Source organism: Desulfosporosinus metallidurans, assembly GCF_001936615.1.
Lineage (GTDB): Bacteria > Bacillota > Desulfitobacteriia > Desulfitobacteriales > Desulfitobacteriaceae > Desulfosporosinus > Desulfosporosinus metallidurans.
The window spans coordinates 1-56694 of the sequence record NZ_MLBF01000019.1 but is presented as its reverse complement, the minus strand read 5'-3'; the positions used below and the strand labels follow the sequence as shown (position 1 = coordinate 56694).

The window sequence follows — 56694 nt, the reverse complement described above, 5'->3', positions numbered from 1 at the left end:
AATTTGTTCTATCAAATCATCGTTTTTGTCCTGCTGACTGCGGCAGGATTTTTAATTTGCAGGCAAATACTCAAAATACCCACGCTGAGCATGAAAAAAAACATCAAAAACTTACAGGCAGAAAAAGAAAAAACAGGAGCAAGGTTGCTCAACCTTTTTGTGATGCCCCTTGTAAAGCCGGTATCCCGATTTATATGGATTGAACCGGAGAAAGAAGCAAAAATGGCGTCAATGCTAAGGCGTGGGGGACTTGCTCTAACCCCAAAGGAATATCATGCACGTGCTCTCATCTGTGCTGCTTTCACCCTGCCGCTCTTGATTCTGCTTTTGGCAATCGGAGCAACAAACATTGCTCCTGCCATCCTTATCTTTTCGGTGGTAGTATATTTCCACTTCATGACCGACCTCAAAGACAAGCTGAAAGAGAAAAAAGCATTAATCGAAATAGAACTTCCAAGTTTTGTTCGCTCCATCCTCTATAAGCTTGAAGATGTGCGGGGTGGCAACGAAAATACGGTTGTCCAGGTGGACCTGATCCAGATATTTGAGGACTATCTAAAGGTAGCGAGTGAGGTTTTCTACTATGACATTGCGGTTCTGATCATGGAGATGAAAGCCAAGGACATAGAAACAGCGCTTCGAAACTTCAGTGAGCGTGTCGGACTGCTTGAGGTATCCTTTCTAGTCAATGCCCTCATCGGCCTATACCGTGGAGAGCATCAGGGCGAGGCTCTAATGTATCTTGCCAAGGATATGGACATCAAGGCGAAGGAAGCCCTGCGCAAGAATCTGGGTAAGCTGCCCGGCAAAATAAAGATGGCATCCATACCCCTTGTGGTAGTGACCCTGGCAAGCCTTTTGTATGTTATAGGCTCCCACTTAGTCCGATCCATGGGGGGCCTTTTTTAATGTGAAAACGGGGCAACCCTTTTCAAATAAAACTATATTTTTCAGGAGGGAGGTAAAGCCTGAGAATCAAGACAAACACAATCCAAACCGTAGAAGAAAGGAGGTTAAACCCCATGAGAAAGAAAATGCCAAACGCCTTTTCAAAGGCAAGAGGGCTTATGGTCAACAAGTCCGGTGACCAGATGACAGGCTGGCTTATTGTCGTACTGATTGTAGTGGTAGTGGGTGCAGTATTCATGACCCTGTATCAGGGTTCCATTACGCAAATCTGGAACAGTATTGTCACCAAGATTACAAGTCTTTTGGGATAAATAACGGCAAACTGTAAAATTACTCACAAAGGTAAAAAGGAGAAACTTTCTCCCTTTTACCTTTGATGAAATGTTTGCAACTGATATTACTGACCTAAATTTTGTTAAAACCTTAAAAAATCAAAACTGAAATCAAAAAATAACTATAGGAGGCATTTTTCTATGATGAGAACTTTGAGAAACAAAATGGCAATGGCAGGCTTAAAGGCTAGGAAAGTATTGACCAATCAATCCGGCGATCAGATGACAGGATGGCTGATCGTTGTACTGATCGTAGTCGTTGTCGGTGCGGTATTTATGACGCTTTACCAAGGTTCCATTACGCAGATTTGGAACAGTATTGTAACCAAAATCACCGGCCTTTTGAGCTAAACTATGCGGCGGCTGCGAAACAACACCGCCGGAACAGGGGGTGTAAAGGGATGAACAGGCAGTGCCGGAGCTTATGGGGGAGATGTTCTCCCCCTTTCTCTTTGAAAAAGGCGCTGGTTAATCGAAAAGGCAGCGCCTATTATGAACTGATTATCAAAACCCTGGTGGTGATTACGCTAATGGCGACGGTGATGTCCTTCTTAAGCATCTTCACCACCTATCTGAGTCTTAACCAAGTCTGCCGCCGGGTGGTCCGGGTCATTGAGCTGGAGGGGCAGGTATCGGATAACGTATATGATGTTTTCTACCGGCTCAAGGAACAGACCGGGCTGTCTCCGGAAATGAGCATCGGGGATGTCAATTATTGTGATGAACAAAACCAAAAAATTCAGCTAAGAGATACTTTTACAGTAAAGATGAAATACAACTATGCCTTTACGGTGTTTCGGCCTTCCTCCTCTCCACCGGTGCAAATCATCATACCCATGGAGGTGCGCATCACGGGCATGTCGGAAAAATATTGGAAGCTTTTAGAGTGAAAGCGCCGGAAGGGAGGGATAATTTTGTGGGCAAAACCGGATCCATTTTAAAAAGCAAAAAAGGCGATGGGCTGGTGTTTATCTTGATCCTCATCTTTTTTATTATGACCCTTGCAGCCATGGTCATTGAATATTTCCGCATGGACAGCCTGTACCAGCAGGTGGAATATGTACTCCAGCGGGGAGTGAATTCCTCGGTGGAGTACGCCATGCTGGATGAATACCGCAAAGACGGCTATGCCCGGATGGACAGCGCCCTTGCGGTAGAACAGCTCTACGCCTATCTTCATGATAGCATGCAGCTGGACCGGGATCTGAACAAGTATTCCGGGGAGCAATGGGTGTATACCCTTGAAATCCAGAGCCTCACCGCGAACGATGATCCGCCTCGGCTCATCTTGAAAGGAGAGTTGAAAACCCGCAGCGTTTTTAGTTTCCTGACCGGCGAGGTGCGGCTGCCCTTTACTCTCTCCAGCAGCAACAACAGAATTGATGAAGGAGGTTCCCCATGAAGCGAAAAGTAATCATTGCTATACCCTTGGCAATTTTATGCTGCCTGCTGTTTTCAACGCAAGTCTTTGCCATGTCCGGCAGTAACATTACGCTGAAAATACGCTCTCCGGTAAACAGTCTGACCAGTGAAAGCGGTGTGATCGCGGTGGAGCAGTTTCCGGCAGAAATTGCCATCAGCGCTGCGGCTAAGGCGGGCAATTTGGCAGGAATACAATTAAGCCATAACGGCCAGACCCTAGAGATTCCGGCAGACCCCATTCTGACCATTGCGAATAAAGAAGCCTGCGGGGTGTATACCCTGACAGCGAAAACAGATGGGGGCGCAGTCCTCACCATAAGCGCAAATGTAGTATTCCAGGAAAAAGCCATATACAATATCCGCTACCGCACGGTAGGAATGAATTTGAAGGAAACCTATGATGGAGCAGACAAGCTAAAGACCTTCCCCACATCCCAACGGATTGATTTGGTGCAGGCCAACACTATTGCCGAATATGAGCAGAAACGCATTGCCGGGTTGATCGGCAGGAGCGACGGCAGGACCTACACGTTGAAGGGCAGTCTAGTGGTGGAGGTTTACGACTATTCCACCGGGAAGGTCATCGGGATCTATGATGCAAATCAGGATTTTGACGCCCTGACTACAGGTTTTCATTGGACACCCAAGAGCCTCATGGCCCTTGAAACCATGCGGAACGCGGCAATCACCTATCAAGCCCCTGTAAAAATTGACGTTCAGGCCACATGGTGCAGTGAAGACAAGCAAGAGGTGTACGGCAAAGCTACGGCACAAGACAGGGGTGTGCCGGAATACCTCTATCCCTACCAGACCACCAGCGTCACCTTCTCAAAGGATGATATCTCCCTATCGCGCAACTATATCTATAGAGGTATGGAATGGGATTATACACCGGAAACTGCTGGATACCCCGATGGGGAAAGTCAGACCCAAACGGCAATTACCCAAAAGATCAACACCCAAATTCCTGCGGCAGACTTTTACTTCAAGTTCAAAAAGCAGGATGGCAACGACCTTTCCGTGAGCATCCGCGCCCCGGAAACCGTCTGCCGGGGGGATAGCTATTCCTTCGAGGTGACTTTTAGCAACCATGGTGCAGCACCGGCCTATGATGTGCCCTTGATCGGCACCGTAGACCGGGAGCAGATGAAAGAAATCCCCGCCAAGCAGGATTTTTCGCCCAACGAAAGCAAAACCTTCACCCTCACACGGAATACTGACAAAGCAGGGGAGGTCATAACGCTGTGGGCGCAGATCGAAGTGCCCGAGGGATTTATGGATAAGAACCCGGAGAACAATACCGCGACATCGGTCATCCGGGTGGTGGAAAAACCGGAGCCAACCCCAAGCCAGGGGAAGAATCCCGAACCGGACAAAGAAAATCCGCCACCGGCGGAAAACCCCGACCCGGAAAAGCTGTGCGATGTATCGGCAAGCATTGCAGCGCCGCCCACCGTTTACGAAGGGGAGCCTTACCGCTTTACGGTGAGCTTTACCAACCATTCCGACAGGATGCTGAAGGATGCAGGGGTACAGGGGAAAAACAATGAGGTCGTTTTAGACTCAATTCCCAAAGCGCTTGACTTCAATCCCCTGGAAACCAAGACCTATACCCTCACCGGACAGGCGGGGCATGTGGGTGAGGTATATAACCTGTGGGCGAATATCGGAGTGCCCGAGGGTTTTCGGGATGAAAATCCGGTTGATAACACCGCGGCTTCCAAAATTACTGTTGTGGCAAAACCCTCGGGCAATCCGCCCAGAAACTCGGATAATCCACCCAACAATCCGGATAATCCGCCGAAAAACCCGGACAATCCACCTAAAAATCCGGATAATCCACCGACAAACCCAGACAATCCACCCGAAAATCCGAATAACCCGCCAACGAATCCGGATCCCCCCCCTGATCCCGGACATCCGCCCGTCGACCCGGTGGTGCCGCAGGAGAAGCTGTGCGATGTATGGGTGAACCTGTCCTACCCGCCCACGGTCTATGAGCAGGAGGAATATAGCTTTACTGTGTACTTCAGCAATGACACGGATAAAGCGCTGTCAGGGGTAAGCTTAAACGCTTCCATTGACGGTAAGGCAGTTTCAGTCGTACCGACTGCGGCAGATTTCCAAGCCCATGAAACTAAAGCCTTCCTTGTCAAAGGCAAGGCAGGAGAAAAAGGCACAACCATCCGACTGTCGGCCCAGGTGTCGCCGCCTGCAGAGTACAGGGATACCAACACAAGCAACAACCGGGCTGCGGCAGAGCTTTCCGTAGTGGAGCGTCCCTATGACTTGGATGTGCAGCGGATCACGCCCGACCGATACAAGGAGAATCAGACGGTCATCAGCACCATCAAGGTGTCAAACCGGGGAAGCCTGGACTTTACGCCTGGACAGAAGGTTTCAGTCCAGTTTGAAGTCCCGGAGCTTTTACTTAAAAAACGTATTGATGCTATCGTCATGGAAAAGGATACATGGAACGTCGTATCGGTCAAATGGGATACCCCCAACGTGCAGGCCGATAAAAACATCACCCTGATTGCGGTCATCAATCCCGACCAAGTCCTGGACAATGAAACATCCAACGCCAACAACACCTATACCCAAAAGGCCATCATCAAAAATGTAACCTATGATGAGCCGGAAGAGAATACAACCATTCCTGCACCACCGCCAAGAAGTGAGCAGCCCAGGGTGATCTGGAAGGAGCAGCGGTATGAAAACGACCGGTTTGTTTGGAAAGACTTCTACGCCGAGCTAAAAGTAGAAGCCGTCCTTGACTATGAAACAAAGGCAAAAGGCTATATCAAATCGGGATATGGTTTTTCCTTCAATGTTACGACCTCTGTGAATACCAACTATGATAAGCCGGAGCTGATTACTGCGCCGCAGACTGCCGAGGTCTATCTGCCCCAGTACCGCTATGAAACAGCCATACCACTAATGAAGGAGGGCGACCATTTTACATTCAAAGAAAATCTCACTTCACCCTTTCGATACAAGAAGCAGTATGTCCCGGTATGGTTCCCCGATGACAGGGACTATATCGTGCAGCTCCTTGTCACCGATGTGCACACTCCCGGAGGTACCCTATCTAAATGGATCACCGGAGGAAATCTGAAAATGAAGGTGGTTGACAGCATGTACTCCGATGATGTCACCACGGGAAGTCCATGATGATGCTGCTTTATGCCATCCCGATGGTCTGTGCTGCCATCACGGATTGGAAAAAACGGATTATTCCCGATTGGACATGGATTGCCATTCTTATGGTGGGATTTGCTTCTGCGGTCATCAATGGTAAAGGAATCTTATATATTCCCCTGCTTGAAAGATTTACGGGACTTTTGTTCCCGGCAGTCTGCCTTCTTATGATTGCTTTCAAATGGGGCGGTGTTGGTGGAGGAGATATTAAGCTGATGGCAGCCTTAGGCTTTTGTTTCGGGCTTTACGGACTTGCAGCCATCCTCTTTTTTGCTGTCATCCCTGCCTGCATTTATGCCAGAGCGACAAAGCAAAGGAGCGTGCCTTTGGCCGTATTTTTGGGCATCGGGTTCTTTGTATATGCCGGTCTTTTACTTTCATAGAGGGGATATTTTTTGAAAGTATTATTGGTGCTGCAGATTGCAGCCATTTATAAGGAGGAATATTGTGTGATACATTTTCACGATGAAGTCCACCGGCAGAAGGTCGTACACTGCTTGCAAAAGGAAAACAGGATTTATCCCGATGGCAGGGCTGACAGCTATTACCTGCCTGCCCTGTATCTGCTTCTCTCTACAAAAAACGATCTGTATAAAAAGACCAGCAGGTATATCGACAGAGAGGGCATCGACTTTGAAAAAATGCTGTCCAATCAGGACTTTCCCAGCGGTGAAAGAAAGCTCATCAAGCTGGCGGCCAATCTTTTCAACGGCTCCATGGAGGTTTCCCCCTCGGAGTTGATCGACACGCTGGATGAGGAAAACTTTACTCTGGCTTTGCAGGCCATTTTTCTCAAACGCACCAGTTGCCACGTTCAGGAGCTGCTTCCTGCTGCAAAGGAAGTTCCTGAACCGGAGCCACAGTATGAGCTGAAGATGTAGATGGATTGACCTCCACGCTGCAGATAAACAAATTCTCATAGATGGGAGGATTGAAATTGAATGAAATAAAAATAACGGTTTTAAGAGATGATCTCTGCGATAACTCCAGCTATATCGGTGCACACCTCTGTCTGCCTGCAACGAATGCCGAAATACAGGATGCCCTTGAAAAAGCAAGGATCGATGATGAGCATCCAGATTTTATGGTAGTGGATTATGCGTGTGGGCAGGATTACTTAAACGAGCTTCTGCCGAAAAAGGCTTCGCTTTATGAGCTTGACTACCTCGCAAGGCGGCTGGCCGGGATGGATGATTTTGAAAAAGTAGCTTTTGAGGGAGTAGTAAAAATGGAGGGAGCGCCTGACCTTGTTAAGCTCATCAACCTCACCTACAACCTCGCCGATTGTAATGTAGCCTTTGCAGTGTACAATGACAAGCAACTCGGCAAATTTTATGTCGACAATGAGTTCATAACGGAGCTGGAGAAAGTGCCTGAAAAAGTGCTGCAATACATCGACTATGAAAAGGTGGGACGTATCCACAGAGAGGCAGAAAAGGGTGTGTTCACAAAAACCGGTTATGTAGTGCAATCAGAGCCGGATATAAAGGTTGTCTTTGACAGCACCAACATTCCCAAGCCCGATGGCGACAGCGGATATGTTTTCAAGCTGTATCTTATAGAAGGATGTTTTGAACCGGAAAAAGCAAAAGGGGCTTGGCTGAAGCTTCCTGCATCGGAGGCTGAAATTACATCTGCTCTGTCGGAGATCGGGGTGGCTTCTTTAGTTGATTGCGTTTTTACCCACTGCGAAAGCAGCATGCCCTGCTTCGAGGATGTGTTCTCTGATAGTGAGGACATAGAAATGCTGAATATCTTAAGCAATGCTATTTCAAAAATCATAGATAGCAATATGGGCACTAAGTACAAAGCTGCCCTTCAATATGAATACTGCACCGATCTGGACTTGGCTATTGACATTGCACAAAACCTGGACTGCTACAGCTTTTATTCCTCTCTTTGCTCACCGGAGGACTATGGGCGGCAGGTACTGCTCGAAGCCTCCGGACTTCCACACGATGATATGGCCTTTAAGCTCCTTGATTTTAGGAGATATGGGGAAGCAAAAATGAAAGAGGATGGTGTGAAATCCACGGATTACGGATTGATTTGCCGCAACGGAAAAGAGTTTGTGTTTGAGTTTTGCACCAGACCGCAAGGGCAGCAGATTGGGGGGATGTAGGGATGTGGATAGAACTACAGGCAGAGCATCCTTCTGCACAGGAAATTTCATCAGAGCTTTATCTTCCTGCGACGGAAAAAGAGATTAGGGAGGCGATGAAAGTCATCAACCCCTACGACAGGCAAGACTTTCACTGCCTCGTCACCCAATGTGATTTGCCCATCCCTGAACTGGAGGAATACATAAACTGCAGCTCAGGCAATCGGTATGAACTCGCAGAGATTAACTTCCTTGCGGAAAGGCTCACCTATCTCACGGACTATCAGCAGGAAGTCATGGCCTATATCCTCAAAACCGGAACTGCTTCGGATATGAGAAACCTGATCAATTTAACCTATCACCTTGACCATTTCACGTTGCAGGGCATCACCAATGACGAACTGCTTGGCTCCTATTGCGTCACAACCGGAAGGATTGAAGTGCCGGACAATCTCATCGAGTTTATTGACCATCGAAAAGTGGGGCTCCACCAAAGGATTCAGGATAAAGGCCAATACCTCGATCATGCCTATGTGGTCATAGGAGATTACAAGCTCACAGAACCCTACGATGGACAAACATTCCCAGACGTGATGCAGGGGGCAGCGATACCTATCAAGGTGAAACTCAAACCTATAAACTCCGGGGACGATGGGATCTGGCTGCGGCAGCCGCTGACAAAAAGAGAAGAAGAGCTGGTTTGCAGCAAGCTGGGGATAAAGGATATCGAGGACGCGCAAATAGCCGATGTGAGCTGTCTCATACAAGGGTTCGACAGAGAAGTTTTAAAAGAGGCATGCTTGGTTGAATTGGACACCCTTGCCCAAACCATTCAAAAAATCGATCAAAGGGATTGGCTGACCTTGGAGGCTGTTATTCAATATGAAACCCAGGGAGTGAATCCTGGCTCCCTCCATGTGGGCGATTACTATAACTGCGGACTGAATCTAAAATGCTATGACCACTTTCCTGAAGTGAGGACGCAAGCCGAATATGGACGAAGGCGCATGGAAACTGCCGGTGCAAATATTCCCGACATGGCACAGCGATTTATCGATTATACCGCTTTGGGTTCAGAGAAAATCGCTGCTGAAAAGGGCAGGTTCACCGACTATGGGTACATCTGCCGCAATGCAAACGAATATTTTGACGTTGGCGAAAATGAAGAAACCATTCAGCAGCAACAGCTATAGGTGGATCCTAATCTAATCGACCTATAAGACGTCACCGATGAGGCAGCGTCTTTTTTTGTGCCTCAGAAGGAGTTGAAAAAGATGAACATACGCAAAAATACGCCGGATAAAGAGCAAACGATCAAAGAAAGGTCTACAGCGTAGCCGAGCCGCAGGATACGGAGAAGTGTAGAGGTTGTCCCTATGCCGGAGTGGGCTTTATCTGCTGGGATCAGGACGGAATCTGCATGAAAACCGATGTGGAGAAAATCTACGACAAGTTAAGGTCAAGGAGGTGATGACTTATTGAACAGTATCATCAGTTGGATAGGCGGAAAAAAGGCACTTCGGGAACTGATTTATGAACGCCTGCCCAAAGAATACGGACGATACATTGAGGTGTTTGGCGGGGGTGGTTGGGTTCTCTTCGGGAAAAGCCCGGATAGCAGGTGCCTGGAAGTTTACAATGATTTCAATTCCAACCTTGCCAACCTGTTCTTCTGTGTCAAGGAGCGTACAGCAGCTTTTCTGGTGGAGCTTGGATTCCTACCGTTGAATTCCAGAGATGAATTCCTGGTCCTTCGAAAATTTCTAAGCAAAGAGGAATTCACACGAGATTACTTGAAAGAAGAACTTGATCTTGCACAGCACTATCTGAAAGAGCTGGAGTTTGAAGAAGTAAAAGCCATGCTGATGGAGAATGCGGAAGTGACCGATGTCAAACGGGCGGCGGCTTTTTTCAAGCTCATACGGTACAGCTATGGCAGCGGCTGCACCTCCTACAGCTGCCAACCCTTTGATGTGCGGAGGGCCTTTCACCTGATCTGGGAGGCATCCTGCAGGCTTGCCAATACGGTAGTTGAGAATAAAGACTTTGAGGCGTTGATCCGTCAGTACGACAGGGATAACGCCTTTTTTTATTGCGATCCGCCCTACTACCAAACCGAGGGGCACTATGAGGTGGAGTTCTGCAAGGAGGACCATGTGCGACTACGGGATACCTTGGCCCAGATCGAAGGGGATTTTCTTGTATCGTATAACGATTGCGAATACATCCGGGAGCTATATGAGGGTTATCAAATAGAATCCGTCACCCGTCTGAACAATCTGGCCCAGCGGTATGACGGAGGCTGCGAATATCCGGAGGTACTCATCTCTAACTATGACACCTCGGAACGCAGGCGGGACATACCGGTGCAGATGGGTCTCTTTGATAAGCCAAACGGCTTTTACAATACAGAGTGACGATGAAAAAACATTAGAAAATTATAGGCTTCAATGATGGGGCTAAGGAGGAAATTGACCATGAAAATGATTGAAATCGAGAGCACGGTGGACCAACAAGGTAAGCTCACAATCCCCGCTCGTCTCATGGAAGACCTGGGGCTTGTGCCCGGTGATACATTGAGGCTTGCCTGCGTTAGCAAGTCTCTCGGCGATCCCCTCAATACCTTCGGTGAAATTTTAATTGCGTCGAACGGAATTACCAGCCTTGAAGAAATGGAAGCGGAAGAAGGGGAAATCTCGCTACCCAATGAACTGCTGGAAGCAGCAAATATCCCCCTGAGCAGTGACATTGAAATTATTTGCACAGAGGGTGCCATCATCATTACGGCGGCAGACCTGCTGGATATGATTCCCGATGAACTGTGCCAGCTGTTTGCCGAACTGAAGATCAGCCCGGAAGCTGTTCGCAGTGTCATAAGGAATGGAGGTGTTTTGGATGGACAGTAAAGCTATTTACAAGGTGGTGGATGACAAAGGGCGGGTGCTGATCCCCAAGGAGCTTCGCCGTGCCGCTGAGATAAACCACGGTGACATTGTGAAAATGGGCATGGACAAAGGCCGGGTGACTGCCCAAAAGGTCAATCTCATTGAGGTTGGCGATCAGTCCCCATTGGCGGTAGAGGCGTATGTTTTCTCCGCGGTGAAGACCATGGAAAAGCAAACTCAGCTTTCCCTTGCAGCAAAGCTGATTGCACTGATAGATGAAAATACTGAAGTGCTAAAGTAAGGAGGAACAAGGATGGAAAACACAAAGCCTTTCACCCATGAGGACTGTATTGAAACAGGTTATGCCATGTCTATCGAGGGCAAAGTGATTGTTATATCCTTATCGGCACTGCCGGAACAGTATCACAACAGAGAAAATCAACTTTATTACTGCGATGGCGGCAATGGCAGCAGACCAAACCCGATGGGTCGTTCTATTTTTGCAAACTCTCTCCACGATGGAGTAAAGATGCGTTGGAACCGGAGTGATGTGGTGGGGGTGCTAAAACCGAAGTTGCTGCCCGATTGGGCAAAGGATACGTTGGAGCAGATACAATCCGGCAGTTCCCAGCAGATGAATCTGTAAAGGGGATGGAATGATGGATAAGAAGCTGTTTACCATGGAGGACTGCATCAAGGACAGCTATTATAAAGAGGATTATGAAGGGAAAATCATCGTCATGCGTTATGAAGCCTTAAAGGATCAGTACCGCGATGAACGTTTCCAACTGTGGCTTGGCAGTTCCGGCTTCGGCTGCGACCCGTCTCTCAGAGGCCGGGCGGTATTTGCCACCTGTCTCTATGACAACGAACATGCAGAGTGGCGGCGTGAAAACTTTCTTGGCACCATCAAGCCGGAGGTTTTGCCTGATTGGGCAAGGCTGAAGCTATCGCAAATGAAGCCCCACTCCTCTGCTAATGAACGTGAGCAAACACCAAAATACAGCGGGTACAGCTTCCTTGAAAACGGCAGATACAAGGCAGGTGTAGGGCTCTACAGTGAAAAAGAGGCTATGGAATATGTGGAGCTGCAAAAACCTTATCAGCACAGAATCATGATCTGTGACCGAGATGACTTTAATGTCTTAGAGGTCATAAAAGGCGAGATGATTCATCCTTCCAAGGAAGACCTGGAAGCATTCCTGTCAGAGCAGGAGCAATCCGGTAATTCAATGCGGATGAATCTGTAAAGGAGGTGCCGATATGCCTGGAATCTTTATCAAAAAAGACCGCATCATCTTCTATGGCAATACCGCAGGTTACATAGACGATGGCAAGGCTGTAGTTGATCCCATGTTTCACTGCGGGGAGCTGAATGATTTCCTCACGGCAAAGCAAGGGCTGTCCGTGGAATGGATAAATGGTGTGTACGACCGGCTGGCAAACGGGCAGCAAGACTTCGATGAGCAACCGATCCTCAAATCCTGCCGCATCTACCAGCTCAAGCCGGAGGTTGATCCAATGATCAAATTCATTGGGTATGATGAACTTCTCCAGGGAGGTTTCGAAAAACCGGACCCTGAAAATTATCAGGTGGTGTATGACGGCCAGCTTGAAACCAACGATCTGGATGCTATCTTCGAAAAATTCAATCTGCGCCATCCCCCCGATTTCCAAGGGCACTCCCTGTCCATGTCCGATGTGATTGAGCTATACGACAAGAACGGCAGCGAATTTCATTATGTCGACCGCTTTGGCTTCCAGCAGATAGACTTTAATGAGTCTCAACAGGAGCAGCAAGGAGGTCAATCCATGAACCTATAACCAACCCGACAGCAGAGGCTGTTTTTTTTGTATTCAAAATAAGTAGCAGGAGGAAAAGACCATGAAGAAAAATGAAAACGCACAGGCCGCAGCCAAGGAAAACACAGCAACTCAGACCTTCTCCATGAAAGTGGATGTGAAGATCGGCTCTATCCGCCCGACCGGAAGTATCCGAGCCACCGCATCGGTCAACTTGAACGACTGCTTTGCCATCCGCAATGTGAAAATTATCGACAGCAGCAAGGGACTGTTTGTAGCCATGCCCAGCTACAAGGCTGGCAATGGAGAGTACAAGGACATTTGCTTCCCGGTAACCGCAGCTTTCAGGCAGCAGCTCAATGATGCTGTGCTCAACGCCTATCATCAGGTAAACCAGAGCCAGGCACCTACCCACGACGATCTCCCTTTTGATTCACCGGAGCGGACCAACGGCATGCAGATGGGATAAGTAAAGCAAGTCTGCAACTCAAAATATAGATTAATGGAGGGAGCGATATTAATGGACGAAGAAAAAAACATACCCTCTCAGGAAGTATTAATGATGGTGGATATGTTTGATTGTCTGGACGGACAGCGGCAGCTTGAGCTGCTAGGAATTTTTATTAAAAAGCTTGAGAATGGCGAAATTGAGCTGAATGGGAAGCAAATTACGCCCGAGGAAGTTGGAATTGATGACGCTTATGTCTGCTATAGCACCATTCTGGATATGATCAGTGCGGAAGGCAAGCTGACTGATCATCAGACCCAAGGGATAACATGATGAGCAAGTTTAAGAAGAAAAGGCAGCAAAGCATTGTCGGTCAAGCTACTTACCCACAGTCTTCCACTACAGAACTGACGAAAAACTATTCGTTGCATGACGGGTTTTTATTCAGAGGGGATACACCTGTATCCCTTGCAACTTCTGGGATTGTTGAGAATACAGCCAGGGGATTTCTTCATGTAGAAAAAACAGAGAAATACAAAACTGAATAAAATTTCACAGGGAGTATCCAAACACCAGAATAAGAAGCTGGTGTTTTTTGTCGCCTGTGCCGGAGGTGGTAGTAACGGAAAAACTGGAGCTTGATCTAATCAGGGTTGCCTCCTATCCGGATTCCATTTTTAAATATCAGTTGATTTATAAGGCCGGGAATGCCACAGGCATGGCGTGGGTATACAGCTTTGATGAAGAATGGTACTACCTATATAAGCAGGACACGGAAAAGTATAGGGTAAAGAGGCGCAAAGACCTTGAAGGCATTAAGCCCTCTTTTACCTATAAGCAGCAGCGGAAAAGGCCAATAGATCATCAGGTCAAAGCAAAGCCCCGTAAAAAAAACTTGGTAGTGCAGCCATTGCCCATGAAAGTGGAAGTGAAGATCGGTTCCATTCGTCCCTCAGGAAGCGTCCGGGCCACAGCTACAGTCAAACTGAACGGCTGCTTCTCCATCCTCAATGTAAAGATTATCGACGGCAGTAAGGGCTTGCTTGTAGCTATGCCCAGCTGCAAAACAGACGACGGAGAGTATCAGGACATCTGTTTTCCGGTGACCGCAGCTTTCAGGCAGCAGTTTGATGATGCTGTCATCAACGCCTATCAGCAGGCATTGGACATGAATCAGAGTCAAGCACCCACTCAGGGAGATTCACCTTTTGAAGAACCGGAGCAGGCCGACTGCATGCAAATGGGCAGTATATAGCGTCCAATTTTTGTAGAACGCCAACACATACAAATTGACTCGATTGAGAATCCCTGCATTTCGCTGAAAAAGCAGGGTTTTCAATAAAAAAATAGATTTATGGAGGCAAAAACATGATGAGAAAAAATGTGACTAAGGTAAAGAATCAGATTGCAGGAAAGGCACTGATGGCCAAAGCCATCCTGAGATCACAATGCGGTGAAAATTTTGTGGACAGTGCCATAAAGATTCTAATAGCAGTAGTAATTGGTGCTCTTCTGCTTGCAGGACTCTATACATTATTCGGAAGTACGGTGCTCCCAACACTTACCCAACGCATTAAAGATATGTTCAACTATGCAGGCTAATCTGCCGCTTTATTACTATGCTGCTGGCGGCGATCATCTGTGACATCCGAAAATGGATCATCCTCGACACTCTCTGCCATGCTGTTTTTCTGAAAACCAGCATGGCAAGGAATACGCTAGCAAACTGGTGGTATTTCTAAAATTTTTTGGATGGTTGCGGCGTTGAGTACGATGCCGCAACCAACAAAAGTGTTTTGCCTTCGTACACAGTCTGATAAAAAGGCTGACTGAAGAGAACCATAAATTTAAAAACCCAGATGAATTGTTAAGTGGTAAATTGTTCTTATCGATAAAAAAACTAGTTTTAAGACAAAACGAATGATATTATTATTATCTCAATATTAATCTTCTTGAGGATAATGTATATTTATTGACACTAATTGATAATAATAGTATCATAATATTGTGCCAATACATAAACTGTATTACTTAGCCACATGTTTTTGTTGTCGAAGGAGGGAGGATCCTTATGGAAAAAATATCTTTAAGTAAGTTATCAGAACTAGTGATTAAAAAGCGGAAAGAAAAAAATATGTCTCAACAGGATTTACAGGATCAAACAGGCATCAATCGGATGTTGATCAGCCGGATCGAACGCAGAGACTTTGTACCTTCTATTGCTCAATTGGAAGTTCTGAGCAAAACTCTGAACTTCTCTATACAAGAATTAATTGAAGAGGATAAAACTCAAAATGTGTTTGTTGCTATGCGCGGCCAAGCCAAAACTCCAAAAGAAGAAGAGGGGATTGAAAAGCTTTTCTCAATGATGCTCACTCTCAAAAAGCAAAAAGTATTAAGGAGCAGATTATATGAAGAGCAATAGCAGCCTGCCTTCATTAACAGAAAAACAAGAGTTCGATATTGTAGAGTTGGCCAAACAACAAAGAAATTCATTAGGCAGCGATGATGCCCCTATTGCCAATGATTTGCTTCTTTTGTTGGAAAAGAAACACATTACTTTAGTCCAATATCCGATCGAGGATAATGGAACCAGATCCTTTGGAGCTATGTTTCTTACCACAAAAGATGCAGATATTGATTTTAACTTTATTGGTCTAAATACCAATGATTATTATGACAAACAAATTTTTTCAATTGCGCATGAGCTTTACCATTATGCCAAAAAAGATCAGTGGCATATCAGTCGTGATGACGAGGACAAATCTGGTGATTTCACCGAGCTGTTGGCTGATAAATTTGCAGCTGAGTTTATCTTGCCGTTGCATACCTTTAAAAAAATCGTTGTTTCCGAATTTGACAAATCTGAACTATTCGACCTACAGCTAAGTACTATCTTACGCTTCATCGCCAGAATTCACTGCACGTGGTGGCTGCCCTATAAATCTATTGTCAGAAGGTTGTTGGAAGCCGGAAGCATCAATCTAGAAATATATAATAGGCTTTATCAAATAGAAGAGCGCCGTCCGGATGGCGAGTATTATAAAATAGGACTCACCACGAATGAACATGATTTCAAAATGTTAAATGACATTACTCGAAAAGTGGGTACAGGGGCTGCTGACCTTGAAATTCTGGTTAGGAATTACGAAGATGGCATCATATCAGAATCACAACTTGCAGACGACTTATTGCTTTTTGGAAAAAACCCCGAAGATTTTGGAGTGGCGTTTGAAATTGATGAAGAAGATGCGGCAGAGCTCAATGAGCTTTTCGCAGAGGGCGCCAAAAATGGATGTTAAAGTTGATAAAGTCAATGAGGCTTTCCTAAGCCTCATGCAAGATCCCAACCAGTTCATTACCCTTGATGCGAATTTTTTTCTCTTGCCTAACCGATATAATGATTCCAAGCTCAACGTTCCAGACATGCCCATGGATTTTTGGATAACAAATTGGCTTGATCCCCTCTTTTCTTGTTTTCAAAATTTAGCTATACATGAAGCAGTTAATGATGAAATTTTCAGTGGACAAGCTGGAGATTATGTCAATGCAAAATTAACGTCCATTCCACCTACGCTCTTTTTACACAAAGACAGTCAGCTTTCTCCAGAAGAATTGATCATTAGAAATACTAAAGAAGCGCTAATTGCTCAAAATACCAAGTACATCCCGGAACTTGACAATAAGGACGATCGAGGCGAAGTAAAAACTCTTGCCTATATTAGCACCAAAAATTTAATTTATTTTGCCTCTCATGATGACAATGCCTTGAAATTGATCAAAAACTGCGAAGAATTAAAAACTTCGCTGGATGAACAAAAAGCAATACACATGTATGAGTTAATTATATTTTCTTTATAAAAAAGGTAAAAGCAATAGGAAATACTTAAAAGCAATTTATAAAATTCAATATCATCTAACAAAACATGAAAAAGATATAAATCTTGAGTGGGGTAAGTTTATCGAGGCAATGGATGCTATGTATGGAGCATACTTTTCTAACTGAAATACTCAAATATTATTACTTGATAATTAACACGGATAAACAGAAATGTTTGGTCGTGTTTTTTTATACACAAAATTAAAAACAAAGGTGGTAAAGTAATGATTTTACAGTGTGCAAACAAAAAAATCTACCTGTTATTAAGGAGGTTGGAATTATATCGTATACATCCAAAGTACACAAAAGCCATCAAAATTTTAATTGCGGTTGTTTTGGGCGCTCTGCTGCTTGCAGGACTCTATGCGAGTGTTGGAGATACCATGCACTCCCCAAACTTACCCAGCGTATCAAAGATATGTTCAACTATGCAGGCTAACCTGCCGCTCCTGTTGCAGGGCGGTTTTTTTATTGCCCTGCTGCTGGCGGCGACCATCTTTGACATCCGAAAAAGGATCATCCCGGATACCATTTGCTTGGCTGTTGCTCTGACGTGCTTTATTTTTTTTGAACCTATAAAACTGCTGGGCATTCTGGCAGCCTTGCCCTTTCTCCTCGCTGCATTGTTTTTCGGCGGTATGGGTGGGGGAGATATCAAGCTGATGGCAGCATCGGGAATCGTCCTCGGCATCACAGGAGGCATTGCGGCATCCGTCCTTGCGCTGACCGCAATGCTTCTTTTTTATGCCGTTTATTCTACAGTGCAGAGGCTGCGAAATCGGGAATACCAAAAATCGTTCCCTCTTGCACCCTTTCTAGCCATCGGCTGTATAGCCATATACTTCATGAATATAGGAGGAATCGCTTTATGAACTTTTTAAAAAACAGGACCGTTCTCGGTATAATCTGCATCGCGCTGTCCCTGATCATCTGTTTTGTAGTAACACCGCTGTTTAATTCAGGCCTATCCCAAAAGGTCGGCCTCATCCGTGTAACCAAGGACATCAAAGCAGGGGATCAGATTACCAAGGACAAGGTGCAGGCCATTGAAGTGGGCAGCTACAATCTGCCCAAGGATGTGGTGAAAAGCACGGATACCGCAGTGGGCAAATATGCAACCACTGATCTGCTCGCAGGTGACTACATTTTAAAAGCCAAGCTCGCTGACGTACCTACCGAAGGAAATGCCTATTTATATAACCTGAGTGGTGAAAAACAGGCAATTTCTGTCGCCATTAAGAACTTTTCCAATGGTCTATCGGGCAAGCTGATCTCCGGCGACATCGTTTCGGTCATCGCTCCCGACTACAGGAAGCAGGGCACAACAGTCATTCCGGCAGAGCTTCAGTATGTGGAGGTTATTGCAGTCACTGCCAATACCGGCTACGACACGGACAGTGGAAAACAGGCAGCGGATACCATGAAAAACGATAATCAAAAGGCTCTGCCTTCTACCGTAACCCTCCTCGCATCCCCGGAGCAGTCTAAAATTCTTGCCGAGCTTGATTCGGACGGCAAACTCCATCTGTCTCTTGTTTACAGGGGTACAAAAGATAATGCAGCAAAATTTATAGGATTACAAGATGCAGTAATTGCTAAGCTTTATCCAAAGACAGAGGTAAAAAACGAAGCAGCAACAAAGGAGGATGCTGCCGTGCCCAAGCAAACCGTACTCAAAAAGGAGACGAATAGTCATGATTAATTTTAAAACCGCCAGCATTTTCTCCCGCAAAACCGGCAGTGAACAACAGTCTCCAGAACCGGAATCCGATAACCAGGTGCTGGCCGTATGGGGCAGTCCTTCCTCAGGCAAGACCCTTGTCAGTGTCAAGCTGGCCAAGCATCTCGCAAGCAAGCGAAAGAATGTGGCACTCCTGCTGTGTGATATGACCGCACCACCGCTGCCTTGCATCTGCCCGCCCTCCGATGTCGAATGTGAAAAATCCCTGGGCAGCATCCTTGCGGCAACCCATGTAACGGATAATCTCATCAAGCAAAACTGTGTGCTGCACAAAAAGCAAAGCTATATCACCCTGATCGGCATGCTGAAAGGTGAGAACGTCTTTACTTATCCGCCCTATACGGCAGAGCAGGCAGTGGAGCTGATCGAACACTTAAGAAACATTGCGCCCTATGTCATTATCGACTGCGGCAGCATCATTGCCAACGATATCCTGTCGGCGGTTTCCCTGATGGAATCCGATGCGGTGCTGCGACTTGTCAACTGTGATTTGAAGTCCATTTCCTATCTGTCCTCGCAGCTTCCTCTGTTGATGGACCAGAAATGGGATGCCGACAAGCAGTATAAAATCGCTTCCAATGTGAAGCAGTATGAGGCCAAGGAGAACATGGAGCAGATATTAAACGGCGTGACTTTCACCATCCCCCACTCGGAGGAAGTGGAGCAGCAGTATCTGTCGGGGGATCTGTTCAAGGACTTGAGCCTGAAAGACAGCAAAGGCTTTCGCAAGGAACTTGAAAAAATCAGCAAGGAGGTGTTTGGGATATGAGCATCACTGCAGCGGCAAACCACAGCCTTTTTTTTAGCCCGGACAACACTTCCAAGGATTTCGGAGCCGTACTTCGCGATGTGCAGGAATATATATCAAGCAAATACTCCACCCTCATTCTGGATGGCGGCAAAGACGAGGTCAAGGAGCAGGTCAAACGGTACATCAGCAAATACCTGATGGATTACCGCATCGCCGTAAAGGACATGACCATGGAGAAATTGGTAGATGCGCTCTACACCGAGATGGCTGAATTCAGCTTTTTAACTAAATATATCTTCGGCATCGGTATTGAAGAAATCGATGTAAATGCCTGGAACGACATTGAGGTTCAATATTCCAATGGGCGGACCGTCAAGCTGGACGAACACTTTGACTCCCCTGAACACGCTATCAATGTGGTTCGAAGGATGCTCCATGTATCCGGTATGGTGCTGGACAATGCCAGCCCTGCCATCCTCGGACACCTGTCGAAAAATATCCGTATTGCCGTGTTGAAAACGCCCCTTGTGGACGAGGACGTGGGTGTGGCAGCCTCCATTCGAATTGTCAATCCGCAGCACTTAGCAAAGGCTGACTTTGTCAGAGGCGGCACCGCCACGGAAGAGATGCTGGACTTCCTCTCGGAATGCCTGCGCTATGGCATATCGGTGTGTGTGGCAGGAGCCACCTCATCGGGCAAGACGACCCTAGCTGGGTGGCTGCTGACCACCATCCCTGACTCGAAAAGGATTTTTACCATAGAGAACGGCAGCCGTGAGCTTGCCCTAGTGCGTAAAAAGGACGACAAGATTGTTAACAGTGTCATTCATACCCTCACACGCTCCAGCGAAAATGAGAAGCAGAACATTGATCAGGATAGCCTGCTGGATATGGCGCTGCGGTTTAATCCTGAAATCGTGTGCGTTGGAGAGATGCGTTCCTCGGAAGCCTATACCGCACAGGAGGCCGCGAGAACCGGGCATACCGTGCTGACCACCATCCACAGCAACTCCTGTGAAGCGACATGGCGCAGGATGGTCACCCTCTGCAAGAGGAAATACGATATTGCGGATGATACCCTGATGTCCCTTGTCACTGAGGCGTTTCCGATTGTGGTTTTCACTAAGCAGCTTGAAGATAAGCAGCGCAAGATGATGGAAGTTATGGAGTGTGAAATCCTCTCGGATGGACAGAAAAACTTTCGTAGCCTATACCGCTTCAACATCACCGAGAACCGGATGGACGGCGACAGGTTCATTATCAACGGCAGCCATCAACAAGAAAATGCCGTTTCCGAGAGTCTGCAAAAACGTTTTTTAGAAAACGGCATGCCCCAGGAGGTTCTCAAGAAAATACTGAAAGGAGGCCCTGATCGATGAGCCTGCTTCAACTTATTGCCTGTATCGGCATCATCGTCGGTGCTTTTATTCTTCTTAGGCTGTCACCTGTAGAATTTGCCGACAGCCTGTTCAGTTTCCTGACCGCAAGACCCCCAAGCATCAAGGCCGAAATCAACGAGGCGACGCAGCGGAAAAAGCCTTCCTTTTTCCGAAGAGAAATCATGGAGGTACAGGACATCCTCAAGCTGACTGACCGAAGCAGCCGCTTTTCTCTGATTTGCGTCTGCTCCCTTGGACTATTCGCCCTGGGTGCCTCCATTGCCATCGTGATGGGAAATATGTTCCTTGTGCCGGTGCTTGCAGGGGGCTTTATGGTCCTGCCCATCTGGTATGTGAAGCTGACGGCAAACCATTACAAGAAAGATATCGCTGCAGAGCTTGAAACCGCTCTGTCCATTATTACAACGGCATACCTCCGGAATGAGGACATCCTGACCGCCGTAGAGGAAAACCTTGACTACTTAAATCCACCCGTCCGTGATATATTCGCTGAGTTTCTCACGCAGATAAAGATGATCAACCCTGATGTGCATGCAGCCCTGAGAGCAATGAAACCTAAGATTGACAATGAAGTGTTTCAGGAATGGTGTGATGCCATCAGCGCCTGCCAGTATGATCGGGGAATGAAAACCACCCTCACGCCGATTATAAGTAAGCTGTCGGATATGCGAATCGTCAACGCGGAGCTTGAATACCTTATGTTCGAGCCGAGAAAGGAATTCAGCATCATGGTGATCCTCGTCATCGGCAACATTCCCCTCATGTATGCCTTGAATCATTCCTGGTACAATACGCTGATGCATACGGTAATAGGACAAATCGTTCTTGCTGTGACGGCGGTTTTGATTTTTGTTTCAACAGCTTTTGTGATTAAGCTGACCAAGCCCATCGAGTTTAGGAGGTGAAAATAAATTGATATCCCTACTATTTTTATTCGCAGTCTTCCTTGCCCTGGGGCTCTTTTTTGTTTTTGCGGATATCTTAAAGCTGCCAACTGTGAAAGCATCCAAAGCGATGATCAATACAGGGCGGCAAGACAAAAAGTTGTCCAGGACGATGGAAGCGCTGTTCTTGGATGCGGCGGTTAAAGTCTCCAGGCTGATCCGCATGGATGAATACAAGAAAAGCCGTCTGAAAAGCATCCTCAAAGCAGCAGGCATCCAAATGACTCCCGAAACCTACACGGCTTACGTATATGTCAAGGCAGGAGCAATATTCCTCGGAATAATCCCCTGTCTTTTGCTTTTACCCCTGCTGTCCCCGGTGCTTGTATTGCTTGCGGTGGCAGTCTATTTCCAAGAGAGTCAAAGAGCCGATGAGTGCCTGAGAGCCAAGAGGGATCTAATTGAAAGCGAGCTGCCGAGGTTTGTAGCTACCGTAGAGCAAGGCTTGAAAAACAGTCGTGATGTGTTGTCCATTATGGAGAATTTCAAGAAGAATGCAGGTAGCACTTTCGCTGGTGAATTGGACATTGTCTGCGCGGATATGCGTTCCTCCAGCTACGAAGCAGCACTGACAAGGTTTGAGGCAAGGCTCAATTCCCCGCAACTCTCCGATGTGGTTCGAGGGCTTATCGGTGTGCTTCGTGGCGACGATGGAGCGGTCTATTTTCAGATGATTGCCCATGACTTTAAATTGCTTGAGCTGCAGCGCCTCAAAACTCAGGCACAGAAGATACCGCCCAAAATCCGCATCTTTTCCTTTCTAATGCTGATGTGTTTTCTGCTGACCTATCTTATGATCATCGCATTGGAGATCATCAAATCCCTCGGCGGGATGTTTTAAAGGAGGACTGCAAAATGTCTGGAAAGATGCAGACGCTGTGTTTTGACACTTCCTCCTTGTTGAGCCGAAGTCAATATAGGGCAGGCACAATCCATGTAAATCTATATAAGTGAAGGAGGATATCATGGACAAAAGTGACAATACGAAGAAACTGTTTCAGGAAAAGATCGATGCCAACTACGTGGCATATATAAACGACCTTCAAGGTATGACCAGTTCCGAGCTGATAGATAAAGCCGAGAAAATCGCCGCCACCAAGCAGGTCTATCAGGAATTGAAAGACGGTGGCTGCAATACCGACCATCTGGAATACCTGCTGCGCTTTAAAAACCCGCTGGAGGTTGTGCGGGATCAGTGGCTGAATGAACAAGGAAAAGTCTTTGATGAGGATATGGAGTATGTCCTCTCGAGTCTTGCCGACAAAAGAAGTGCCGAGCAGGACTACGAGTTGGACGAAGCCTTCTGCGAACCCGAACAGTACAAGGGGATGCGATTATGCTGAAAAAGCTGCACAATAAGCGCGGTGAGGGATATATCGATGTGGCTGTGCTAGTGCTTTGTGCCATGCTGGTACTCGCCCTGGCCGTTAAAGTTTTTCCGGTCTTCATTGCCAAAAATCAACTGGATACCTTCGCCAATGAGCTGTGCAGAGAGGCTGAAATAGCAGGGCGTGTGGGCAGCGAAACCAGCACTCGAGCACAGGTGCTCCAGGAAAAAACAGGACTTAATCCCACCATCTTATGGTCAAAGACAGGCTGGATACAGCTCAATGAAGAATTCACAGTGACAGTGTCTATGCAGACCAACATCGGACTTTTTGGCGGCTTCGACTCGTTTCCCATCACTTTGACGGCACAGGCTGCTGGAAAAAGCGAGGTGTATCACAAATGATAAAACTATATGGTATAATAAGGAAAAGTAAAGGGTCGGCATTTCCTCTTGTGGTAGCCATCGCTCTTGCCCTTGTCATCATCATGTGCGGCATTTCGGAGTACATGCGGCTGATGATTATTGCTTCCGGTGTCCGGGATGCCGTCCAGTCTGCCGTGATTGCAGCCGCCAACGACAACTATGATGATGTATACAATGGAGTCAGGGAGGGATATTCAGGAGGCTATGCACTGTCTGGTTCTACATGGGAGGACCGCCTTGACTATGGCGACATTTATGACCGCCTGGACCGGACACTTGGACTGCAAAGAAACGGCGGGGTTCATATTAAGTATGCGGGAGAAACGGTGGAGTTTAAGCTCTCCAACCTCACGGTAAACATCATCAATGCGCCCTTTGCACCATCAAATCCCGATGGAGCGCAGAAATTCCTTGCAGATGCAGCCATTACCTTGGAGGTCCCGGTGTCCTTTGGAGGCAAGTCATTGCCTCCCATGCGGATAAACCTCAAGGTAGAGGCCGGATACACCTCTAAATTTTGAATATTCACATCCTTTCACTGGACTTTGGTAAACTCTTCTGGTAGGGTGTGAATTAAAAGAGACAACCTGATTTAAAGGAGGTTAAAAACCCATGAAAAGTATGAACAGCAAAACCAAACGACTGTTTATAACCGGATGCCTTGCCATCGTTTGTGTGGTTCTTATAGCTGCGATATCTTCCAGATTTCAAATAGAATCTGTCAAGGAGAATGCAATACCTTCATCTAATACGGTGGCAAACGAGATTACCCCGAACCCCGATTCAAGCAAGCCCAATGAAACAGCAGGGAAAAAAGACGAGATCGTAGTGAACCCAACAGAGTCAGGCACGCCGCAGGGTGGTACATCATCTCAGAATTCTAATGAAATCGTACAGTCCAATACACCGGAGCCTGTAAAACCGGAACCACCCAAAAAGCCAACACCGCAGGGGGTTGTCACCAATCCAGTAAAGACTCCCGAATACAAGCCGGAGGATACCACCGTAAGCAAGCCATCAGAACCCAAGGCTGGTGAAAAGAATGAAAAAGGGCAGGTATGGGTTCCCGGATTTGGATGGGTAAATGATAGTGGTGCCAATAAAGGTACAACTGTAGGAAACAAAGGCGACGAACTAACTGGCAAAAAAGTGGGCTCCATGGATTGAGTCATTAATAAAATAGTATATTCCAAGAAGCACAGCAGAAAGGCTGTGTTTCTTGCGTTTACAAAGGAGGTACTATGAAGCGAATAGTTAGCATTATGCTCGTACTAACTTTAATGCTGACCTCTCTTTTCCCAATAACTGCTTATGCTATTGGAGATGGAAATATTGACAATGGAAGCGGCGACATGGGAAACGGTACAAACGAAAACTATTGGAATACAGGTGACGAGGGAGTACGGGTCACAGTTGTAAGGGCAAGTGATGGCTCTCCTGTTACCACACCGATAGACTTTACCAATAAAACGCCCGCTAATACATTAGTAAATTTTAATAAGGTCAGTAAGATTCAATATGCTCGTGGTGTTAGCCTATCAGTAACAGTGAATGGGTACACCTATGTGAATCCATCCAAAGCTCTCCCACGTATTATCAGTTCAGGAGATGGCAATGCAAGCATCGAAGCTATTAAAAGCTACTTTACGGATGAATTAATCGTAAGATATATATCATCTGTTACAGGCTTTAACTATGATACTCTGATCAATGGGGATTACAAAATTCTCCTGGAACCCATTGCATACCTTACCTTCAATGGTATAGAAATGGCAATGACCGCTACTGAAGCCGCTTTATACGATCAGCAGCTGAATGGCGGTCTTCAAAGCAAGATGGCATCGCTGACTCACAAGAACCTTCCGCTTGGGATGTTCCTCGAAACGCCGGATCTCGGATACCCAGCATGGTCTGGTTCTACAACAGACTCAGTGTCCAATACGGATATCATATCCTCCCTCGGTCTTGGCATCGTGCGATTCAGTGAAGCTGATCCGCCGCCGGAGATAAGTGCCTATGACTACGAATACAGAGTTAACACTGAGGTCATCACTGCAGTCACCGTCCGGGGAGGGCAGGCTGACCCCGATCATCCGGTATCAGTAACCTTCAACATTGGCGGCAGAAACTATAGGGTAAACAATGTCTACTATCCAAATAGCGACAGCCAACTGGTGTGGGTGCGCTGGACAACACCATCCACCCCACAGACTATGACCATCACCGTCAGTGTGTCGGGAGGCGGTTCCCCAAGTAAAAGCATCATCACCGCCAAGATTGTTGACCTGTCCCAAAACGATCCTCCCAACCCCACTGCCAATGACCGGAACGACTCCTACACAACGCCGAGTATTCCAAACAACCCGCAGAAAACCTCGGCCTCATGGGGCGTATGGTCTGCGTGGTGGCAGGCGTATTGGGTCTGGGTGTCGGATTGGAAGTGGTATAGTGATGGAAATGGGGGAGGCTTTTGGGTCGACAACGGTAGCTGGGAGGACCACGGCTGGTGGGAGTTCGACTGGAACCCATACTCTGCAAGCCTGACCGCTTCTGTAAACATCAAGCCCGACGATAAGGTGCCCACCGCATCAGGCAATAATATGAAGTCCGGCTATGGCATCAACATCAGTGTCACTGCCAATGTGAGCTCCAATCAATCCTCCGCTGTGACAGGCGCGCAGACATCGGTGACCTACTTTCCGGAGTTTCAATACAAGGACTATTGGCGGCTTTTAGATAGAACCAGCAGCGGGTACAGTGCGAGATTTGAGTTTAAGCAAAACAAATACTCGACCTATGACCGGCGTGTTCATTTTACCCCTGTGTGGTTCCCGAACAGCAGCTATATACCTTATACGTATTTAATCGACTGTTGGACACCTGCCGGGATGCTTTCTACGAACCTTACCGACACAGTGACGATACAGGGAAGCTTATGGGATGACTGGCACATTGCGCCCGTCAAACCATAAAGAAATATCAAAAAATGAAGAAGATCGCCTTGATGAATACTCGGCGGTCTTTTTTATTTTCTAAATTATAAATATGAAAGGCGGAATTTGCAGTGAAAAGAAGTAAAAAGATCCTGGTGGTCTTCTGCCTCGCCCTTGCACTTGTAATAATGTTCTGTGTGGTAGCTTATGCTGCACCTACAGGGGATGTTGCCGGAGCAATTGAAAATACGTGGAATGACGCATCCTCGCAAATCAAAACCGTGGTTAACAAGGTCGTATTCCCCGCAATAGACCTCATTCTCGCCGTGTTTTTCTTCGCCAAATTGGGTACCGCTTATTTTGACTATAGGAAGCACGGGCAGTTTGAGTGGGCGGCTCCGGCCATCCTTTTCACCTGCCTTGTGTTTACCCTTACGGCTCCGGTTTACATCTGGACAATTCTTGGCATGTAAAGCGTGGATGGGTGATGGATTGCTTATCGTTTGGCTTTTGGATATACTATAATTGGAAAATCTATTCTATGTTGATTGTAAAAGTGCCGGAAAAGGAGGGTGCTCTATGGATTTACAAATAAGAAGCGAACTGGATATGATTTCTAAAACGATAGCAGACACGGTGTCGGTCAATACAATCTATCTGTTTGGTTCTTACGCTTACGGCCAACCGCATCGGGCTAGCGATTTTGACCTGTATGTAATCATCCCGGATGACTCTATGCGTCCGCTGGAGGCAATGCAAACCATTGGGCACGCCCTGTACCATGTAAAGAAACGGCCTGTAGATATCCTTGTGGGCACCCAAAGCAATTTTGATCAGCGCAAAACATTACCCACGATTGAGCGCACGATATTTAGAAACGGGGTGATTTTATATGGAGATCAGCAGCCTGTGCAGGCGATGGCTTGAATTTGCCGCCGATGATCTCACTGCGGCAAAGCATCTGTTATCCTTATATCCGTTTCGGTTGGAAATTATCTGTTATCATTGCGAGCAGTCTGCTGAAAAGATGTTGAAAGCATTTTTGCTGATGCACGATGAAGAAGCACCGCGCATTCATGATTTAGGCGAGCTATGCCGCCTATGTGCTTTAAAGGATAAGGGATTCGATGGAATTGCCGAGGATTGTAGCAGGCTGACTCCCTTCGGCGTTCGTGTGCGTTATCCGGAAGAAATCGAAGTAACAGAAGCGGATATGCATAAGGCAATAAAATCAGCGGACCACATCATGGATTTTATTACTCACGCTATGACTGAGGAGCAGCACGAAGCTCAGGAACAGGGGATGACAATGGAATAGCTACAATTCAAACTCAAACCTTTGCGTCAAATGAGAAGTCATTTGGCGCTTCTTTATTGAGGATGATATTTCAGAGGCGATCCAGCAGTTTGAAGAGGATTATCCAGTATTTGAAGGGATTCGTTAATAAAAATGCCACTGCTCTTTGTGCGTTGCAACGAAGAGAGCAAGAAAATCCAGGTATATCAATGTGTTAAGAGTGTAGAAGAACACGCTAATCTAAAGTGATTAAGCGTGTTTTTTTTGAAAAATAATGCGAACTTCCGAAAAGCACGTCGTTAAACAATGCGGCTTTCTATTTTTAATGAAAGGAGTGAAACGCTCAATGTTTATATGGGATTTTGCTGCAAATCTTGTCCTTGGGCAGATTATGGACTGGATATATCAGCAGCTGATCGGCTTCCTCGGTGACTTCTTTTCCATGATGGGCAATATGGGAGCCGACCTGTTCGGCATGACCTGGGTGCAGGCCATCGTAACACTCTTTAGTTATCTGGCCTGGGCTTTGTATGGAACCGGGCTGGTGGTAGCGCTGTTTGAATGTGCCATCGAAGCACAGTCGGGAAGGGCAAGCATAAAAGATACAGCCTTGAACGCCATCAAGGGTTTTATGGCTGTGAACCTGTTCACCATTGTGCCGGTGGAGCTATACAAGTTATCTGTTACGCTGCAGGGTAGCTTTACTTCGGGAATCTCAAACCTGATGGGAGCCAGCGGAGGCATCAGCACCATGGCTATTGGTGCCCTTACCAACTTAGGGGGGCTTGGACTGAATCCAATCCTCGGCATTTTTTGCGTTATCCTCATGGGCTATGCTGTGATTAAAGTTTTTTTTGCCAACCTGAAGCGTGGCGGCATCCTGCTGATCCAGATTGCAGTAGGGAGCCTGTATATGTTCTCGGTACCCCGTGGATACATCGACGGCTTTGTATCCTGGAGCAAACAGGTGGTAGGCTTGTGCCTCACCGCATTTTTGCAGGCAACCATCCTCATTGCCGGACTCTTGGTGTGGAATCAGAATATGCTCCTCGGTCTCGGCCTGATGCTGGCAGCATCTGAGATACCAAGGATCGCCGGACAGTTTGGGTTGGATACTTCCACCAAGGCCAACCTCATGAGCACCATCTATGCTGCCCAGTCTGCCGTGAACATTACCAGAACGGTAGTACAGGCAGTGGCGAAATGATGAAACTCGTATATATCGCCTCGCCCTACGCTGGGAATATCGAGCACAACACCAGGATGGCGATAGAGTATTGCCGCTATGTTGCAAGCGGCGGTGTGGCTCCAATTGCTCCCCACCTCTTGTTTCCTTTATTTTTGCAAGACAGTAATTCGGAAGAAAGAAAAAAAGAATTGAAATGGGCTTGCGCTTCCTTGCCTTCTGCGATGAGCTGTGGGTCTTCGGTGACCGGATATCTGAGGGAATGGAACGAGAGATTGCGGATGCCCAAAGGCTCAGCATCAAAATAAGGTACATCAAATTTATTGAAAACCAAGGAGTGATGAATATGAAGCAATGGGGTATTTGGGCAAAACGCAACGCTGCTTCCATCTGTGGAGCTGCGGAGGCTTGGCTGAAATCAGACGGGAAACCCATGACCTTTGACACTTGGGAGGAAGCTGCTGAGAAAGCAAACGTGCTGATGAATAACATTAGAACGGTAAATGTCTCCTACTTCCCTAAGAAAATGGAGCTAGAGCTGGATGAAGAGCCATCTTCCGGCATGGGCATGAAGCTGTAAGGAGGGCTGAGCCATGTATATCTACCCTGATAATTTAAAATCCAAAGCGGTGCTGTGGCTGTGGCAGCTTCGGGATATCGGCATCATCGGTATTGGGTGTCTTATCTCTGTTTTTGCGCTGGCACAGCTCGGCCTTCTGTTGCCGATAGTGGCGACGGCTCTTTACGGTTTCCTGACTATCCGATTTGAGGACACCTCTATCCTCGATTTTATCAAGAATGCCTGCGGTTTTTTTATCACTAAGCAGCAAATGTATGAATGGAGGTACACGGAAAAATGAGCAGAAAAGAAAAGAAGACAGCTAAGCAAAAGCTTTCTACACGGCAGCTCATCGGCACAAAAGACATTACCGATTACAGTCTGCAGACCTATGGGCACGGAGAACTTGTGTATTTTATTATCAAGCCGAGCAATATCTCGGTGCTGTCGGAAGCCAGCATCTCAGCAAGAATCTATGCCCTCATGACTGTGCTGAAAGGCATGGCGGAGATCGAAATGTGTTGCCTGAATTCCCGTGAAAATTTCGAGGACAACAAACGATTTCTCCGGGAACGCATCGAACAGGAGGGCAGCTCCACCGTCCGCAAGCTGCTGGAGGCTGACCTGGGCTTCCTCGATAGAATACAGGTGCAGATGGCAACCGCCCGTGAGTTTCTTATCATCATACGGCTTAAGGATGAAAAACAAAAAGAAATATTTCCGTACTTAAACCGCATCGAAAAAACCTTGCGGGAGCAGGGCTTCTCTGTGAAGCGATCCGGAAGCGAGGATATCAAACGAATCCTGGCGGTGTACTTCGAGCAGAACGTGACCACCGAAAGGTTCGAGGACTTTGACGGACAAAGGTGGGTGATTTTAGGTGACTAACCGTCCAGTGCGCAATGGTTTTGCGATATAATCGGCCAAAAGAAGGGAGATGAAGCAAACTATAGGACCCGGTGAAAAAACAAGTGACTGAGAAAGGATGATGTCATATAGAGAGAATCAACAGAGTCAAAGGATGGCTTGATTTTGCAAACAAAGATATCAGTTGCGCAAAGTATCTCTTAGGTATGCGTCCGGTTCCCTTGGAAATTGTCTGTTATCACAGCGAACAGGCCGCCGAAGAAGCGCTAAAGGGATATCTCCTATATCAAAATGTAGAACCGTCTCAGACTCAAGACTTAGAAAGGTTATGCAGCATGTGCCTGAAATTCGACAAGGCTTTTGAGGGGGTGATGGAGCCTTGGGAGAGACTTGCGCGATATGGCGAACCGATATATCCTTTCGAGATGCAAATTTCAAACAACGATATGAAAACAGCCATTGCTGATGCTGACCGTATAATGGCATTCGTACTTCAAAGGTTTCAGCTTGCCGAGGAAATTACCCAGAATGACGATGAACAAAAAGAACAGCAGGAAAATGCTCCAGGACAACAACTAACCTAACGCATTCATTATGAACTCCAAGCGTAAAATCGTTGGGTACTTTATTTTTGTCCTTTTTTACGTCTGCAGCCTTGTTCTTTATTGACGAAGGGCGAGGCCGCTATTTATCTATTTTGCCCTGTTCATTTTTTCACTCATTTTAAGGAGAGGATATGATGCCGAAAACCGACAAAACTGCGGCTGTCAGGCCGCCAGATGGTAGCCACATCCCAAACAAAGAAGCTGATAGACAGTAATTATTAGTGAAAATATAGTATAATATATAGGTAGGTGGTGTTCATATGAGAGATTTGGAAAAGCTCATTGATGAGGTTAATGGCTCAATGTCAATGGAAGGCATGCCGCTTACGCAGACTAATAAAGATAGAATCAGACATTGCGTAGGTAATGATAAACTGGTTGAAGAAACGATAGCTGAACTTATAAAAACGCACACGGCTGTCAATAACATGACTCAAACTTTCATGGAATAAATTCTGATCATCATCAATACTTAGAATAAAGATGACTGCCATAAAGAGGCAAGGGAGTATTAGTTTAGGCTAATGCTCCCTTTTTATATATCATCCGATAAAAGAAGCCGCTTGCTTTATTGTATCAATAGAGCAAGCAGCTTCTTTTATATTCAAATTCAAGAAGAAAGGAAGTGAAAGTCTATGGTAAAAAGAAAACTTGGCACGCCAACGCCTGTGCAGGATGATGTCCGCATCCAGGAATTCCTTGATATGATCGCACCATCAGTGATCAAGTTTAACACCGACCACTTCATTTGCGGCAACACCTACCGCTGCGTTTGGGCGTTACGAGAATACCCTACCGCAACCGATGAGCAGGCCATTCTGCGTCACCTTGGAGAAAAGGATGGCATCACCTTAAAAATTTATACCCGTCACGTGACCTCTATCGAGGAAAAGAAGATTATCAGTAATGCGGCCAACAAGAACAGGCTGAAGCAGAGCAACACCAATGACCTTCAGCAGACCGTCACTGCCGAAAGCAACCTGCAGGACGTTGCAAATATCGTTACCGCCATGCATCGGAACCGGGAGCCGCTCCTACACTCGGCGGTATATATTGAGTTGTCAGCCTCCGATCTTGACCACTTAAAGGAGCTTCAAACCGAAGTTTTGACCGAGTTGATCCGTTCCAAGCTCAATGTAGATCGGCTTATGCTCCGTCAGCAGCAAGGGTTTATTGCTGTGATGCCAAGCGGCTACAACATATTTGGCGACCAGTTCGAGAGGGTACTCCCCGCTTCCAGTGTGGCCAATCTGTATCCTTTCAATTACTCAGGAAAAACCGATGCCAATGGTTTCTACCTTGGACGGGATAAGTTTGGAAGCAATATCATTGTCGATTTCAACAAGAGGACCGACGACAAAACCAATGCCAACATTTTGATCCTGGGAAACTCCGGTCAAGGCAAAAGCTACCTTATGAAGCTCATCCTTTGCAATATGAGGCAAAGCGGTATGAAGGTCATTGCCCTTGACCCTGAGCATGAGTATGAAGATTTAACCCTCAATCTGGGCGGCTGCTTTATCGACTTGATGTCCGGCCAGTACATTATCAATGTCCTGGAGCCTAAGACATGGGATGAAAACGGATCGCCGGAGGACAAGGAAGCACCCCAAGCCTTCCGCTGTGCCTCCAAGTTGTCGCAGCACATCTCCTTCCTGAAGGATTTCTTCAGGAGCTACAAGGACTTTAATGACAGGCAGATTGACACCATTGAAATCATGCTGACCAAGCTCTATGACAAGTGGAACATCACCGACCATACCAATTTTGACCGACTGACACCCAAGGATTATCCTATTTTGTCCGACCTGTACAAGCTGGTAGAAGGGGAGTATCAAAGCTATGACAGCAGCCACAGGCAACTCTACACTGCAGAAACCCTGCAGGAAATCTGCCTTGGACTCCACTCGCTTTGTGTAGGTGCGGAGAGCAAATTCTTCGACGGACACACGAATATCACCGACAGCCACTTCATCACCTTTGGCGTAAAAGGATTGCTGCAGGCCAGCAAGAACATTAAAAACGCTCTGCTTTTCAATGTACTTTCCTTCATGTCCAACCAGCTGCTGACAACAGGCAGCACGGTAGCCAGCATTGATGAGCTTTACCTATTTCTTTCCAACCTAACAGCCATCGAGTACATCCGCAACTTTATGAAGCGTGTTCGTAAGAAGGACAGCGCAGTCATCCTTGCCTCGCAGAACCTGGAAGACTTCAACCTGGATGGGATCAGAGAATACACGAAGCCCCTGTTCAGCATCCCGACTCACGCCTTCCTGTTCAACGCCGGAAACATTGATGCCAAGTTTTATATGGATACCCTACAGCTTGAACAGAGTGAATATAACCTCATCCGTTATCCGCAGCGGGGTGTCTGCCTCTATAAATGCGGCAACGAGAGGTACAACCTCATGGTTTCTGCACCGGAATATAAGGAAAAATTGTTCGGCACGGCGGGAGGACGGTAACCGCCGCAGCTAAAAATTAACGGAAAGGAGGCATAACCATGTTTGCCAATACCCCTATGTACTACCCCTCCATCGAGTATGCAAAGGAAAAAAACGAGCTGGAACTGTGGCGTGAGTCCCACAATATCAAGCAAGGCCATGCACAGGCAGAAGTCCCGGAACAATTGGGAGGGATGAACCTTGGCTGATCCCGCAACCCTTGCCCTGATTGCCAGGGCTGTCATCCCAGCTACGACTGACAAACGGACGTGGAAGGTGATCGGAGCCATCATCGCCGCTCTGCTGACTCCCGTTATTCTAATGGTGGTTGTGATTTTGAGCTTGCTCTCCGCCACAGCAAGTCATAACAATGCTGCCATTGATCTGACCTTTCACGGAGGTGCTATCTCCTCGCAGATGCCTGCGGACTACGCCGACTACATCCGAAATATGCGGGACAGCTTCTCGGAGCTTGACACTGCCATAGGGAATATAAGTACGGAGCTTGAAAGCGGAAGTCTTGACAGCACAAGAGTCAAGGCGATTTTTTATGCTCTGTTTTTCGGCGCGGACAGCCCCTCTAGGGACAGCGATGACTACCGTGCGTTTGCAGATTGTTTCGTGCGGTACGAAATCCGGTCCAATGAAGCAACGGGTACCAGCTCTAAGGTGGCCATCCCGCTAACCTCCTTGCCGGAGATTTACTCAAACCTGGAAAGCACACTCGGCAGGACAATCACCAGTGAGGACAAGGCCAATGCCTCGGAGATTTACAACCGCATCCTCTATGGCGACATTCCCACAGAAGGGGATGGACTCCAGAATTGGGTCAACACCATCACTGCAAACCCTGCTGAGGTTCCCTTTATTGGCGGCGACTTTATCAGTCCCCTCGGCAGCAGCTGGCGTAGCATGGTGACCTCCGAATTCGGATACCGGAGTGATCCTATTCATCCCACGGCTGAAAATTTTCACTCAGGAATTGACCTGGGCGCGCCGAAAGGCACCGATATCCATGCCGCCAATGGAGGCACTGTCCTGTTTGTCCGCTATAAAACCACAGGCTATGGATACCACTTGGCAATCGATCACGGTGGGGGCATCGTTACCTTATATGGTCACTGCTCTAAAATCCTTGTGACCGAGGGGCAGGCGGTAAGGCAGGGTGAGGTTATTGCACAAGTGGGTTCCACAGGCAAATCGACCGGAAACCACTTGCATTTTGAAGTTATTGTTGACGGCACACCACAGAATCCAAGAAGCTATCTACCATAAAAGAAGGGGTGAAACTATGTTAACAACCAAAGCGGTCTTTAATAGAAAGTTGGATGACTTTGAGCCTAAGAACTGCGTTATTGAAAAAGTTGTTGCACTTACGTCTCACGAATACGATAAATTTTCTGAAAATATGTTGGCTGACTATGACTTTATAAGGGATAACAAAGACCTGCAATATTTTGGTGAGGATGCCACCTGCCACTGCATTTTAGTGGTGGGAGAAGAAAGAGATGACGGTATCCTTGTCCAGGGAGAGGGCTATGACTATGCCCGTTATGCTGCATTCCTACCGAATGCCTCTTTGTTTTTAGCAGCAGTTATGGAGCAGGAACAATCAGCAGAGAAACAAACAGTAGCTCGCGGCCTTAAGCTGAAAGATTTAATGTCGATGCCCTGGGAGGACATCCATCTCATTCACAGCGATGAGGATATAGATCTGGCTGCCCTATGCGAGTTTAAAAGTGATACCCTGACCGATGCCGGAAAGAAGGAATGGGCTGACATTCTGGAGGCTGATGTGCACCGGATATTTACTGGTGAATATGGCCTGCAAATTGAGGTCAGCGGTGTAAAACCTCAAAGGCTATCGGACTTTTCATACATGCTTGCAGGCTATTGCTCCGTGCAGGACTATGAAAAATGGGTAACGCAGAAGCTGGAAGCAACATTGGCTGAAACTAATAGTGAACCACAATCAGAACATCAAAAAATAAAAGTCTTAATGGTTGAGCCGCATGAGACTCCTTATGTTGCGGAGATCGGCAATGATCTTGCCTCCATGCAGAAAGCGGTTGGCGGGAACATTCAGGCGGTAGATTTAGCGTCCTATGTTTCCCTTGTCTGCAATGAGGAAGGCAAACTGTTAGAAATGGAGGGCAACCGCTCCTTGGGCAAAGACATCCTCGTCGGCAACTTTTTTATTGCGGGTTATAACGATGAAGGTGAGTTTATTTCATTAACTGAGGAACAAATTGAAAAATATACGCAAGAATTTCTTACTCCAGAGAGCTTCACCAAAGAGCAAATCGAGGAAGCTACTGGATTTACCTCTATATCATTTTAAGGAGGAATGAACCCATGGAAAAAACAAATTTACAGGTATCCTTTGATGTCGACAAGCTCAATGCACTGCGGTTTTATATGACAAAGAAAGAATTGAACGTAGAAGATGAACTGCAGACCCACCTCGACAGGCTCTATGAAAAGATGGTTCCCGTACAAGTAAGAGAGTATGTGGAAAGCCAGTCCGGGAGCGAGGCTCCCAAACAGGAGATCGAAGTAGAAAAGGATGCTGTCAAGCAGGAGATCAAAGCAGAGGGGAATGCTCCCGAGCAGGAAGTCAAAGTTGACGAGGAAAAATCCTCGGAAAAGCAACCAAGACAAAGCAAGCGCCAGCGTGAAAAGGAGCTGGCTGCTGCCGCACAGGCCGAACCGCAACAGGAACAGACTGCCGGGCCGGAAGAAGCCGAGGAAGAAAACCAGGGCATGAGTATGAGCATGTAGGCAGTCCAATGAAGAAGGAAAAGCATCCGCAGAATCTTGAAGCAGAACTACAGCAAGCGTTCGACCGATGGGATACGCTCTATAAATTTGGAGGTCATGATCCTTTCTGGTCGGACGGCTGCAATTTAAACCTTGTGCGCAATCACATCAGCCACTACAAACAAAAGATTGAGGAAACCTATGAGCCGCAAAACTATCCGGCTATCTACTATCGAGAGGCACCGTCTGAAGTCCCCCAGGATTACATGGCAAGGAGCGAGGAAATCCGGTCGAAGGCAAAAAAGGTGGTACAGGTTTATAAAAAAGATGAGAACTATCAATTCTTATTATCCCTTGTAGAACGGCTTGATCTAAAGGATATCAAAACTACTAGCATTCGAAATGTGATCAATTATGTGAAAGGGCTGGAGCAAGCAATCGCTGCGGATGATTTAATATCCATGCGGCGGCATGAAAATCCGGAGGGCTATATTGAATCCTTCCTCGAATGTGCAGAGCGTGTCAAATCCTTAAAACCGAGAGACAATGAGCAACTATCACTTTTTGATGTATGGCCGGACGAATTTTCCGAGGAAGCTGATGAATGCGAGGAAGAAGATCAAGGCATGAATATGCGTTTATAGGAGGGTGGCGACATGTTGCAGCATGGAATCTATACCATTACGGAGAATGGGCAAAGCCGCAATTACATTGCCCAAAATACCGGTAGCTTGCTCTCGGCAGCAAAACTTCTCCATACCTTGGAGAAAGTAAAGAGAAACCTTCCGAAAGGAAGCAGGACATCTGTACTTGAAGCATTGGATAAAGACTATAACTTTGTAGCACTCAAAGGAAAAAACTATAATCTGTTTCATGCTCTGGATGACAGAGAATTTGAAGAGGCCGTTAAAAAAATTGAGGACGGAGAAAGCCAAGATGCCCATATCGAAGTAGATTTCGACACAGGCAGTCTTGGCTTTCTCTATGACAATCATGGAGAAACTGCTCGACTCACATTGCCGATCACGGTTATTGTTGATGCCTACTCCGGATCGCTCCGCAAAAAGAACAACAGTCAGAGCTATGTGAATATAAACCATTTTACAAAGCAAATTGAAAAAATGTATGATGCACAGCTAGAGCTTTCTCCCCAGGAGGAAGCAAATGGCGAAGCACCACAGGTGCAAAAAATAAGTTTATAGGAGGAAAGTACAATGAAGAAAGCAACCCTGCAAATCAGCTTCGATAGCGAAAAGCTCGGAGCCTTAAAGCAATACATGGCAAAAAAGGAAGCGTCCATCGAAACGGAGTTGGACGAAGTGATGCAGAAGCTCTATGAAAAAAATGTTCCCGCAGCGGTGCGTGAGTATATCGAAAGCCGCGAGGCAGACGATCAAACGAAGTCAGCAAGACCATCCCGCCCGGCTGAAGAACAGAAAAATGCTGCAGAGGATGAACAATAAACACAGAAAAAAGCGACTGCCCTATCCTTTTAAGGCAGTCGCTTGATACGCATTATAGTTTTATTTCAAAGTCCGGTGATTCCGGATGAACCTCTGTTGCCTCCTTGGGATGGCTGACGGTTACTTGATGTTTCTGCTCCAAAGCAAGTTGTTCGAGTTGCCGTACACGCCCTTTCAAACCATTGCACAACGTATCTGTACGCGGCTCATCAATATACGGCGAAGCGGAAAGAAGGGTTCGGAACTCCTCGTCGATATCCCGGAGCGCGGAAAAATCAATCCAGTCAAGGCTGCCGGCCAAAACGATCTGCTCGGCATGCGCCGGTTTAAACGGATGGCTTGGCACATCACCATTCGGATGAATTACCATTGAAACCTGATCATGCCAGAGGCTTGTGCCGCTGTCAAAGACAGGCGCTGCCCCCAGCCATGTAAGGGTATCCACATTGCGGACCGCACCAAAGTTACCAAAATGGCGGTCTGTGTTGGCCATGAGAAAGTCAAAGGCCAGCAGATAATTCAGAAATTCCTTCATGCCGGGGATGCCAAGGTGTTCACAGCAAAGCAGAAAATGTTCATGCAAGGAGTGATGATTGCGTTTCTTTTCACTCTTTAAAATGCTGTAAGCACTGACCAGTTCTGTCTCAGGCGTAATGAAATTTTCACATACGCTATAGGGAATTTCATTCTCCCAAACGAGGCGATATGGCACATAAGCAGCATAGTTTAAACTCCGATGCAGAGAAGTCGACAATACTTCATTGAGGGGTTCCTGTTGGAATGGATTGCTTCCGGATTTAATCAGGCAGCGTTTTCCGTCAATGATTTTCCACTTTTTTCGCAGCCATCCATCAGTAGTATTGCAGGGCGACATCAAGTCAAGCTCCCCATGAGGGTAAGCCTGCCCAAAGAGTGCATTGCCCACATTATCTGAAAATTGGTTCTGAAAAAAGTTAAGGCGATCCCAATCAAGGGAATGAGCTTTGGGGCTGATCCAATATTGGTCGGAAAGACTCAGGCCACAACATTTTGTAAGGAGCTGCTCCGTGTAAGATATATTCATGATGTCAAGAGCCTCACGGATACCGGAACGGTTGGAAGGAATGGAACGTCCGAGCCACCAATCGTTCAGACTTTTTCTATCCGGAAGCCCATTGGTAATAGTGATGCCGACCGGAAGGTGCTCCGGATGAATTACCTCAAAGATCTTCAGGATAGAGGCAGTATCATCGTCTATATCCAGTTCCACCAAAGGAGTGTGTTTATTCATCAAGGTGCATATCATCGTTCGCCCCACCTTTAAAACCATTTTGTTAATACAGTAATTTACCATTTATTGCGTTATGTTACAAGAGATGACCCTGGAAATTTAAACCTAAAACATGACAGAGAAAGGGGCTATGCAAAAGAAATATTGACCTTTCCATATCGGTTTGGCAGCATACCTATGGACGAGGAAGGACGGCCCTTTGTCGGAGGGGATGTCGCCCTGTGTGCGATTTTCCGGGCAAGGGTGGCACCCCAATACCAATGGGCAGTTTCAAGCCGCGTTTTGGGGCTTTGTGAGGGGGAGAGCAAAAAGACAGGCTTGAGCATGGGAATCACCTTCCCTTTGCTGAGGGGTGAACCATGGGGTCGAAAACGGTGCAGGTTAAAGAAGGGTGGTCGCAAGCGACCTCCCCTCGGACCACATCAGCCCGCAATGCGGGCTGAAAGACGCTCACGTTCGGGGTCGGAATTTGTACACGGTCACCTCACAGGGGGTCGAAAGCAGCGAGAACCCGCATAAATTCACACTTTCTAAGGTGGTCGTTAGCGGTGCTGTGGCAAAATATAGGGCAGATTAGAGGTAAGGCAATATGACAGAGGAAAACAAAAAAAGATTTCCGTTATGGATATACCCTGAGACACAGCAAAAGGTGAAAGAGCTATATGGAAAGGACAACTGCAAGAGTCAAAGTGAGTTTATTGAAAAGGCAATCATTTTTTACAGCGGCTTTGTTTCCTCCAAGGATAATACCAAGTTCCTGTCGATTGCCATCACATCCGCCCTTGCAGGTATTGTTGAAAATTCCGAGAACCGTATGGCAAGGCTTCTTTTTAAACTGGCGGTAGAGATGTCGATGATGATGAATATCCTGGCATCCAATGCGGAAATAGATGAAGCCTTGCTGCAGAAGCTGCGGGGCAAATGCATCAATGATGTAAAAAAGAGCATCGGTTCCGTCACTTTTGAGGAAGTAGTAAAATATCAAAAGGGCAAGTAAGGTGATAGGCTATGCCCAGGATCATATTCAAATGTCAGTATTTAAAAAATGCACCCAAAGCGCATCTGTCCAATCTCGTAGAATATGTGGCCACCCGTGAGGGCGTTGAAAAAGTCTCCGACAGCTCCCAACTTCTTCCTGCGACAAAAAATCAACAGCATTTGATTTCTGAAATCCTGCAAAAGCTGCCGGACACCGCTGACCTGTTCGAGTATGCGGACTATCTAAAAAATCAGACCAGAGAAAATGCCTCGGAGTTTATTTCCATTGCCCTTGAGAACAATCTTGATTTGATCGGTAAAAAGAAAAACTTCGTGGACTACATCGCCAATCGCCCGAGAGTTGAAAAGCTCGGCAACCATGGACTTTTTACAGATAATGGCGTACCTATTGTGCTTTCAAAGGTTGCTGAAGAAGTGTCTAGTCACCCCGGAAACGTATGGACAAATATTGTATCCCTCCGGCGTGAGGACGCGGCAAGACTTGGATATGACAGTGCAAAATCGTGGCAGGATTTGATTCGGGCGCAGCGCAATGTCATTGCGGAAAACATGAAGATTGCTCCGGAAAATTTAAGATGGTATGCTGCTTTTCATAATGAGAGCCATCATCCCCATTTACATCTGATTGCCTACTCCATCAACCCAAAGGAAGCCTATGTCACAAAGCAGGGCATTGAAAATATGCGGGGAAGCCTTGCACGGGAGATCTTTTGCCAGGACCTGATGCAGATTTATGAAAAGCAAACGGAGCGCCGCAATGTTCTAAACAAGCAGAGCCATGAAGCCATGCAGGATATCCTATCTCAAATTAATTCCGGAATCTGTGAAACCAAAAATATTGAGGACTTGACTGCATGCCTTGCCGAAAAGCTCAAGTATACTTCCGGCAAGAAACAGTATGGTTACCTGAAGGCTCCCCTCAAGGCAGTCGTTGATCAGATTGTTGATGAGCTTGAAAAAGACGAAAGAGTGGCAAAGCTGTATAGCAACTGGTATGAAATGCGCAATGAGGTTTTAAGCACTTATGCCGACAAACTGCCGCCACCCCTTCCGTTGTCACAGCAAAAGGAATTCAAGAGCATTAAAAACATGGTGATTGCCGAAGCGTTAAATATCGGCAGTCACCTTTTTACGTTTGAGCCGGACGAGGAACACGAAGTATTGATGGAAGATCATGATGATAGTGCAGCGACAACGGACGATGCGCTGACGAACATTGAAGGATCGCCGTCAGCCAATGAATCATCCGCAGATACCGATGATGATAATAGAGATTTTATTGCAGACCCGCTAGGGGAAGATACAGCGGATGATAATCCACAGGAGTTTCAATATCATGTCAAGTGGAGCGAACGATATAAAGAAGCCCGTGAATTTCTTTATGGCAGCGATGATATTGAGCCGGACTTTGCAGAAGCCTACCGCCTGTTTATGGAGGAAGCGGAAATAGGAAATGCTCTGGCAATGTACGACCTTGGCCGGATGCACATGGACGGTCTCGGTGTGGAGATGAATAAGGATGCAGCACAGCAGTGGTATGTAAAAGCTCTTGCTGCTTTTTTAGAAGTGGAGTCAGATAAGAGCGGTCCCTATCTCCAGTACCGCATCGGGAAAATGTATGCCGCCGGCTTGGGTACAACCCAGGATTATGTGGAAGCAGCGGATTGGTTTCACAGGGCGGTTGCCAAAAATCACAAGTATGCACAATATTCCCTTGCCGGACTCTACTATCATGGTTATGGCGTGGAGCAGAACTATGAAACCGCCTTTGATTTATATAAAAAATCTGCAAGACAGAAAAATCCCTATGCTTCCTATGAGCTTGCCAAAATGTACCGGGATGGTATCGGTGCCGAGAAGAATATGGAGAAAGCCGATGAGCACTTCCAAAAAGCGTTCACCGGCTTTTTAGAGTTGGAAGCCCAAAGCAAGGACGACAAGCTCCAGTACCGTCTCGGTCAGATGCTCTATACCGGAACAGGGACAGAGAAAAATATCACTGCCGCCATTGCATACTTTGAGAAAGCAGCGAAGCTTGGAAATGTCAACGCCCAGTATATGCTCGGCAAGATTTATCTTGAAACGGACAGTGAGCCTGAAAATGTAGAAAAGGCATTGCAGTGGCTTAGTAAAGCTGCGGATAATGGAAATGCTCTCGCGCAGTATGCCATGGCAAAGCTCTACCTCAAGGGAAGCCACGTGGAGATGGACATCCAGAAAGCACTAGAACTGTTCATCAAATCTGCAGAACAGAAAAATCAGTATGCACAATATGCCCTTGGAAAGCTGTATCTATTGGGCGAGGATGTTCCCAAAGATATAAAGGCAGCCATCAAATGGCTCACGGCCTCCGCAGATCAAAATAATCAGTTTGCACAGTATAGCCTGGGCAAGCTCTATCTCTTAGGCAAGGAAACTGAAAAAGACGTTCCAACAGCAATCCGGCTGCTTACTACCTCGGCAGAGCAAGGCAATCAATTTGCAGAATATCAACTTGGCAAACTATATTTTTTGGGCGAGGGTGTTCCTAAGGATGTGCAGGTCGCTTGCCAATGGCTCACGGCTTCTGCAGAACAGGGGAATCAGTATGCCCAATATGCCCTCGGTAAGCTGTATCTCTTAGGACATGATGTCATGCGGGATAAAGAATTAGCGAAACACTGGCTCTCATTGTCGGCAGCTCAGGGGGATTTCTATGCGCAGTTTTTCCTGGAACGCATGGACTCCTTCAAAGAGCCATCCGTTCTCCTTTCTGCCACAAAGCTGATGCATTACCTTGGCAACATCTTCCGTGAGGAATTCACAACGATAGGCGGTAGTTCTCTGCTGCAGGTGGATCGGAAACTCCGCAAAAAACTTATGGAGAAAAAATCAGCGCAGGGTCACGCCTATAATGACCATGCGTCACACCAGAGCTATTAGGAGGAATTCATTTGAAGAACTACCTTCAGAAAAAAGAAAAGCTCCCCACCCCATATATATCCTCAAGACTCAAGCCACCTGTGCAAAAAGGGGTAGCCTATTTTCGCAGGTTGGGCAAGCGGAAACGCTGACAAAGGAGGGATAGCATGGCAAGTTATATACATTTTACCGATGAGCAGAAACAGCGTGCAAACTACATCGACCTTGTAGATTTTCTGCGAAGACAGGGAGAGCAGCTCACACGCTCCGGCAGGGAGTGGCGGTGGAAGCGTCATGACAGTGTAACCATTCGGGGCAATCAATGGTTCCGGCACAGCAGCAGGCAAGGCGGTCTCGCTATCGACTTTGTGCAGGAGTTCTATGGGCTAACCTTTCCCGATGCGGTGACTCTGCTGCTCGGCGGCGAACAAGGTGCAGCATTTAAGCAGAGCAATAAGAAAACACCGGAACCGGAGCGGAAGGAATTCCTATTACCGGAGGCAGCTCCAAATATGCGCCGGGTTTATGCCTATCTCTTAAAGCAGCGATATATTGACCGTGATGTCCTTACTCATTTTGTGAGAAAGAAAAAAATCTTTGAGGATAAGGAATACCACAATGTGGTCTTTGTGGGATTTGATGAAAACGTCATCGCCCGTCACGCTCATAAAAGAGGAACCTATTCCAACGCTGCGGGCTATCGCGGCAATGTGGAAGGTTCTGATCCAAAGTACAGCTTCAACCACATCGGCACCAGCGATACCCTCTATGTTTTTGAGGCTCCTATCGATATGCTGTCCTATATCAGCCTGTATCAAAGAGGCTGGCAGCAGCAAAGCTATGTGACTCTGGACGGTGTGGCTGAACATGCCATGCTGGAGGTACTGTCCCAAAACAATTATTTATCCAATGTGGTGATGTGTCTCGATCATGATGCCGCAGGGATAGAAGCAGCAGGCCGTCTGGCAGAGATATTGCGTGAGAAGGGATATAACAAAATTTCATGCTTGCAATCTGCATTCAAAGATTGGAACGAGGATTTAAAAGCACAGCATGGGATCACACCGATCCCCGCGCAGGAACATCCCAAAATAGAAGCCTGCCGTGATCTGTGTAAGGAACTTCGTAATTTATGCAGTGGTGTGAAAGCTATTAAAAGTCCTTATGAAAGGTTGATGGAACACTATGGAAAATTTAGTTCCCTCACGCAAAATGGAAAAGTGATGGTTGGCCGGGATGCTATCGCGATGGAGCAACTGCAAAGCATGGCATCCTATGCTTTGCTTGCTGTTCAGGAGCAATACCGTCAGGGTGAAAAGCCGGTACTCATAGAACAATTAACCAAGGAACTTTATGAGAGTTATCATCCCCATCAGGATAAAGGTAAGCTGAGAGTGAAGGCAGATGAGCTTCAACAGGATATCACTGCTATGAATGATCAACTCCACATAGTCGGCATCCGTACGCTTGATGATAAGCAAAAGATAATTTCATCCTATATGAGTCTTGCGCTTAATTGTGTGAAGACTCATATTTTTATTGACCGGGAAGGCCAAGAACAGAAAATTATAATGCAACATAAACCAAATTTAAATCAAACCGATGGTGAACAAGTGATTTGTGAAGAGACTTCACAGCCCCAATATAATCTATCGTAAGGGAGAATGAAATCATGGAAAACAACCGCTTTAAACCCGAATGTCCACTCTTGGGTAAGGATGGAAATATTTTTAATCTGGCAGGCATTGCCTCAAGAACCTTGAAGGAAAATGATCTTGGTGAAAAATCCCGTGAGATGTGGGACCGGGTCATGGCGTCCGGAAGCTACGATGAAGCTCTGAATATCATCGGTGAATATGTCACCATTGTCGGAGATGAACTGAAGATGGATGACGAAAGCTTTCACATCAAAATGGAATAAGGAAATACAGAAAAAGTCATGTACCAATAAAAAACGGGTACATGGTTTTTCTTTTAAAAGGAGGTATGCCCGTGCAAATATCACAGGTTGTAATGCTAATTATCATCGCAGCAATCATGTTTGGCGTCATCGGTTTTATTATCCTGCTGGCTAACTACTACACCTTAAACGGCATCAAATCCAAGACAGTGGGTGACGGTCAGCATGGTACCGCAAGATTTGTAACGAAGCATGAAATTCTAAAGACCTATGCCCATGTACCCTATGAGCCGGAGCGGTGGCGCAAGGGTGAAAACCTGCCCATTGTGCAGGGGCTTATAGTAGGGTGCAAAATGGTTCGTGGTTTTATTACTGCTCTTGTAGATCAGGGGGATGTACATGCTTTGATGATCGGCGCAGCCGGTGTCGGAAAGACTGCCAATTTCTTATACCCAAACCTTGAATATGCCTGTGCATCAGGCATGAGCTTTATGACCACGGATACCAAAGGGGATCTCTATAGGAATTATGGCAGCATCGCCAAGGATTACTACGGCTATGATGTATCGGTAATTGACCTCCGCAACCCTACCCGCAGTGACGGCAACAACATGCTCCACCTTGTGAACAAGTACATGGATCAGTACAGGGCAAATCCAGACAGCCTTGCGGCAAAAGCCAAAGCGGAAAAGTATGCAAAAATAACGGCTAAGACCATCATCAACTCCGGAGGGCTGGATGCAGGTTCATATGGACAGAACGCCTTTTTTTACGATGCTGCGGAAGGATTGTTGACAGCGGTAATTTTATTAATAGCGGAATACTGTCCCAAAGAAAAACGTCACATTATATCTGTATTTAAGATGATACAGGACTTACTGGCGCCCTCCGGTGTCAAAGGAAAGAATCAATTCCAACTATTAATTGAAAAGCTTCACCCGGAGCATAAGGCAAGATGGTTTGCAGGCGCGGCGTTGAACACTGCAGAGCAGGCCATGCAAAGTGTTCTTTCAACGGCACTTTCACGATTGAATGCATTCCTTGATTCGGAGCTGGAGCAGATACTGTGCTTCGACACTGCCATCGATGCGGAGAAGTTCTGCAATACCAAGTCTGCTATCTTCCTGGTCATGCCGGAGGAAGACAGCACAAAATATTTTTTGATCTCTCTTATCGTTCAGCAACTCTACCGGGAGATACTGTCCGTGGCTGATGAAACAGGCGGCAAGCTCAAGAACCGTGTCATGATGTACCTGGATGAGATCGGGACCATCCCCAAGATTGATAGTGCGGAGATGATGTTCTCTGCTTCCCGTTCCCGCCGTGTTTCCATTGTGGCCATCATACAGAGCTTCGCACAGCTTGAAAAGAACTATGGCAAGGAAGGCTCAGCCATTATTATTGATAACTGCCAGGACACCATCTTCGGCGGCTTTGCTCCAAACTCGGAATCAGCGGAGATACTTTCCAAGAGCCTTGGCAATAAAACCGTCATGTCCGGCTCTGTCAGCCGAGGCAAGAATGACCCTTCCCAATCCCTGCAGATGATCCAGCGTCCCCTGATGACTTCCGATGAATTAAAAACTTTGCCTAAAGGAAACTTTATTGTCACCAAGACTGGAAGCTATCCTATGAGAACCATTCTTAAGCTGTTCCTAGAATGGGGCATCAAGTTTGAAAAGGTGTATACGATAGAGGAAAAATCAGCTCGCAAGGTAGCCTATGCTGACCGCAGAGAATTGGAAGAGGAAATCATCAAACGTCATGCCTGTGAAGAAGTGGAGGATGAAACAGAACCCTCTACAGTATCAGCCCAAGGCGGCATGTCTCATGTTCCCACTGTGCCTAAACCGCATCAGGAACCACCGTTGCGCACAGATTAAGGAGGGGTGAAATGGGATACTTTTCATCACTTTATGCATCAGAGCTTCCACATCGAGCTGTTGCTGTTTATATGTACTTGCATGATCGGGCTGACAAGGGCGGCAAGTGCTATCCGGCGATTGGTACCATCGCCACAGAGCTGAAGCTGTCACGAAGCACCGTAAAAAGAGCCATCGTAGATCTTGAAAAGATGGGACATCTTCGCAAGGAAAATAGATGGCGGGAAAATGGCGGCAAAAGCAGTAACATGTATTATGTGAAGCTCTAAAAAACTTTACTTTTAAATCAAGGGGGTGGTCTGCCCATTTGATGAACTATAGTACAGTTCACAGTGAGCTATGCAGTGAACTACCCACTCTAAGAAATAACCTAACATCAGAAAAGAAACAAATAGTCATATTACTAAGTTATATTATTGGCTAAGGGATCAAAACGGTAAGTTCTCACTTCCTTAAGGGATACACTAAAGCAAGAGTGTCTTTCGGCAGAGTTTACAGTCCTCTTCTACCCACCCTCGGGAATTCAAGGTGGAGGATTATTTCACGGTTACGCAGAATCTATAGCTGAGAGAGATGCTGCTTTGAAAGTTGAAGCAAAAGGTGAAATTCCTGGGCCGATTGTACGTGATACTATTCTTAATGCTGCTGATTTTATTGATGCTAATGGAGTAAAGTGGATGTTAAGGGATAGTATTCAAAGTTCGCACCCATAGGTTATAATCTTCAGATGTAATTTCGATAATCGAAGAAAGTCATATTAAGGGGGAGATGTAAAAGTTGACACTACAAAAATGTATCTACAACATGTGTTTTCTATATTAATGTGAACGATTTCTTTCTTACAAAAGCTCTGTTGACAAATTAACTAGTTTAACATATAATGCAAAAAAAGAAATTTAATATCTTAACTAATAGAGCAGGCGATACACTTCTATAAAGTGTGTGGGGCTGGGCTGGCGTAAGAGCCGGCAGCAGGATAAAATACCTGTGGGACTATAATTCTAATAAAATTATAGTCCCACAGGTATTTTGGTTAAATCGGAGGTGGTATTTGTGAATTCATTTCGTTTTAGCATCATACATAAAAGGAAATTGTTTTGCACGCTATTCCTCTTACTATTTTCGTTAATGTCTGTGTATATGCCTCATAGTTTAGTTGAGAGTTCTGAGCACCATAATTATGAAAGTTCGTTTAAGTATATTATAAATAATAACAAACCAGTCACAAATCTGAGAAAATTACTTAAGAAATTAAAGTCATTTGTTAACAAACTATTTAGGTTGCCACAAATACTATTGAATAGGGTTGTTTTAGCAACTATTCTCTTAGTTTTATTCAATATGCGATTTATGCGCTTTTCTAAAGTATCTATTCTTCACTTATTCCCTTTCCTCTGTTTCTACTTCTATGGGAGCAAATACAAGCACAGTATGAATCACTCTGATTTGTTACCATTAATGGGTGTCTAAAGTTAGACATTCCATTATGTAACTAAAGAAAAATCATAGAGTGTTTTTTTGCTGTGCTTAAATAAGTTAGTAGGAGTGGCGAAAATCATGGCTATTGACAAACAAAAGGCAGCGTTGAGTTCTGTTTTTGCAGCAATTTTCCTCACATCAATGAAAATTGTAGTGGGTATTTTTACAGGCAGCCTAGGTATTTTATCCGAGGCGCTGCATTCAGCGCTGGATTTGTGTGCTGCAGTTATAACCTTTTTTGCTGTAAGGTTTTCCGATAAACCAGCAGATGCCAAGCATCACTACGGACATGGTAAGATCGAAAGCTTTTCTGCGCTGATCGAAACAGTTTTACTTTTCATAACCTGTGGCTGGATTATTTATGAAGCGGTAGAAAAGTTGTTTTTCGGCAATGGTGTGGAATTGGTTGGAATTCAATGGGGTGTATTAACGATGAGTATTTCAATCATTGTTGATGCTTCAAGGGTGAAAGTTTTGAAGCAAGCTGCCAAGGAACATGGTAGCCAGGCATTGGAAGCGGATGCACTTCATTTCAGTAGTGATGTATGGAGCTCATCAGTCGTTATTGGGGGCTTAGTTTTTGTATGGATCGGTGATTATTTCAACATATCTGTTTTGAAGTACGCAGACCCAATAGCGGCTTTGGGCGTTGCGCTACTTGTTATGAAGGTAAGCATCAAGCTTGGTAAGGAGACCATTGAGGTTTTGTTGGATACAGCACCAAATGGCATGAAGGAAATGATCGAAAAGGAAATCAGCAAAATCGCAGGTGTTCTTCAGATTAATGAAATCAGAATTAGACCCTCAGGGGCAGTTCGGTATATCAATATAAATGTCGGTATTGACCCAAATCAAAGCCAAAGAACGGTTCACACTATGGTTCACGAAATCAGGGAAACGATTTCAGTGAAAATACCGAGGTGTGATATTTTGGTCAGCACATTTCCTGTTGATGCACTTGGAAGTGATGATTCAAGCAGGGTGAAGGGCAGCATGACTAAAAACGTAAAAGACACTAAATAACGATTGATAGGAGGATTCACTATGAGCTCTTTTTCAAGATCAAAAAATAAAGGACATTACCCGGATCAGAATCATGGTGGCGGTCATTATAAAAGACCGCATGGCTCGGGAGGAATACTTGGTAAAATCTTTGAAGCCCTGACAGGTTCGAAAAGGCATTCACGGTCCGGTTCAGACGATAGTAATGGACATTCTTCAAGTCGTCATCGCCGTAAGAGTTCATGGTCCTAAGCCTATTTAGACGGGACAAACAATATTGGCCCTCAGAGCAGTTCGCAGACTATACAATCGAGAAAACAATAGGAGAAGGGCGGTTTGGTATCTGCTATCTGGTTTCTGATGGTCAAAAATCGTATATACTCAAGCAACTAAAAAGAGCAATGCTGAAGAAAGCTGGGGTAAAGGTCCGGTTTGAGGAAGAAATTCTAAGGAGCTTACAGCATGAGAGCGTTCCCCGGTTTATTAAAAAGATTGAGCGTGAGGACTTCAACGGCTATGTACTTGAATTCAAGGAAGGTAGGACGTTCGAGGACATTATTTATCTTGACAAGCACGTGTTTGAAAGAGAAGAGATATACAGAGTAGGACGCCAACTTGTCGAAATTTTAAAGTACTTGCATTCAAAGAGCATAGTCCATAGAGACATAAGGGTGCCAAATACATTGTATGATGGTCAAAAGGTTAACCTTGTTGATTTTGGGCTTGCTCGTTGGATTAATAACGAGAAATACAGGGCAGATATGGACTTCGCATTTTTGGGAGACTTCCTTCTGCACCTGTATTACGCTTCTTTTGAACTCAAAGGTTTCAAGAAGCGCCCCTGGTATGACGAATTGCAATTGCATCCAAAGGAACTGTTACTTTTAAAAAAGCTTATGGGTGTCGATCAAAGGTATACAAGTATTTTTGAAGTTGAACATGATTTTTACGAGACGTTTGAAGCTTATCAATAAAAGAAGGGGTAAAAAGATGGATTTTGAACAAGTTCAACATAATTTTAGACAGAATGGGCTTGGAAAAAAGTCGCAAAGGTAGTACTCACAGGCTGCTTATTTCTTGTCATTGTGTTTGTAATTTTACTTGTAATTGCAGTAATATTGGCATATAAATACAATGCACAGATATATGATGGATTTGTGAGGATTATCAATTATATATTCGAAAATTCACCGGAAAATTTGATCAGTGGATATTTCAAACAGTTTGCCGATAACTTTTTAAAGAATCTTTTTAATTAATATTGACGAAAAACAATGGCTGAGGAGATTTTATGGAGATAATTACTCAATTAGTAGATTTTGTATTACACATAGACAAGCATTTGGTTGAGATAATACAAAGCTATGGCGCATGGACGTATTTATTACTGTTTCTTATTATTTTTTGTGAAACGGGACTGGTTGTTACACCGTTCCTGCCGGGAGATTCATTGCTCTTTGTGATTGGAGCTTTAGGTGCGACCGGGGCTTTGAATTTTGAGATGGCAGTAGTGCTTTTGATAATTGCAGCGGTTGGAGGAAACACCCTAAACTATTTCATAGGGAAAATGATAGGTCATAAAATTCTTGAAAACAGTAAATTCACATTTATTGATCGGATTATTAAGAAGGAATATATTGAAAAAGCTCATGCATTTTATGAAAAGCATGGGGGGATAGCAATATTACTATCTAGGTTTTTACCCATATTGCGTACTTTTACGCCCTTTGTAGCAGGAATAGGTAAAATGAGCTTTGCTAAATTTATGATGTACAATTCAATAGGTGGCATTGCTTGGGTATTACTTTTTACGATGGGCGGATACTTTTTTGGTAATATTCCAGCAGTCAAAAACAATTTCACGTATGTAATACTCGGGATAATTCTAGTCTCATTTCTGCCTGTTGTTATTACAGGGTTTAATGCAAGGCGGGAAAAGAGAAGTGCTGTAATTTCAGAAGAGTGATATATTTTTGAGCAAATGGATACATTCATACTCTGCGGCCCACATATTAGAGCCTTCTAGAGGATTCTGATGGTTGTATTTGTATATAAATAGATCAAAGGGTGTGATCCAATGACGTGGCATATTGCAATGCAAGAATTAAGTAAAGTAAAAGTTACAGCTAATGGAGAAAATGATTTTGTTACCGTAAAGGGGAACTTTGATAAATTCCAGTGTATAGGAGTGGGTACGGATGCCGCAGTATTTCGTTTTGTTTATGCACCACACTATGCTTTTAAGGTGTTTCGTATGGACAAGCTTGCAAAGATAGAAATTGAAAAAGAGGTGTATTTAAAACTTGGTCATTCAGGGTATTTTCCTGTTTGTTATGGCAGTGGATTGAATTTCCTGGTAATAAGTTTTGAAGAGGGAATAACTCTGTACGATTGTTTGTTAAAAGGCATTCATATACCGAAACAAGCCATACAGGATGTAGAAAATGCGAGGAATTATGCCTTTAACAGAGGACTAAACCCAAGAAATATTCATTTGAAAAACATCCTCCTCCACGAAAGCTGAGCCAAACTTCTTGATGTCTCTGAATATATGAAACGAGGAAACGATAACAGGTGGAAATACTTGAAAGAAGGATACAAGGAACACTATCACTTAATTGATGGAAAAGCCCTTCCACACTGGATTATCGAAACCGTAAGGAAATGGTATAACAAGGCAAAGTCCGACAGTTTCAATTATCAAGACTTTGTTCAAGAACTCGCCATCTTTTTCAAATGGGAGGATAGATTAAAGTCATTTAAATAAAATGCTAGAAAACTACAAAATCAGCCTTAAAGAAGACGGCTGTTTATGATGACATGTCAACGTCCAGGATGATTTATTGAGAGGAAGGGTAAATCGTGGTAAATGAGATGTTAAGCCCCAAAAGGAAAATGGTGGTTCGGCATAGTAAATCTGTCCGGATTGAGCATTGGTTAATTGCATTGTCAACTATTTTGCTCATCATTAGTGCCATAGGTGAAATCAAAGTTATCCATTACATGGCGGCCGCTGTCCTAATACTAGCGTCCTGTTTTCACGTTATTAGTCACCTTATCTGCAAAGAGTTTGGCTTATTACTGCGAAAGGGTGACAGCAAACAATCATTCAAGATCATCAAGGCAATGTTGCTCGGAAAAGCTGAGCCTCAACATGACAAGTACCTGGCAGAGCAACGGGTTGCGTTCACCTACATTTTCATCTGTATATCTGTATTGATTCTTACAGGAATTGTAAAACTGCTAAAGGAATTCCCTTCTACCAAGGACCTTGCAAAATCGTTGAAGGTTATAGGCGAACTTCACAATGTAGCAACAGCAGCATTGATAATTGGAATTGTTGCACACCTTCTTGCTTTTTACACTCGCGAAAATCGCCCACTACTTAAGGGGATGTTGACAGGAAAGGTTGACTTGGAATAGGGTATGTCAATGCTTGACACTTCCGCCATAACCGGGGAATCAGTGCCAAGAGAAGTTGAACCAGGAAACGAAATTCTGTCAGGAACTATCAATAAGAATGGACTATTAACAGTTGAGGTAACGAAAGAGTTTGGAGATTCCACAGTCTCCAAAATCCTTGAATTAGTCCAAAATGCCAATAGTAAGAAAGCTCCAACTGAACAGTTCATCACTAAATTTTCAAGATACTATACACCAGTCGTGGTATTTGTTGCCTTAGCAATGGCGATTATTCCACCTTTGGTTGTTTCAGGTGCTACATTCTCAGATTGGATATATAGGGCTTTGGTTTTTCTTGTTGTGTCCTGCCCCTGTGCTTTAGTAATATCGATTCCATTGGGTTTCTTCGGTGGTATTGGCGGAGCTGCTAAAAGCGGCATACTGGTCAAGGGCAGCAACTACCTTGAAGCCATAAATAATGTGGACACTATAGTTTTTGACAAGACGGGCACCCTTACGAAAGGAGTGTTTAAGGTTACAAAAATTTACACTCTTGATCGTGAATCAGAGGAGAATCTATTGGAGTATGCTGCTTTTGCTGAAAGCTATTCAAACCATCCCATTGCAATTTCAATCCTGAAAGCTTACGGTAAAGAAATAAATAAAAGCGAAATAGAGAACTATGATGAAATCTCGGGGCATGGAATCAAAGTGAGTGTTAAGGGTAAACGTATCCTTGCTGGTAACAAAAAACTGATGGCTAAAGAAAATATAACTTATGATGTGGTTGATGAAACTGGTACAGTGGTTCATGTAGCCATTGATGGTAAATATGCTGGCTACATTGTTATATCGGATGAAATAAAGGATGATGCCCAAAAGGCCGTAAGAGAGCTTAAGGGAATTGGCGTAAAGAAACTAGTGATGCTTACAGGAGACAGCAAGCTGGTGGGAGAAGCGATTGGCCGTCAGTTGGGCCTTGACGAAGTATATGCTGAATTGCTCCCTGACCAGAAGGTTGAGAAGCTAGAACAATTAGAAAAACAAAAGAAAACAAAAGGGAAGCTGCTCTTTGTCGGTGATGGTATCAATGATGCCCCGGTACTGGCTCGTGCTGATGTGGGGGTTAGGTTCTGATGCAGCCATAGAGGCGGCGGACATTGTAATCATGACAGATGAACCCTCAAAGCTTGTAACTGCTATTAAAATTGCTAAAAGAACACGAAGCATCGTCTGGCAGAATATATTTTTCGCATTGGGTGTTAAAGCTGTCGTACTTGTTTTAGGTGCTGGAGGGATAGCCACTATTTGGGAAGCAGTGTTTGCGGATGTCGGGGTAACGGTGATTGCTGTTATAAACGCAATGCGTGTTATGAAAACGAATTAGTCAATCAACCTCCTGCATCCAAATGCAGGAGGTTATTAATATATCATGGTGGCAACTTGAAAGGGTAGTTTAACAAAAATGTTAAAAATCCGTTAACTTCATGTAATTATCTTAAGATATAATATAGTTGTTGATTTATAATGGGGGGATTACAATGAGGAAGAAGGCATTATTGATATTTATTGTTATTGCACTATTTGTTGCAGGTCTTTTCCTGACAAAAGCATATGCGGAAACCTTTCATTGGCAACAAAACCAAAATGCTAGATCATTCCAAGCCGAGCCTAATCCCTCTTCTATAGATACACCAAATAATGTTAATTCTGATGTTAGGCCATCGGCTAACCCTGATGTTAGTGGATCGTGGTATAGTCCGCTGAATCCAAACTATCGACCGGACTATTATTGGTATAATAGTCCGCACGACGATAGATGGAGTAATGCAGTTAGGAATTGGTGGTGTCAGTAAATAGAAGGGGGAGCTACATTGAACAATAAGGTTTTAATTGCAGATGATGACGATCGGATTAGGGAAATTGTGTGCCTCTACCTTGAAGCAGAAGGGTTTGACGTCTACCAGGCAGAGGATGGAAACAAAGCGTTAGAGATGGTTCGGGAAGATAATCCAGATCTTGTCATCCTCGATCTAATGATGCCTGGATTAGATGGCTGGACAGTTTGCAAGATACTGAGAAAGGAAACTAAAATTCCTATTATCATGCTAACCGCCAAGGGAGAAGAAAATGATCGGGTGTTAGGGTTTGATTTAGGGGCTGATGATTACGTCGTAAAACCGTTTAGCCCGCGTGAACTTAGCGCCCGAGTCAAGGCAGTTCTGAGAAGGTTGGAAGGGGAAGAAAGCAAGGAACATATCCTTTCTTACCTTGGTCTTAAAATCAATCAGATTACTCGTGAAGTCGAGGTTGATGGAATAAATATAAACTTAACGGCTAAAGAGTTTGACCTGTTGCATTGCTTAGCAAAACGACCGGGGCAAATCTATAGTCGAGATCAGTTACTCGACATGGTCTGGGAATACGATTACTGTGGAGATTCCCGTACGGTTGATACCCATGTCAATCGTTTAAGGTCTAAGCTCGAAAGCCAGGTGGGTCACAGTGACTTTATTCAAACTGTTAGAGGGGTGGGTTACAAATTCGAATTAAGTGGTCATTAAGAAATAGCTTAGTAAGTAAGCTTTGGCTGGCAATTGTACTGATAGTACTAGGGGTTTTTCTGTTTTCCGTTGTCATACAAGCTCAGCAGATTACATCCTTAGTTTATAATCAGCAAGCGCGTTTTTTTATCAATGAAGCGGAAGAAGTCGTAATAATTTTCAATAAGTATGAAAGCACAGAGAGCACGATTATCAACGAGAGATTAGATATTTTAACTAAATTTTTAGGTGCTAATACTGCTATCGTTGATATTGATGGGAACACTTTATACGGTGAAACGACCAATAATCAATCACCAAGCAAATTACTTTTAGAGCCAGGTTTTAAAGAGAAGGTTCTCGCTGGTGAAAATGTTGTATTCGCAGGCAAGATCGTTGGAATCAATGAAGAAATGTTTCTTGTGGCTGTTCCGTTAAAAAAAGGCAACCAAGTTATTGGCTCGGTAGTTATTTACAGCGCAATAACAGGCCTTAATCATCATGTAAACAGTTTTAAGGGAATTGCTCTTATTGGAGCCATAATAGGAATTGTGCTAGCGACAGTGTTAAGTATCTTTGTATCCCGAAAGATGATCCGTCCCCTCGCTAAAATGGAAGAAACAGCACGCCATATTACAGAAGGTGAGTTCGGTAGGCAAATTCAGGTTACCTCGGAAGATGAAGTGGGGCGTCTTGCCCACTCGTTTAACCGCATGTCTACTCAGCTTAAAGAAAAAATTGAGGCTATCGAGAAACTTGACCGTTTAAGGCAGGAACTACTTTCTGATGTTTCACATGAGTTGCGCACTCCCTTAACGGTGATCCAGGGCTTTTCCGAGGCAGTATTAGACGGGCTAGTCAAGTCGAAGGAACAGGAGAAACTCTATCTAAGCAACATTATTGACGAATCTGAGCGTCTCAGGCGCTTAGTGGATGATTTGCTCGACTTAAAAGGAATGGAAGCCGCCCAAACTTTTGATGAAATGGAATATGTGGTTTTAAATAAACTCGCTCTAATCACCGTTGAGCGCTTAAGACATATGGCTAATTCTAAAGAAATCAAATTAACGATCACTGTGCCAGAGCAAACTTTTACCGTGTGGGGAAACATTGATCGCCTCAAACAAGTTCTTACGAATTTATTAGACAATGCCATTAAACATTCAGAAGCAGGCGGTGCAGTGCGCGTAGAGTTGGGTATGAAGAATAATTATACGTTTATATCTGTGAAAAATTCCGGCCCTGGCATCCCCTGGGAAGAACTTGAAAATATTTGGGAAAGGTTTTACAAGGTCGATAAATCCAGATCGAGGCGTGGAACTGGAACAGGCTTAGGACTTTCTATCGTTAAAAAAATCGTTGAAATGCATGGCGGAAAAGTATCGGCAGAAAGCGAACCCGGCCAGGGAGCCGTTTTTACCGTGTACTTGCCACCTACTGAACAAGCTTAGTGAGCAACATGACAGAGCAAAAATTCATTGAGATTCTTGCTGTAATCGATTTTGTTGGAGCGATGACCGACTTTAATAACATCATGTAAGAGTATCTGTAAAAAGATGCTCTTTTTTTGTAGAGTTTATGTCAAAAAATGTTAAAAACCTGTGACATTTCTGTAAAGTAAGTTCGGT

69 protein-coding genes, 3 pseudogenes and 1 riboswitch are annotated in these 56694 nt (G+C 45.4%); of the genes and pseudogenes, 71 read left to right on the top strand and 1 reads right to left on the bottom strand.

Going from position 1 to position 56694, the window contains the following annotated elements; all coding sequences use genetic code 11:
• Nucleotides 1-3 precede the first annotated feature (3 nt).
• The 53 genes and pseudogenes from DSOL_RS28860 to DSOL_RS12980 all read left to right on the top strand — a co-directional run bounded on the left by DSOL_RS28860 (nucleotide 4) and on the right by DSOL_RS12980 (nucleotide 37687).
• Entirely contained in the window at nucleotides 4-909 is a 906-nt protein-coding gene (locus DSOL_RS28860) for a hypothetical protein (RefSeq protein WP_235838817.1), read from the top strand.
• A gap of 113 nt (nucleotides 910-1022) precedes the next feature.
• Nucleotides 1023-1220 carry a hypothetical protein gene (locus DSOL_RS13235; RefSeq protein WP_075365310.1) on the top strand — a complete coding sequence of 66 codons (198 nt, stop codon included), beginning with the start codon at nucleotides 1023-1025 and terminating at the stop codon, nucleotides 1218-1220.
• A gap of 162 nt (nucleotides 1221-1382) precedes the next feature.
• On the top strand, nucleotides 1383-1592 hold the full coding sequence (locus DSOL_RS13230) for a hypothetical protein (RefSeq protein ID WP_075365309.1): 210 nt from the start codon (nucleotides 1383-1385) through the stop codon (nucleotides 1590-1592).
• 50 nt (nucleotides 1593-1642) lie between these two features.
• A complete protein-coding gene (locus DSOL_RS13225; RefSeq protein WP_075365308.1) occupies nucleotides 1643-2131 on the top strand; it encodes a DUF4320 family protein in 489 nt (162 codons plus the stop codon).
• A gap of 26 nt (nucleotides 2132-2157) precedes the next feature.
• Complete coding sequence (locus tag DSOL_RS13220) at nucleotides 2158-2643, top strand: hypothetical protein (RefSeq protein WP_075365327.1); 486 nt, start codon at nucleotides 2158-2160, stop codon at nucleotides 2641-2643.
• A complete protein-coding gene (locus DSOL_RS13215) occupies nucleotides 2640-5837 on the top strand; it encodes a DUF8195 domain-containing protein (protein WP_075365307.1) in 3198 nt (1065 codons plus the stop codon). The genes DSOL_RS13220 and DSOL_RS13215 overlap by 4 nt, the downstream gene beginning before the upstream one ends.
• Nucleotides 5834-6247 (top strand): prepilin peptidase, encoded by a 414-nt coding sequence (locus DSOL_RS13210; protein WP_235838816.1) that lies wholly within the window; start codon nucleotides 5834-5836, stop codon nucleotides 6245-6247. Before DSOL_RS13215 ends, DSOL_RS13210 begins: the two co-directional genes overlap by 4 nt.
• 12 nt (nucleotides 6248-6259) lie before the next feature.
• Entirely contained in the window at nucleotides 6260-6745 is a 486-nt protein-coding gene (locus tag DSOL_RS13205; RefSeq protein ID WP_235838815.1) for a DUF6075 family protein, read from the top strand.
• A 56-nt stretch (nucleotides 6746-6801) separates the two neighbouring features.
• Nucleotides 6802-7986 carry an antirestriction protein ArdA gene (locus DSOL_RS13200; RefSeq protein WP_075365305.1) on the top strand — a complete coding sequence of 395 codons (1185 nt, stop codon included), beginning with the start codon at nucleotides 6802-6804 and terminating at the stop codon, nucleotides 7984-7986.
• A gap of 2 nt (nucleotides 7987-7988) precedes the next feature.
• On the top strand, nucleotides 7989-9158 hold the full coding sequence (locus DSOL_RS13195) for an antirestriction protein ArdA (RefSeq protein WP_075365304.1): 1170 nt from the start codon (nucleotides 7989-7991) through the stop codon (nucleotides 9156-9158).
• A gap of 285 nt (nucleotides 9159-9443) precedes the next feature.
• A complete protein-coding gene (locus DSOL_RS13185) occupies nucleotides 9444-10382 on the top strand; it encodes a DNA adenine methylase (RefSeq protein ID WP_075365303.1) in 939 nt (312 codons plus the stop codon).
• 60 nt (nucleotides 10383-10442) lie between these two features.
• Nucleotides 10443-10871 (top strand): AbrB/MazE/SpoVT family DNA-binding domain-containing protein, encoded by a 429-nt coding sequence (locus tag DSOL_RS13180; RefSeq protein WP_075365302.1) that lies wholly within the window; start codon nucleotides 10443-10445, stop codon nucleotides 10869-10871.
• Entirely contained in the window at nucleotides 10861-11151 is a 291-nt protein-coding gene (locus DSOL_RS13175; RefSeq protein WP_075365301.1) for an AbrB/MazE/SpoVT family DNA-binding domain-containing protein, read from the top strand. Before DSOL_RS13180 ends, DSOL_RS13175 begins: the two co-directional genes overlap by 11 nt.
• A 12-nt stretch (nucleotides 11152-11163) precedes the next feature.
• Nucleotides 11164-11496 (top strand): hypothetical protein, encoded by a 333-nt coding sequence (locus DSOL_RS13170; RefSeq protein ID WP_075365300.1) that lies wholly within the window; start codon nucleotides 11164-11166, stop codon nucleotides 11494-11496.
• 10 nt (nucleotides 11497-11506) lie between these two features.
• Nucleotides 11507-12100 carry a hypothetical protein gene (locus DSOL_RS13165; RefSeq protein WP_075365299.1) on the top strand — a complete coding sequence of 198 codons (594 nt, stop codon included), beginning with the start codon at nucleotides 11507-11509 and terminating at the stop codon, nucleotides 12098-12100.
• Between the two features lie 13 nt (nucleotides 12101-12113).
• A complete protein-coding gene (locus tag DSOL_RS13160) occupies nucleotides 12114-12674 on the top strand; it encodes a YodL domain-containing protein (protein ID WP_075365298.1) in 561 nt (186 codons plus the stop codon).
• A gap of 61 nt (nucleotides 12675-12735) precedes the next feature.
• Complete coding sequence (locus DSOL_RS13155; RefSeq protein ID WP_075365297.1) at nucleotides 12736-13122, top strand: SpoVG family protein; 387 nt, start codon at nucleotides 12736-12738, stop codon at nucleotides 13120-13122.
• Between the two features lie 51 nt (nucleotides 13123-13173).
• Nucleotides 13174-13434: a hypothetical protein gene (locus DSOL_RS13150; RefSeq protein ID WP_075365296.1), complete on the top strand. Its 261-nt coding sequence runs from the start codon at nucleotides 13174-13176 to the stop codon at nucleotides 13432-13434.
• Nucleotides 13431-13649, top strand: coding sequence for a hypothetical protein (locus DSOL_RS13145; RefSeq protein WP_235838814.1), 219 nt, complete (start codon nucleotides 13431-13433; stop codon nucleotides 13647-13649). Before DSOL_RS13150 ends, DSOL_RS13145 begins: the two co-directional genes overlap by 4 nt.
• Nucleotides 13650-13705: 56 nt before the next feature.
• Nucleotides 13706-14356 carry a SpoVG family protein gene (locus DSOL_RS30040; protein ID WP_427854404.1) on the top strand — a complete coding sequence of 217 codons (651 nt, stop codon included), beginning with the start codon at nucleotides 13706-13708 and terminating at the stop codon, nucleotides 14354-14356.
• 113 nt (nucleotides 14357-14469) lie between these two features.
• On the top strand, nucleotides 14470-14703 hold the full coding sequence (locus DSOL_RS13135; protein ID WP_427854403.1) for a DUF6133 family protein: 234 nt from the start codon (nucleotides 14470-14472) through the stop codon (nucleotides 14701-14703).
• Nucleotides 14704-15172: 469 nt separating this feature from the next.
• Nucleotides 15173-15526 (top strand): helix-turn-helix transcriptional regulator, encoded by a 354-nt coding sequence (locus DSOL_RS13130; protein ID WP_075365294.1) that lies wholly within the window; start codon nucleotides 15173-15175, stop codon nucleotides 15524-15526.
• On the top strand, nucleotides 15513-16403 hold the full coding sequence (locus DSOL_RS13125; RefSeq protein WP_075365293.1) for an ImmA/IrrE family metallo-endopeptidase: 891 nt from the start codon (nucleotides 15513-15515) through the stop codon (nucleotides 16401-16403). Before DSOL_RS13130 ends, DSOL_RS13125 begins: the two co-directional genes overlap by 14 nt.
• Nucleotides 16393-16962, top strand: coding sequence for a hypothetical protein (locus DSOL_RS13120; protein WP_075365292.1), 570 nt, complete (start codon nucleotides 16393-16395; stop codon nucleotides 16960-16962). The genes DSOL_RS13125 and DSOL_RS13120 overlap by 11 nt, the downstream gene beginning before the upstream one ends.
• 243 nt (nucleotides 16963-17205) lie before the next feature.
• Nucleotides 17206-17331: pseudogene (locus tag DSOL_RS29540) on the top strand (hypothetical protein); the annotation flags it as partial.
• A 78-nt stretch (nucleotides 17332-17409) separates the two neighbouring features.
• Nucleotides 17410-17853, top strand: coding sequence for a prepilin peptidase (locus DSOL_RS13115; RefSeq protein WP_075365323.1), 444 nt, complete (start codon nucleotides 17410-17412; stop codon nucleotides 17851-17853).
• Nucleotides 17850-18683, top strand: a complete 834-nt coding sequence (cpaB, locus tag DSOL_RS13110; protein ID WP_075365291.1) for a Flp pilus assembly protein CpaB — start codon at nucleotides 17850-17852, stop codon at nucleotides 18681-18683. The genes DSOL_RS13115 and cpaB overlap by 4 nt, the downstream gene beginning before the upstream one ends.
• Nucleotides 18676-19491: a CpaE/TadZ family protein gene (locus tag DSOL_RS13105; RefSeq protein ID WP_075365290.1), complete on the top strand. Its 816-nt coding sequence runs from the start codon at nucleotides 18676-18678 to the stop codon at nucleotides 19489-19491. Before cpaB ends, DSOL_RS13105 begins: the two co-directional genes overlap by 8 nt.
• Nucleotides 19488-20852, top strand: coding sequence for a type II/IV secretion system ATPase subunit (locus DSOL_RS13100; RefSeq protein ID WP_075365289.1), 1365 nt, complete (start codon nucleotides 19488-19490; stop codon nucleotides 20850-20852). The genes DSOL_RS13105 and DSOL_RS13100 overlap by 4 nt, the downstream gene beginning before the upstream one ends.
• Nucleotides 20849-21778: a type II secretion system F family protein gene (locus DSOL_RS13095; RefSeq protein WP_075365288.1), complete on the top strand. Its 930-nt coding sequence runs from the start codon at nucleotides 20849-20851 to the stop codon at nucleotides 21776-21778. Before DSOL_RS13100 ends, DSOL_RS13095 begins: the two co-directional genes overlap by 4 nt.
• Before the next feature lie 7 nt (nucleotides 21779-21785).
• A complete protein-coding gene (locus DSOL_RS13090; protein ID WP_075365287.1) occupies nucleotides 21786-22658 on the top strand; it encodes a secretion protein F in 873 nt (290 codons plus the stop codon).
• Nucleotides 22659-22782: 124 nt separating this feature from the next.
• A complete protein-coding gene (locus DSOL_RS13085) occupies nucleotides 22783-23160 on the top strand; it encodes a DUF3848 domain-containing protein (RefSeq protein ID WP_015043336.1) in 378 nt (125 codons plus the stop codon).
• Nucleotides 23154-23549, top strand: a complete 396-nt coding sequence (locus DSOL_RS13080) for a DUF4320 family protein (protein ID WP_075365286.1) — start codon at nucleotides 23154-23156, stop codon at nucleotides 23547-23549. Before DSOL_RS13085 ends, DSOL_RS13080 begins: the two co-directional genes overlap by 7 nt.
• Nucleotides 23546-24091, top strand: a complete 546-nt coding sequence (locus DSOL_RS13075) for a hypothetical protein (RefSeq protein WP_075365285.1) — start codon at nucleotides 23546-23548, stop codon at nucleotides 24089-24091. Before DSOL_RS13080 ends, DSOL_RS13075 begins: the two co-directional genes overlap by 4 nt.
• Nucleotides 24092-24182: 91 nt before the next feature.
• Nucleotides 24183-24737 carry a DUF6550 family protein gene (locus tag DSOL_RS13070; RefSeq protein WP_075365284.1) on the top strand — a complete coding sequence of 185 codons (555 nt, stop codon included), beginning with the start codon at nucleotides 24183-24185 and terminating at the stop codon, nucleotides 24735-24737.
• Between the two features lie 74 nt (nucleotides 24738-24811).
• On the top strand, nucleotides 24812-26542 hold the full coding sequence (locus tag DSOL_RS13065; protein ID WP_075365283.1) for a DUF8193 domain-containing protein: 1731 nt from the start codon (nucleotides 24812-24814) through the stop codon (nucleotides 26540-26542).
• A 92-nt stretch (nucleotides 26543-26634) separates the two neighbouring features.
• Nucleotides 26635-26976, top strand: coding sequence for a DUF3852 domain-containing protein (locus DSOL_RS13060; RefSeq protein WP_045574759.1), 342 nt, complete (start codon nucleotides 26635-26637; stop codon nucleotides 26974-26976).
• A gap of 106 nt (nucleotides 26977-27082) precedes the next feature.
• The gene (locus DSOL_RS13055) at nucleotides 27083-27430 is read left to right on the top strand and encodes a nucleotidyltransferase domain-containing protein (protein WP_075365282.1); all 348 of its coding nucleotides are present in this window, start codon (nucleotides 27083-27085) and stop codon (nucleotides 27428-27430) included.
• The gene (locus DSOL_RS13050; protein ID WP_075365281.1) at nucleotides 27396-27821 is read left to right on the top strand and encodes a HEPN domain-containing protein; all 426 of its coding nucleotides are present in this window, start codon (nucleotides 27396-27398) and stop codon (nucleotides 27819-27821) included. The genes DSOL_RS13055 and DSOL_RS13050 overlap by 35 nt, the downstream gene beginning before the upstream one ends.
• 325 nt (nucleotides 27822-28146) lie before the next feature.
• Nucleotides 28147-29007 (top strand): conjugal transfer protein TrbL family protein, encoded by an 861-nt coding sequence (locus DSOL_RS13045; protein WP_015043328.1) that lies wholly within the window; start codon nucleotides 28147-28149, stop codon nucleotides 29005-29007.
• Nucleotides 29004-29566, top strand: a pseudogene (locus DSOL_RS28850) (DUF7768 domain-containing protein). The gene DSOL_RS13045 and the pseudogene DSOL_RS28850 overlap by 4 nt, the downstream one beginning before the upstream one ends.
• 13 nt (nucleotides 29567-29579) lie before the next feature.
• Nucleotides 29580-29846 (top strand): hypothetical protein, encoded by a 267-nt coding sequence (locus tag DSOL_RS13030; protein WP_075365278.1) that lies wholly within the window; start codon nucleotides 29580-29582, stop codon nucleotides 29844-29846.
• Nucleotides 29843-30433: a hypothetical protein gene (locus DSOL_RS13025; protein WP_075365277.1), complete on the top strand. Its 591-nt coding sequence runs from the start codon at nucleotides 29843-29845 to the stop codon at nucleotides 30431-30433. Before DSOL_RS13030 ends, DSOL_RS13025 begins: the two co-directional genes overlap by 4 nt.
• A 107-nt stretch (nucleotides 30434-30540) precedes the next feature.
• Complete coding sequence (locus DSOL_RS13020) at nucleotides 30541-30996, top strand: HEPN domain-containing protein (RefSeq protein ID WP_075365276.1); 456 nt, start codon at nucleotides 30541-30543, stop codon at nucleotides 30994-30996.
• 281 nt (nucleotides 30997-31277) lie between these two features.
• The gene (locus tag DSOL_RS13015; protein ID WP_075365275.1) at nucleotides 31278-31469 is read left to right on the top strand and encodes a hypothetical protein; all 192 of its coding nucleotides are present in this window, start codon (nucleotides 31278-31280) and stop codon (nucleotides 31467-31469) included.
• Between the two features lie 183 nt (nucleotides 31470-31652).
• Nucleotides 31653-33485 carry a VirB4 family type IV secretion system protein gene (locus DSOL_RS13010; RefSeq protein ID WP_075365274.1) on the top strand — a complete coding sequence of 611 codons (1833 nt, stop codon included), beginning with the start codon at nucleotides 31653-31655 and terminating at the stop codon, nucleotides 33483-33485.
• Between the two features lie 38 nt (nucleotides 33486-33523).
• The gene (locus DSOL_RS27965) at nucleotides 33524-33673 is read left to right on the top strand and encodes a hypothetical protein (RefSeq protein WP_170871506.1); all 150 of its coding nucleotides are present in this window, start codon (nucleotides 33524-33526) and stop codon (nucleotides 33671-33673) included.
• Nucleotides 33666-34739, top strand: a complete 1074-nt coding sequence (locus DSOL_RS13005; RefSeq protein WP_075365273.1) for a M23 family metallopeptidase — start codon at nucleotides 33666-33668, stop codon at nucleotides 34737-34739. The genes DSOL_RS27965 and DSOL_RS13005 overlap by 8 nt, the downstream gene beginning before the upstream one ends.
• 16 nt (nucleotides 34740-34755) lie before the next feature.
• Nucleotides 34756-35805 (top strand): DUF3846 domain-containing protein, encoded by a 1050-nt coding sequence (locus DSOL_RS13000; protein ID WP_075365272.1) that lies wholly within the window; start codon nucleotides 34756-34758, stop codon nucleotides 35803-35805.
• 14 nt (nucleotides 35806-35819) lie between these two features.
• The gene (locus tag DSOL_RS12995) at nucleotides 35820-36245 is read left to right on the top strand and encodes a DUF6103 family protein (protein WP_075365271.1); all 426 of its coding nucleotides are present in this window, start codon (nucleotides 35820-35822) and stop codon (nucleotides 36243-36245) included.
• Between the two features lie 8 nt (nucleotides 36246-36253).
• The gene (locus DSOL_RS12990) at nucleotides 36254-36868 is read left to right on the top strand and encodes a hypothetical protein (protein ID WP_075365270.1); all 615 of its coding nucleotides are present in this window, start codon (nucleotides 36254-36256) and stop codon (nucleotides 36866-36868) included.
• Between the two features lie 12 nt (nucleotides 36869-36880).
• Nucleotides 36881-37426 carry a hypothetical protein gene (locus DSOL_RS12985; RefSeq protein ID WP_075365269.1) on the top strand — a complete coding sequence of 182 codons (546 nt, stop codon included), beginning with the start codon at nucleotides 36881-36883 and terminating at the stop codon, nucleotides 37424-37426.
• Between the two features lie 12 nt (nucleotides 37427-37438).
• The gene (locus DSOL_RS12980) at nucleotides 37439-37687 is read left to right on the top strand and encodes a DUF6103 family protein (protein ID WP_075365268.1); all 249 of its coding nucleotides are present in this window, start codon (nucleotides 37439-37441) and stop codon (nucleotides 37685-37687) included.
• A 52-nt stretch (nucleotides 37688-37739) separates the two neighbouring features.
• On the opposite strand, the gene DSOL_RS12975 is transcribed toward DSOL_RS12980, so the two are convergent.
• Nucleotides 37740-38972, bottom strand: coding sequence for a HipA domain-containing protein (locus DSOL_RS12975; RefSeq protein WP_235838811.1), 1233 nt, complete (start codon nucleotides 38970-38972; stop codon nucleotides 37740-37742).
• 162 nt (nucleotides 38973-39134) lie between these two features.
• Between DSOL_RS12975 and DSOL_RS12970 the strand changes: the two genes are divergently transcribed.
• From DSOL_RS12970 to DSOL_RS12890, 18 genes and pseudogenes are all read left to right on the top strand, one after another.
• Nucleotides 39135-39476 carry a hypothetical protein gene (locus DSOL_RS12970; RefSeq protein WP_075365267.1) on the top strand — a complete coding sequence of 114 codons (342 nt, stop codon included), beginning with the start codon at nucleotides 39135-39137 and terminating at the stop codon, nucleotides 39474-39476.
• Between the two features lie 70 nt (nucleotides 39477-39546).
• The gene (locus DSOL_RS12965) at nucleotides 39547-39954 is read left to right on the top strand and encodes a hypothetical protein (RefSeq protein WP_075365266.1); all 408 of its coding nucleotides are present in this window, start codon (nucleotides 39547-39549) and stop codon (nucleotides 39952-39954) included.
• 11 nt (nucleotides 39955-39965) lie between these two features.
• Entirely contained in the window at nucleotides 39966-42878 is a 2913-nt protein-coding gene (gene mobP3 / locus DSOL_RS12960) for a MobP3 family relaxase (RefSeq protein ID WP_075365265.1), read from the top strand.
• 146 nt (nucleotides 42879-43024) lie between these two features.
• Nucleotides 43025-44515 carry a toprim domain-containing protein gene (locus DSOL_RS12955; RefSeq protein WP_075365264.1) on the top strand — a complete coding sequence of 497 codons (1491 nt, stop codon included), beginning with the start codon at nucleotides 43025-43027 and terminating at the stop codon, nucleotides 44513-44515.
• A gap of 14 nt (nucleotides 44516-44529) precedes the next feature.
• A complete protein-coding gene (locus tag DSOL_RS12950) occupies nucleotides 44530-44778 on the top strand; it encodes a hypothetical protein (protein WP_345788387.1) in 249 nt (82 codons plus the stop codon).
• Nucleotides 44779-44849: 71 nt separating this feature from the next.
• A complete protein-coding gene (locus tag DSOL_RS12945; RefSeq protein ID WP_345788386.1) occupies nucleotides 44850-46640 on the top strand; it encodes a VirD4-like conjugal transfer protein, CD1115 family in 1791 nt (596 codons plus the stop codon).
• Nucleotides 46641-46651: 11 nt separating this feature from the next.
• Entirely contained in the window at nucleotides 46652-46909 is a 258-nt protein-coding gene (locus DSOL_RS12940; RefSeq protein ID WP_075365262.1) for a helix-turn-helix domain-containing protein, read from the top strand.
• Nucleotides 46910-47221: 312 nt separating this feature from the next.
• Nucleotides 47222-47353 (top strand): hypothetical protein, encoded by a 132-nt coding sequence (locus tag DSOL_RS29535; protein WP_282433546.1) that lies wholly within the window; start codon nucleotides 47222-47224, stop codon nucleotides 47351-47353.
• A gap of 189 nt (nucleotides 47354-47542) precedes the next feature.
• Nucleotides 47543-47638, top strand: a riboswitch (NiCo riboswitch).
• Between the two features lie 559 nt (nucleotides 47639-48197).
• On the top strand, nucleotides 48198-49142 hold the full coding sequence (locus DSOL_RS12935) for a cation diffusion facilitator family transporter (RefSeq protein WP_075365261.1): 945 nt from the start codon (nucleotides 48198-48200) through the stop codon (nucleotides 49140-49142).
• Nucleotides 49143-49163: 21 nt separating this feature from the next.
• Nucleotides 49164-49373, top strand: a complete 210-nt coding sequence (locus DSOL_RS12930) for a hypothetical protein (protein WP_075365260.1) — start codon at nucleotides 49164-49166, stop codon at nucleotides 49371-49373.
• Nucleotides 49364-50095 carry a protein kinase family protein gene (locus tag DSOL_RS12925; protein WP_075365259.1) on the top strand — a complete coding sequence of 244 codons (732 nt, stop codon included), beginning with the start codon at nucleotides 49364-49366 and terminating at the stop codon, nucleotides 50093-50095. Before DSOL_RS12930 ends, DSOL_RS12925 begins: the two co-directional genes overlap by 10 nt.
• Nucleotides 50096-50412: 317 nt before the next feature.
• Nucleotides 50413-51087 (top strand): DedA family protein, encoded by a 675-nt coding sequence (locus tag DSOL_RS12915; RefSeq protein WP_075365258.1) that lies wholly within the window; start codon nucleotides 50413-50415, stop codon nucleotides 51085-51087.
• Between the two features lie 111 nt (nucleotides 51088-51198).
• Nucleotides 51199-51645 (top strand): hypothetical protein, encoded by a 447-nt coding sequence (locus DSOL_RS28845; protein ID WP_235838810.1) that lies wholly within the window; start codon nucleotides 51199-51201, stop codon nucleotides 51643-51645.
• A 338-nt stretch (nucleotides 51646-51983) separates the two neighbouring features.
• The gene (locus DSOL_RS27300; RefSeq protein WP_139314471.1) at nucleotides 51984-52544 is read left to right on the top strand and encodes a cytochrome b/b6 domain-containing protein; all 561 of its coding nucleotides are present in this window, start codon (nucleotides 51984-51986) and stop codon (nucleotides 52542-52544) included.
• Nucleotides 52545-53910, top strand: a pseudogene (locus tag DSOL_RS27295) (heavy metal translocating P-type ATPase); the annotation flags it as partial.
• A 154-nt stretch (nucleotides 53911-54064) separates the two neighbouring features.
• Entirely contained in the window at nucleotides 54065-54379 is a 315-nt protein-coding gene (locus DSOL_RS12900; RefSeq protein WP_075365257.1) for a hypothetical protein, read from the top strand.
• Between the two features lie 18 nt (nucleotides 54380-54397).
• Entirely contained in the window at nucleotides 54398-55087 is a 690-nt protein-coding gene (locus DSOL_RS12895) for a response regulator transcription factor (protein ID WP_075365256.1), read from the top strand.
• Nucleotides 55088-55479: 392 nt separating this feature from the next.
• A complete protein-coding gene (locus DSOL_RS12890) occupies nucleotides 55480-56517 on the top strand; it encodes a sensor histidine kinase (protein ID WP_345788385.1) in 1038 nt (345 codons plus the stop codon).
• The last annotated feature ends 177 nt before the right edge of the window (nucleotides 56518-56694 follow it).

Coding starts and splice junctions, on each gene's coding strand:
- DSOL_RS13235 (WP_075365310.1), top strand. CDS start 1,023: ATGAGAAAGAAAATGCCAAACGCCTTTTCAAAGGCAAGAGGGCTTATG.
- DSOL_RS13230 (WP_075365309.1), top strand. CDS start 1,383: ATGATGAGAACTTTGAGAAACAAAATGGCAATGGCAGGCTTAAAGGCT.
- DSOL_RS13225 (WP_075365308.1), top strand. CDS start 1,643: ATGAACAGGCAGTGCCGGAGCTTATGGGGGAGATGTTCTCCCCCTTTC.
- DSOL_RS13215 (WP_075365307.1), top strand. CDS start 2,640: ATGAAGCGAAAAGTAATCATTGCTATACCCTTGGCAATTTTATGCTGC.
- DSOL_RS13210 (WP_235838816.1), top strand. CDS start 5,834: ATGATGATGCTGCTTTATGCCATCCCGATGGTCTGTGCTGCCATCACG.
- DSOL_RS13195 (WP_075365304.1), top strand. CDS start 7,989: ATGTGGATAGAACTACAGGCAGAGCATCCTTCTGCACAGGAAATTTCA.
- DSOL_RS13180 (WP_075365302.1), top strand. CDS start 10,443: ATGAAAATGATTGAAATCGAGAGCACGGTGGACCAACAAGGTAAGCTC.
- DSOL_RS13175 (WP_075365301.1), top strand. CDS start 10,861: ATGGACAGTAAAGCTATTTACAAGGTGGTGGATGACAAAGGGCGGGTG.
- DSOL_RS13170 (WP_075365300.1), top strand. CDS start 11,164: ATGGAAAACACAAAGCCTTTCACCCATGAGGACTGTATTGAAACAGGT.
- DSOL_RS13165 (WP_075365299.1), top strand. CDS start 11,507: ATGATGGATAAGAAGCTGTTTACCATGGAGGACTGCATCAAGGACAGC.
- DSOL_RS13160 (WP_075365298.1), top strand. CDS start 12,114: ATGCCTGGAATCTTTATCAAAAAAGACCGCATCATCTTCTATGGCAAT.
- DSOL_RS13155 (WP_075365297.1), top strand. CDS start 12,736: ATGAAGAAAAATGAAAACGCACAGGCCGCAGCCAAGGAAAACACAGCA.
- DSOL_RS13150 (WP_075365296.1), top strand. CDS start 13,174: ATGGACGAAGAAAAAAACATACCCTCTCAGGAAGTATTAATGATGGTG.
- DSOL_RS13145 (WP_235838814.1), top strand. CDS start 13,431: ATGATGAGCAAGTTTAAGAAGAAAAGGCAGCAAAGCATTGTCGGTCAA.
- DSOL_RS13135 (WP_427854403.1), top strand. CDS start 14,470: ATGATGAGAAAAAATGTGACTAAGGTAAAGAATCAGATTGCAGGAAAG.
- DSOL_RS13130 (WP_075365294.1), top strand. CDS start 15,173: ATGGAAAAAATATCTTTAAGTAAGTTATCAGAACTAGTGATTAAAAAG.
- DSOL_RS13125 (WP_075365293.1), top strand. CDS start 15,513: ATGAAGAGCAATAGCAGCCTGCCTTCATTAACAGAAAAACAAGAGTTC.
- DSOL_RS13120 (WP_075365292.1), top strand. CDS start 16,393: ATGGATGTTAAAGTTGATAAAGTCAATGAGGCTTTCCTAAGCCTCATG.
- DSOL_RS13115 (WP_075365323.1), top strand. CDS start 17,410: ATGCAGGCTAACCTGCCGCTCCTGTTGCAGGGCGGTTTTTTTATTGCC.
- cpaB (WP_075365291.1), top strand. CDS start 17,850: ATGAACTTTTTAAAAAACAGGACCGTTCTCGGTATAATCTGCATCGCG.
- DSOL_RS13105 (WP_075365290.1), top strand. CDS start 18,676: ATGATTAATTTTAAAACCGCCAGCATTTTCTCCCGCAAAACCGGCAGT.
- DSOL_RS13100 (WP_075365289.1), top strand. CDS start 19,488: ATGAGCATCACTGCAGCGGCAAACCACAGCCTTTTTTTTAGCCCGGAC.
- DSOL_RS13095 (WP_075365288.1), top strand. CDS start 20,849: ATGAGCCTGCTTCAACTTATTGCCTGTATCGGCATCATCGTCGGTGCT.
- DSOL_RS13085 (WP_015043336.1), top strand. CDS start 22,783: ATGGACAAAAGTGACAATACGAAGAAACTGTTTCAGGAAAAGATCGAT.
- DSOL_RS13080 (WP_075365286.1), top strand. CDS start 23,154: ATGCTGAAAAAGCTGCACAATAAGCGCGGTGAGGGATATATCGATGTG.
- DSOL_RS13075 (WP_075365285.1), top strand. CDS start 23,546: ATGATAAAACTATATGGTATAATAAGGAAAAGTAAAGGGTCGGCATTT.
- DSOL_RS13070 (WP_075365284.1), top strand. CDS start 24,183: ATGAAAAGTATGAACAGCAAAACCAAACGACTGTTTATAACCGGATGC.
- DSOL_RS13065 (WP_075365283.1), top strand. CDS start 24,812: ATGAAGCGAATAGTTAGCATTATGCTCGTACTAACTTTAATGCTGACC.
- DSOL_RS13055 (WP_075365282.1), top strand. CDS start 27,083: ATGGATTTACAAATAAGAAGCGAACTGGATATGATTTCTAAAACGATA.
- DSOL_RS13050 (WP_075365281.1), top strand. CDS start 27,396: ATGGAGATCAGCAGCCTGTGCAGGCGATGGCTTGAATTTGCCGCCGAT.
- DSOL_RS13045 (WP_015043328.1), top strand. CDS start 28,147: ATGTTTATATGGGATTTTGCTGCAAATCTTGTCCTTGGGCAGATTATG.
- DSOL_RS13030 (WP_075365278.1), top strand. CDS start 29,580: ATGTATATCTACCCTGATAATTTAAAATCCAAAGCGGTGCTGTGGCTG.
- DSOL_RS13025 (WP_075365277.1), top strand. CDS start 29,843: ATGAGCAGAAAAGAAAAGAAGACAGCTAAGCAAAAGCTTTCTACACGG.
- DSOL_RS13015 (WP_075365275.1), top strand. CDS start 31,278: ATGAGAGATTTGGAAAAGCTCATTGATGAGGTTAATGGCTCAATGTCA.
- DSOL_RS13010 (WP_075365274.1), top strand. CDS start 31,653: ATGGTAAAAAGAAAACTTGGCACGCCAACGCCTGTGCAGGATGATGTC.
- DSOL_RS27965 (WP_170871506.1), top strand. CDS start 33,524: ATGTTTGCCAATACCCCTATGTACTACCCCTCCATCGAGTATGCAAAG.
- DSOL_RS13000 (WP_075365272.1), top strand. CDS start 34,756: ATGTTAACAACCAAAGCGGTCTTTAATAGAAAGTTGGATGACTTTGAG.
- DSOL_RS12995 (WP_075365271.1), top strand. CDS start 35,820: ATGGAAAAAACAAATTTACAGGTATCCTTTGATGTCGACAAGCTCAAT.
- DSOL_RS12990 (WP_075365270.1), top strand. CDS start 36,254: ATGAAGAAGGAAAAGCATCCGCAGAATCTTGAAGCAGAACTACAGCAA.
- DSOL_RS12985 (WP_075365269.1), top strand. CDS start 36,881: ATGTTGCAGCATGGAATCTATACCATTACGGAGAATGGGCAAAGCCGC.
- DSOL_RS12980 (WP_075365268.1), top strand. CDS start 37,439: ATGAAGAAAGCAACCCTGCAAATCAGCTTCGATAGCGAAAAGCTCGGA.
- DSOL_RS12975 (WP_235838811.1), bottom strand. CDS start 38,972: ATGATATGCACCTTGATGAATAAACACACTCCTTTGGTGGAACTGGAT.
- DSOL_RS12970 (WP_075365267.1), top strand. CDS start 39,135: ATGGACGAGGAAGGACGGCCCTTTGTCGGAGGGGATGTCGCCCTGTGT.
- DSOL_RS12965 (WP_075365266.1), top strand. CDS start 39,547: ATGACAGAGGAAAACAAAAAAAGATTTCCGTTATGGATATACCCTGAG.
- mobP3 (WP_075365265.1), top strand. CDS start 39,966: ATGCCCAGGATCATATTCAAATGTCAGTATTTAAAAAATGCACCCAAA.
- DSOL_RS12955 (WP_075365264.1), top strand. CDS start 43,025: ATGGCAAGTTATATACATTTTACCGATGAGCAGAAACAGCGTGCAAAC.
- DSOL_RS12950 (WP_345788387.1), top strand. CDS start 44,530: ATGGAAAACAACCGCTTTAAACCCGAATGTCCACTCTTGGGTAAGGAT.
- DSOL_RS12940 (WP_075365262.1), top strand. CDS start 46,652: ATGGGATACTTTTCATCACTTTATGCATCAGAGCTTCCACATCGAGCT.
- DSOL_RS12935 (WP_075365261.1), top strand. CDS start 48,198: ATGGCTATTGACAAACAAAAGGCAGCGTTGAGTTCTGTTTTTGCAGCA.
- DSOL_RS12930 (WP_075365260.1), top strand. CDS start 49,164: ATGAGCTCTTTTTCAAGATCAAAAAATAAAGGACATTACCCGGATCAG.
- DSOL_RS12925 (WP_075365259.1), top strand. CDS start 49,364: ATGGTCCTAAGCCTATTTAGACGGGACAAACAATATTGGCCCTCAGAG.
- DSOL_RS12915 (WP_075365258.1), top strand. CDS start 50,413: ATGGAGATAATTACTCAATTAGTAGATTTTGTATTACACATAGACAAG.
- DSOL_RS28845 (WP_235838810.1), top strand. CDS start 51,199: ATGACGTGGCATATTGCAATGCAAGAATTAAGTAAAGTAAAAGTTACA.
- DSOL_RS12900 (WP_075365257.1), top strand. CDS start 54,065: ATGAGGAAGAAGGCATTATTGATATTTATTGTTATTGCACTATTTGTT.
- DSOL_RS12890 (WP_345788385.1), top strand. CDS start 55,480: ATGTTTCTTGTGGCTGTTCCGTTAAAAAAAGGCAACCAAGTTATTGGC.